31 protein-coding genes and 2 pseudogenes (1 of these 33 running past the window's edge) are annotated in these 57,671 nt (G+C 47.1%); 14 read left to right on the top strand and 19 right to left on the bottom strand.

Annotation, left to right across the window (positions count from 1 at the left end; genetic code table 11):
• From ACIDITHRIX25_RS90345 to ACIDITHRIX25_RS90330, 4 genes are all read left to right on the top strand, one after another.
• Window positions 1–878, top strand: partial view of a pyruvate, phosphate dikinase gene (locus tag ACIDITHRIX25_RS90345; RefSeq protein ID WP_201732582.1) — the 3' portion only. Its footprint begins 871 nt before the window's first position; the window shows 878 of its 1,749 coding nt (coding positions 872–1,749); the start codon falls outside the window, past its left edge; the stop codon is at window positions 876–878.
• Between the two features lie 28 nt (window positions 879–906).
• Window positions 907–2,094, top strand: a complete 1,188-nt coding sequence (locus tag ACIDITHRIX25_RS90340) for a thiolase family protein (RefSeq protein ID WP_201732581.1) — start codon at window positions 907–909, stop codon at window positions 2,092–2,094.
• Window positions 2,095–2,122: 28 nt separating this feature from the next.
• The gene (locus ACIDITHRIX25_RS90335; RefSeq protein ID WP_201732580.1) at window positions 2,123–2,827 is read left to right on the top strand and encodes a tyrosine-protein phosphatase; all 705 of its coding nucleotides are present in this window, start codon (window positions 2,123–2,125) and stop codon (window positions 2,825–2,827) included.
• 939 nt (window positions 2,828–3,766) lie between these two features.
• On the top strand, window positions 3,767–4,381 hold the full coding sequence (locus ACIDITHRIX25_RS90330) for a GPR1/FUN34/YaaH family transporter (protein WP_052604264.1): 615 nt from the start codon (window positions 3,767–3,769) through the stop codon (window positions 4,379–4,381).
• A gap of 1,414 nt (window positions 4,382–5,795) precedes the next feature.
• Here the strand turns inward: ACIDITHRIX25_RS90330 and ACIDITHRIX25_RS90325 are convergent.
• Together ACIDITHRIX25_RS90325 and ACIDITHRIX25_RS90320 are read right to left on the bottom strand one after the other, a co-directional pair.
• Window positions 5,796–6,191: a type II toxin-antitoxin system VapC family toxin gene (locus tag ACIDITHRIX25_RS90325; protein ID WP_201732579.1), complete on the bottom strand. Its 396-nt coding sequence runs from the start codon at window positions 6,189–6,191 to the stop codon at window positions 5,796–5,798.
• Window positions 6,192–6,440: a type II toxin-antitoxin system Phd/YefM family antitoxin gene (locus tag ACIDITHRIX25_RS90320; protein ID WP_201732578.1), complete on the bottom strand. Its 249-nt coding sequence runs from the start codon at window positions 6,438–6,440 to the stop codon at window positions 6,192–6,194.
• Between the two features lie 373 nt (window positions 6,441–6,813).
• Here ACIDITHRIX25_RS90320 and ACIDITHRIX25_RS90315 point away from each other — a divergent pair, with 373 nt between their 5' ends.
• Window positions 6,814–7,113 (top strand): type II toxin-antitoxin system RelE/ParE family toxin, encoded by a 300-nt coding sequence (locus ACIDITHRIX25_RS90315; protein WP_201732577.1) that lies wholly within the window; start codon window positions 6,814–6,816, stop codon window positions 7,111–7,113.
• A gap of 45 nt (window positions 7,114–7,158) precedes the next feature.
• Window positions 7,159–7,464, top strand: coding sequence for a helix-turn-helix domain-containing protein (locus tag ACIDITHRIX25_RS90310; RefSeq protein ID WP_201732576.1), 306 nt, complete (start codon window positions 7,159–7,161; stop codon window positions 7,462–7,464).
• A gap of 446 nt (window positions 7,465–7,910) precedes the next feature.
• Here ACIDITHRIX25_RS90310 and ACIDITHRIX25_RS90305 read toward each other — a convergent pair.
• The 5 genes and pseudogenes from ACIDITHRIX25_RS90305 to ACIDITHRIX25_RS90285 all read right to left on the bottom strand — a co-directional run.
• Window positions 7,911–8,123: pseudogene (locus ACIDITHRIX25_RS90305) on the bottom strand (transposase); the annotation flags it as partial.
• Between the two features lie 171 nt (window positions 8,124–8,294).
• The gene (locus tag ACIDITHRIX25_RS90300; RefSeq protein ID WP_201732575.1) at window positions 8,295–9,227 is read right to left on the bottom strand and encodes an ADP-ribosylglycohydrolase family protein; all 933 of its coding nucleotides are present in this window, start codon (window positions 9,225–9,227) and stop codon (window positions 8,295–8,297) included.
• On the bottom strand, window positions 9,218–10,330 hold the full coding sequence (gene mcrC, locus ACIDITHRIX25_RS90295; protein ID WP_349632147.1) for a 5-methylcytosine-specific restriction endonuclease system specificity protein McrC: 1,113 nt from the start codon (window positions 10,328–10,330) through the stop codon (window positions 9,218–9,220). Before mcrC ends, ACIDITHRIX25_RS90300 begins: the two co-directional genes overlap by 10 nt.
• A gap of 17 nt (window positions 10,331–10,347) precedes the next feature.
• Complete coding sequence (locus tag ACIDITHRIX25_RS90290) at window positions 10,348–12,555, bottom strand: AAA family ATPase (RefSeq protein ID WP_201732573.1); 2,208 nt, start codon at window positions 12,553–12,555, stop codon at window positions 10,348–10,350.
• Between the two features lie 13 nt (window positions 12,556–12,568).
• Entirely contained in the window at window positions 12,569–13,621 is a 1,053-nt protein-coding gene (locus tag ACIDITHRIX25_RS90285; protein WP_201732572.1) for an HTH domain-containing protein, read from the bottom strand.
• 423 nt (window positions 13,622–14,044) lie between these two features.
• Here ACIDITHRIX25_RS90285 and ACIDITHRIX25_RS90280 point away from each other — a divergent pair, with 423 nt between their 5' ends.
• A complete protein-coding gene (locus ACIDITHRIX25_RS90280; RefSeq protein WP_502756210.1) occupies window positions 14,045–14,263 on the top strand; it encodes a DDE-type integrase/transposase/recombinase in 219 nt (72 codons plus the stop codon).
• Between the two features lie 339 nt (window positions 14,264–14,602).
• Here the strand turns inward: ACIDITHRIX25_RS90280 and ACIDITHRIX25_RS90275 are convergent, their stop codons facing one another.
• The 3 genes from ACIDITHRIX25_RS90275 to ACIDITHRIX25_RS90265 all read right to left on the bottom strand — a co-directional run bounded on the left by ACIDITHRIX25_RS90275 (window position 14,603) and on the right by ACIDITHRIX25_RS90265 (window position 28,680).
• The gene (locus tag ACIDITHRIX25_RS90275; protein ID WP_201732570.1) at window positions 14,603–21,412 is read right to left on the bottom strand and encodes a DEAD/DEAH box helicase; all 6,810 of its coding nucleotides are present in this window, start codon (window positions 21,410–21,412) and stop codon (window positions 14,603–14,605) included.
• A gap of 23 nt (window positions 21,413–21,435) precedes the next feature.
• Window positions 21,436–26,913: a RecQ family ATP-dependent DNA helicase gene (locus ACIDITHRIX25_RS90270; RefSeq protein WP_201732569.1), complete on the bottom strand. Its 5,478-nt coding sequence runs from the start codon at window positions 26,911–26,913 to the stop codon at window positions 21,436–21,438.
• Window positions 26,914–27,897: 984 nt separating this feature from the next.
• On the bottom strand, window positions 27,898–28,680 hold the full coding sequence (locus ACIDITHRIX25_RS90265) for a GIY-YIG domain-containing protein (protein ID WP_502756198.1): 783 nt from the start codon (window positions 28,678–28,680) through the stop codon (window positions 27,898–27,900).
• 246 nt (window positions 28,681–28,926) lie between these two features.
• On the opposite strand from ACIDITHRIX25_RS90265, the gene ACIDITHRIX25_RS90260 reads away from it, so the two are divergent.
• Entirely contained in the window at window positions 28,927–29,139 is a 213-nt protein-coding gene (locus tag ACIDITHRIX25_RS90260; protein ID WP_201732567.1) for a hypothetical protein, read from the top strand.
• A 95-nt stretch (window positions 29,140–29,234) separates the two neighbouring features.
• On the opposite strand, the pseudogene ACIDITHRIX25_RS90255 reads toward ACIDITHRIX25_RS90260, so the two are convergent.
• The 5 genes and pseudogenes from ACIDITHRIX25_RS90255 to ACIDITHRIX25_RS90235 all read right to left on the bottom strand — a co-directional run.
• Window positions 29,235–29,339, bottom strand: a pseudogene (locus tag ACIDITHRIX25_RS90255) (helix-turn-helix domain-containing protein); the annotation flags it as partial.
• A 77-nt stretch (window positions 29,340–29,416) separates the two neighbouring features.
• Window positions 29,417–29,581, bottom strand: a complete 165-nt coding sequence (locus tag ACIDITHRIX25_RS90250; protein ID WP_201732565.1) for a helix-turn-helix domain-containing protein — start codon at window positions 29,579–29,581, stop codon at window positions 29,417–29,419.
• 265 nt (window positions 29,582–29,846) lie between these two features.
• The gene (locus ACIDITHRIX25_RS90245; RefSeq protein ID WP_201732564.1) at window positions 29,847–31,940 is read right to left on the bottom strand and encodes a DUF262 and DUF1524 domain-containing protein; all 2,094 of its coding nucleotides are present in this window, start codon (window positions 31,938–31,940) and stop codon (window positions 29,847–29,849) included.
• A gap of 63 nt (window positions 31,941–32,003) precedes the next feature.
• Window positions 32,004–32,588: a hypothetical protein gene (locus ACIDITHRIX25_RS90240; protein WP_201732563.1), complete on the bottom strand. Its 585-nt coding sequence runs from the start codon at window positions 32,586–32,588 to the stop codon at window positions 32,004–32,006.
• Window positions 32,589–32,675: 87 nt separating this feature from the next.
• The gene (locus tag ACIDITHRIX25_RS90235) at window positions 32,676–32,987 is read right to left on the bottom strand and encodes a hypothetical protein (protein WP_201732562.1); all 312 of its coding nucleotides are present in this window, start codon (window positions 32,985–32,987) and stop codon (window positions 32,676–32,678) included.
• A 445-nt stretch (window positions 32,988–33,432) separates the two neighbouring features.
• Here ACIDITHRIX25_RS90235 and ACIDITHRIX25_RS90230 point away from each other — a divergent pair, with 445 nt between their 5' ends.
• From ACIDITHRIX25_RS90230 to ACIDITHRIX25_RS90220, 3 genes are read left to right on the top strand one after another with little or no spacing between them, the layout of a single operon-like run.
• The gene (locus ACIDITHRIX25_RS90230; protein ID WP_201732561.1) at window positions 33,433–37,404 is read left to right on the top strand and encodes a serine/threonine-protein kinase; all 3,972 of its coding nucleotides are present in this window, start codon (window positions 33,433–33,435) and stop codon (window positions 37,402–37,404) included.
• A 1-nt stretch (window position 37,405) separates the two neighbouring features.
• Window positions 37,406–39,241 carry a methylation-associated defense system protein MAD7 family protein gene (locus ACIDITHRIX25_RS90225; protein ID WP_201732560.1) on the top strand — a complete coding sequence of 612 codons (1,836 nt, stop codon included), beginning with the start codon at window positions 37,406–37,408 and terminating at the stop codon, window positions 39,239–39,241.
• Window positions 39,242–39,263: 22 nt separating this feature from the next.
• Window positions 39,264–44,444, top strand: a complete 5,181-nt coding sequence (locus ACIDITHRIX25_RS90220; RefSeq protein WP_201732559.1) for an ATP-binding protein — start codon at window positions 39,264–39,266, stop codon at window positions 44,442–44,444.
• 54 nt (window positions 44,445–44,498) lie between these two features.
• On the opposite strand, the gene ACIDITHRIX25_RS90215 is transcribed toward ACIDITHRIX25_RS90220, so the two are convergent.
• Both ACIDITHRIX25_RS90215 and ACIDITHRIX25_RS90210 read right to left on the bottom strand, forming a co-directional pair.
• Window positions 44,499–46,778, bottom strand: coding sequence for a UvrD-helicase domain-containing protein (locus tag ACIDITHRIX25_RS90215; RefSeq protein WP_201732558.1), 2,280 nt, complete (start codon window positions 46,776–46,778; stop codon window positions 44,499–44,501).
• Between the two features lie 37 nt (window positions 46,779–46,815).
• The gene (locus ACIDITHRIX25_RS90210; RefSeq protein WP_201732557.1) at window positions 46,816–50,301 is read right to left on the bottom strand and encodes a helicase-related protein; all 3,486 of its coding nucleotides are present in this window, start codon (window positions 50,299–50,301) and stop codon (window positions 46,816–46,818) included.
• A gap of 641 nt (window positions 50,302–50,942) precedes the next feature.
• Between ACIDITHRIX25_RS90210 and ACIDITHRIX25_RS90205 the strand changes: the two genes are divergently transcribed.
• From ACIDITHRIX25_RS90205 to ACIDITHRIX25_RS90195, 3 genes are all read left to right on the top strand, one after another.
• Entirely contained in the window at window positions 50,943–51,854 is a 912-nt protein-coding gene (locus tag ACIDITHRIX25_RS90205; protein WP_249685695.1) for an HNH endonuclease, read from the top strand.
• Between the two features lie 1,008 nt (window positions 51,855–52,862).
• A complete protein-coding gene (locus tag ACIDITHRIX25_RS90200; RefSeq protein WP_201732554.1) occupies window positions 52,863–54,905 on the top strand; it encodes a DEAD/DEAH box helicase in 2,043 nt (680 codons plus the stop codon).
• A gap of 3 nt (window positions 54,906–54,908) precedes the next feature.
• Window positions 54,909–55,583, top strand: a complete 675-nt coding sequence (locus ACIDITHRIX25_RS90195; protein ID WP_201732553.1) for a hypothetical protein — start codon at window positions 54,909–54,911, stop codon at window positions 55,581–55,583.
• A 590-nt stretch (window positions 55,584–56,173) separates the two neighbouring features.
• On the opposite strand, the gene ACIDITHRIX25_RS90190 is transcribed toward ACIDITHRIX25_RS90195, so the two are convergent.
• Both ACIDITHRIX25_RS90190 and ACIDITHRIX25_RS90185 read right to left on the bottom strand, forming a co-directional pair.
• Window positions 56,174–57,109, bottom strand: coding sequence for an SPFH domain-containing protein (locus ACIDITHRIX25_RS90190; protein WP_201732552.1), 936 nt, complete (start codon window positions 57,107–57,109; stop codon window positions 56,174–56,176).
• Window positions 57,090–57,614 (bottom strand): NfeD family protein, encoded by a 525-nt coding sequence (locus ACIDITHRIX25_RS90185; RefSeq protein WP_201732551.1) that lies wholly within the window; start codon window positions 57,612–57,614, stop codon window positions 57,090–57,092. The genes ACIDITHRIX25_RS90190 and ACIDITHRIX25_RS90185 overlap by 20 nt, the downstream gene beginning before the upstream one ends.
• Between the last annotated feature and the right edge of the window lie 57 nt (window positions 57,615–57,671).

Below are 57,671 nucleotides of genomic sequence, written 5' to 3'. Positions count from 1 at the left end.
AAAAGGACGCGCGCGATATCCAAGACATTGAATTCACGGTTGAGTCAGGGACTCTCTACTTTTTGCAATCACGAGTAGCTAAGCGCTCGCCCCGTGCTGCAGTTAAGTGTGCAGTCGAGATGGCTGAGGCTGGATGGATAACCCGTGAAGAGGCACTTTCAAGGGTCAGTGCCGACCAAGTGAAGATACTTCTACGGCCATACTTAACCGAAGAGTACCTCGTGAATGCACAAATCGTAGCCCAAGGCCAACCATCCTGTCCAGGAATTGCCCAAGGCATAGGGGTAACCGGAGCCGATGAAGCGGTCGCAAGGGTGGGCGATGGTGAAGCCGTGGTACTCCTCGCGCACAATACTAGCCCGCAGGATCTACATGGCATGATCGTCTCGTCTGGAATATGCACTGAAGTTGGCGGATCAACGAGCCACGCCGCGGTGGTCTCAAGGCAACTCGGTCGTCCCTGCATCGTCGGATGCGGTAACGAAGAGCTCTCAGCCCTTGAGGGTAAGTTCATAACCGTAGATGGGTTCAACGGAGTTATTTACGTGGGTGTAGATTGGCTCCCTAAGGCAAAGATTGACGAGGACCCTGACTTAAGTACCTTGCTTGCGTGGGCTCGCGAAGTCGCGCCTATCAAAGTGTCTACGCCAGATGTAACTACGAATTTTTTAGATCTAGACCTTCAAGGGATAACTGAGTTAGACCAGGTCGTATCCTACGTCGGCGATCGACGTCAGGTGAGAAGCACTCTTTTTGAGACACTCGAAGGTATCGAGGCGGCGATGAATATCGAAGGCATCGAGATAGTCACCGAACAACCCTTGGTGGCTCTTTTGATGGCTATGGAAGTAGCAAATAAAAGGAGCTCACAGAGATGAGGATAACGCCACCAATAGGTCTTCGATTATGACGAGAGCGGCGGTCGTTGACGTAGTCCGCACCCCATTTGCTAAAGGTCGAGAAAGTGGCTCCTTGGCGGGCGTACATCCCGTAGATCTTCTAGCAAGGTGCCTAACTGCGATCGTCGAGCGCAGCGGAATCGCTGCAGAATATATCGACGATGTGATAATTGGGTGTTCTTTACCGGTCGCCGAGCAGTCTGGCAATATCGCTCGGAATGCAGTACTTGCAGCGGGCTATCCCGAGACCGTTCCCGCAGTCTCAATCGACCGCAAGTGCGGTTCGTTCCAACAATCTATGCACTTTGCGGCCCAAGGGATTATCTCTGGGGCATATGACGTCGCAGTTGCCGGTGGGGTTGAGGTAATGGGGCTCGTACCGATGAAGGCTAATCGAATGGGAAAGGATGAAAAAGGTCCAAGCTTTCACAGACGCTATCCCGCTGGACTCATTTCGCAGGGTGTCTCAGCAGAGCTCATCGCTTCTCGGTACAATATTTTGCGGCAGCAGCTAGACGAGTACTCCCTGCGGTCACATCAATTGGCAGATGGCGCCATGAAAACTACCTCCAAGATTGCATCGATGGTTGCAATTGAAAACTCCGGACGAATAGTCGAGAGTGACGAAGGAATTCGTCCCACTTCAACTTTTGAGGCCCTATCGTCGCTTCGGCCCGCCTTCTACTCACACGAAATGGCCGAGCGCTTCCCCGAGATCGAAGAGTGGAGGATCACAGCGGGAAACTCCTCTCAGATCTCCGATGGGGCTGGGGCTGGGCTAATAGTAAGCGAAGACTTTGCAAGGGAAAATGGCTTGAGTGTAAAAGGGTATCTCTCGAACTTTTCCGTGGTAGGCGATGATCCAATCATGATGCTAACAGGAGTAATACCGGCTACTCGGAAACTGCTCGAGCGGAGTGGTTTAGAGATAATGGATATCGACCTTTTTGAGGTAAACGAGGCCTTCGCCTCGGTGGTGTTAGCGTACGCCAAGGAGTTAGAGGTGCCCCTGGATCGCCTAAATGTAAGTGGCGGTGCTATCGCCTATGGCCACCCAGTTGGAGCTTCGGGAGTCCGCCTCTTCACTCAGATCCTCGATGATTTGGCTCAACGAGGTGGGGGGAGGGGAGTTGTCACCATGTGCGAAAGCGGAGGGATGGCAAATGCCACTCTAGTTGAGGTAACTGACGGATGAGAATTTTGAACGAAAAGGAGTACGAGTAATGCTTGAGGGAGCTTTCAACTTTCGAGATTTGGGCGGAATAAAGACAGCAGATGGGGCAGAGATCGCCTACGGCAAGCTCTTTAGAAGCGACAGCTTGCAAGAACTAACTGCGAGCGACGTAGAGGTTGTTAGTAACGAGCTTAAGGTGAGGTGTATCGTAGATCTTCGCTCGACGCGAGAGGCTGTTACCGAAGGTAGGGGACTGTTAGGACGTATTCCACTCTGCTACATTAATCTTCCACTCATAGACGTAGATAGCCCGCATGGAGATCCGGGGGAACTAACTGTAAATCAGTACCTTGATCATCTCGAGACCGATGATAACCTCGTCCTTGCCATTAACTTACTTGGATCATTAGTCCAACTTCCAACTGTCGTTCACTGTGCAGCAGGTAAAGACAGAACAGGAGTCCTAGTCGCCCTAGTTCTCCTCCTACTTGGGGTCCCGCAGGAAGCTGTAGCGCACGATTACCTAAGAACCACCGAGAATATGGACCGTATCGTGCAACGCTTTAAGAAATGGCCGCGATACGCCCACAACATGGAGACTCTTCCCCCAGAAATATATAGTTGTGAACCTAAAACCATAGAGATATTCTTTCGTGAACTTAACTCTCGATACGGTGGAGCTGAAAAGTGGGCTGAACAAAAGGGAGTCTCCTCTGACGCAATCGAGCAGCTGAAGATAAATCTTTTGGGGTAGAGCACCAAATAGCCATCGAAGCAGCGATCGATTCCGATATCAACCACGAACAAGAGAGAGATAAAGGTAAACAATTTAAATTCAGCCGGAAAAGCTATTTGGCCTCAGGTTTTGCACAAAGGTATTACTTATCATTAAACAGGCGGCCGAGCACTTTCGACAATCAATAGCAAAAACTTCGGATCTCAAAGGGAACCACCCTAATACGGCACCGGGTCTCATATCTGTAGCTTACCCAAGGTATTACGGATCTGCCAAGAGCCTAGGTCGAGACAAAGGTCCAATTTCAAAAGAATGCAAACCGAGCCAATCGTCTTTTCACATCACTTCGCATTCAATTCGTCCAAGTACTCACGTAAAGAAATACCTGCGATCTTATGCACCTAACGGGGTCCTGTCAGTAGATTCTTCACCTCAAATCACAGAGCCGATTAGATCGATCGCACTTGGTGTGGAAGTTCGGTGTTAATCGAAAGTACGGAAGTCACCCTCTCACGCCGCTTTCGTCAGATCAGCTGATGACGACAAAGACGATAGACAAGGCGCGCGAAGATAGGAAGCATTAAGGGTTGAAGTTCAGACTTCAATAATTCCCCAAGAATAGATAGTCAACGAAAAAAGATGTCCTACATCTGTACTGACTCATAGGTTCAACTTTTGGGTAATTGCGACCTTCGATTTATAGAGATGCCTAATAAAAAAATGACACAAGGGCACTTAACACCATTTCAAGATGTCTATTCGCCGATTGTGTAAAAGCGAAACAACTTGGTGTTGAACTAATCGTAGATAAACATAATTTCTCACTTGACACCAAGTTGTCCGATCACTAAGCTTCAAACGCGCGGTAGGAAAGGTCATTCGGATGAGGAGATCACCAAATACGCGGACCCTATACCTTCTTCGCAAACCAAAAATCTTTACATTCCGGGGGGAATTATGACTGACACCGTTCAGGAGACCGTAGTAGCACCACCAGCACCAACTGGTGATCCAGCAATGATAGGGTTACCGTCATTCATTGTGGGAGCGACCGCGTTCGCACTTGGAGCAGTTGGCTACATACCAGCAGCTGGTTCAGGAGGGGTGTTGCCAAACATCATTACCGCCACGGGCATTGGACTACTCGTTGCAGCAGTTTGGGCAACGCGTCTAGGACAATCGGCTGTTGCTAGTCTCTTTGCGATATTCGCAGGATTTTGGCTTTCGTATGCTGCGCTACTACTCGGCCTAGATCATAATTGGTACGCAATTCCAGCCGCTGACGTAAAACAAACTATAGTTACCTACCTTGTGGCATGGGCAGTCCTGATCGGAGTCCTAACGCTAAGTACGCTGAGATTACCTATGGTATTTTCAGCAATTCTAGCTCTAGTGGAGATTGCACTTCTATTTATACTCGCGGGCACGATTCAGGGATCGAATACATTAACCCATATCGGAGGATACATCGTCTTTGCCTTCTGTGCCCTTGGACTTTACGCCTTTGCAAGTGCTGCAATGATTTCAACTGGGGGGAAGGGTCTTTCACTTGGCAATCCAATCGTAAAATAGCTCGGAGGATGAAGGGCAATGGTTTTCCAATTACGAATATTCGCCCACTTAATAGACCATTGCCCTAATCGTATTACCGCGACACGGCGAATAACATCAACATACTCGCAATGCGCGATCCTACCGTTGAGTAGGATCGCCACCGATAAAGTGTCAGAACCCGAGGAAGAAATCACCGAACCCGACGATCTGATCACTGAGCACCGGCGGATCCGGTCTCGAGCCGATCAGCATTCGGGAGGCTATTTGGGTAGCAGATTAAGGGCCAGTGCCGACGTCGGAAGGATTGGGTCATTGAAGATCTGATTCGCGCGATGGTAAACAATGCAACTTGGGCTAATCGAATTGCTCAGATCGAAGCCTGATGTACGCTTTGAACAGTTAGCACACTCAGCGCCGTTAGGAAAGCAATGGTGAAATCAGCATCTATTGAACATGCATAGGTCCGTACGCGCGACATCGAGCGACTTTGTCGTGCCCTTGATTCATCAGCCTTAGAGTTATCGTTCAGTGCCAAGTTGCCACGAGCAACTGCCGAGAAGGTGCTCCCCCTCCTGGCTGATTAAATCAGCTTCTACTTCTTTTTTCCATTGGAAGATAGTTGCACTTGGTATCTTGCCTACTTTAGCAAGTTAGGAAAAAGCACCTCTTAGTATATTTGGATCTGAAAGGAGTGTCCTTATTTTTCTAATAACAGCTTCTTTTTGATCCTTTGGATAAAGTATCATCGTTCGCCGGAGTTCTCGCCCTATGGGGTTGTACATATTTTACTTGAGCTGATGCCAACCAGCCTGACACCTAGGGTGTCTGTCTTGAGTGCCGAGTTAGTGCTGGCCTTGATGCTGCGGGAACGAACCGCATCAAGGCCGAGAACAGGGGCGTCCTATTCAAGACGGACGCGGTCCGTCGCCGTCTTATTGATTTTCAACTCGATGATGTACTTTTTAGGAAATGTAATTGGCACTCGGACCGTGTTGCTTCTGATTTTACTCCCCGTAGACGCTCTGCTCTTAGCCATCTACTTCGGGTGGGTTTGGTCCGGTAATTGGACCAAGATGAAACTTCCTAGGGAAAGATCGACGGCCAGTTATAGCTGGTCTTGTGTAGTTCGGATTGTAAGACCAATTTTGCTTACGATGAAGTTGGTAAGCCACGACTAGCCCGAATGTCCTGCGTCGTCATTGCGTCGCGCAGCAACCGCTGGAACTGGCCCATCTTCCAGCCACTAAGAATGCCGTCATCAGTTAGAGGGGGAGAGTGGCCGACCGTCGACGTTTGCGAAACGGTTCGTATTGTGTCACCCAAGGTCCCCTTCGAAGCAGAATAAACCGAGTCTGATTGCATAGGTCACCGGCACGATTTTCTCTATGAAGTCCACTGTCCAAGAAGTCAGCCTGGTCGAAGCTCACGTCACTCAGACGGTAATAACGCGAATCAGTTCTTCGAGGCCGACGAAGTCATCCGGATTGCGCGTATAGAGTTCGAGGCCATTCGCGTGAGCGATTGCCGCGATGAGTAGATCGGCCATGCGCGATGGGTGCGTGCGACCAGTACTCGCAACGGCCGCAACAATCTGGCCAAAACTTCGCGCGGCGGCAGCGTCGAAGGGGATTGGCTCGAAGGTTGCTTCGGTTTGCTGCAGGCTCGCCTGACGAACAGATTGCTCGGTGACGGTGGATGCCAGAATGGGACCGGCGGCCAATTCGGCAAGCGTGATCGCGCTGACCGCGATCTCCTCGGGTAGGACTCTTTGCACCGAAGGATCATCCCAATCGATGACTACGGAAATATCAAGTAGCCCCGGATTCATCTAGAGATCCTGATTGATGAGGTTGTCGAGGTCGGCCCGAAAGAGCTTCGCATCGATACCGGGCCCAGTATCGATGAAATTTGCGATGCTGGATTTCGGTACCACGGTGCGTCGTAGCGTACGAAGAGGGAGCAATTCGGCTACTGGAACTCCGTTGCGGGTCACAACGAAACTCTCGCCAGCAACTACTTCATCGATCACTTTGGCGTTGTCATTGCGCAGTTCACGTTGAGCGATCGTCTTTGCCACGAGGAAAGTGTAGCAAATTATGCTACGAATTGCTACAGGTTAGATTACTACGTCCGAATACGGTTGCCGAACAAAGTGGTCCAAGTGGTCGAATTGCTCACCTACCAGAGAAGAGTCCTCTATTTGGAATCATTTCGGTTCTTATTGTGTCTCTCAAGGTCCGCTCGTTGTCTCTTTCACAACATTCTGCCCAGCAAACCCGCGACCTCTTTTCCGTTCACTCTCGTAGCTAACCTGACTTAACCTGAGGGACAGACATCGCGTCCATGCCATTCACGAGGGACTGCTCGGAGGAAGCGACAATCTACTTGGCAAGTTCTTACAACCCTTGAGTTGTATAACCTTTATATTGCATACTATCCTTACGTAGGAAGTGGATCTCGAATTCGTCGAGCGTTGGCTCTATGACATTGATCAGAGCTCCTACGAACAGGTTATTGCTGCTTTGGAGTGGCTCATCGACCGAGGACCACAGCTTGGACGTCCGTTGGTCGATACCGTAAAAGCATCACGTCACAAGAACATGAAGGAGTTGCGTCCAGGCTCTAGAGGGCGTTCAGAATTGAAGATTCTTTTTTGCCTTCGATCTATAACGAAACGCAGTTCCTCTAGTAGTGGGAGACGAATCGAAAAGTTGGAAGAAGTGGTGTCAAGCGAAGATCCCAGTTGCTGACAAGCGCTTTGATGACCACATTAGGAAACAGAAAGGAGGATCGAGATGTCAAAGAATTTGGACGACATGCTCGCAAGACGTCCCGTCAACCGCGAGGTTGTGGAGGAGCACAAAAAGCAAATGCTTAGCGAAGTCCGGTCTTACCGCCTTCGCGAGCTGCGCGAAGCTTCTGAGGTCACCCAGGTGGAACTCGCTAGTCGCATGAAGGTCAGACTGAATCGCGTTTCACGCATCGAACATGGCGACATCGAACGCGCACAACTCGATACACTACGCAAGTATGTCGAGGCAGTCGGCGATGAATTGAGAGTTGAAGTCGAGATTGGCGATGAACGTTTTTTGATCGCGTAAAAGAGGTCGAAATTATTACCCGGGCCGGATCAAACCGAGCTAGATCACGCGGTGATTTCGCTGAGCAGTGGTGTTACATTCTGTAAGTAAATAGCCACAACTTCTGGCGACGGCGTACACTCGCTTGAGCTTGCAATTATAAATGCTTGGGTAAAACCGCACTACGAATCGCAGATGCGACTCAAAATACTATTCAATGATCAGTTCATCAATAGTGAAATTCGTCTTCACTTTTTATACAATTCTTCACATTCCCGTAGGATTACAGCTTTTGTGCTGGCGAGTTCGCCAGCAGCTATCTTGCATCGCAACACCTTTTCGCCTCAATGCTTGCCAGATCGTGCTCGCATCCAAGCCAAGTAGGCCACCGACCATGTTCGGGGACCCTCCGGCCTGATAAGCCTAACCTTTGCGCTAGCTGTTCAGAAGTGAGTGGATGGGCGGTTTCAAGTAGACAACGCAACGAGTTCGGCAAGTTTCTCCTCAGGTACCTTATAGCCAAGGGTTTTTCGAGGTATGCCATTTAGGCTTCTTTGTATCTTTTGTAGATCTTTTGCAGAGAACTTATTGAGGTCTTCTCCCTTGGGGAGATATTGGCGAAGTAGGGCATTGGTGTTTTTGTTTCATTCCCTTTGCCAAGGGGAATGGGGATTGCAGAAGCCCTCTTGGAAACACCGGAGTAAATTGACCCCAGTTAGCTTGACCAAGTGGCCCCATTAATTACATGCTTATCTCAAATAAAATTTGTACATTTGCGGGTTCATCAAGTGCTCGCAACTAACTATTGCATTGGACTACACGTAAACAACCAGCACATGAATCAGTGGACTTTATTGGTTGCCAACTAATCGACTTGCTATCTCCAAGGCGTCCACTGGCCAAAAGCACTCTGGTCGCGGGCGATGGACGCCAGGACTTCCGACTTTAGGTCGGCAGTTCAAGACGGAGTCGACCCATTGGGATGGTATCGCGTCGATACCGTAGACAGCACCCAATAGCGCTCCACAAATTGCTGCATTGGTATCTGTATCTCCACCTCGCATAACCGTATCGACGACGCCTGTTTCAAAACTAGGAGCATTTAGCAATTGCCACAGCGCATTGCGAAATGCAATCAAAACCCAACCTTGTTGATGGACGTAGTCAGATGGTGGTCCTTCGGTAGCTCCTTGGATTACATCCATGAGTAAAGGATCGACTACTTGTTCGTGAGCCCACTTTTTGATCTTGCGATAGAGTGTCTCGCCGTCGCATCCAGTTGAAATAGCATGAGCAATAGCCATTGTGAAAAGCGAGTTGGATTGAAGGCATACCTGATTGGGATGAGTTATAGCGGCGTCTTGTATAGCCCATTCTCGAACTGTATCCAGAGAGTGGCTAGCGCCGAAAATACCCAAAGGGCTGATCCGCATCATGGCTCCGTTGGCCTGGCTGGCTGAGTTCGGATACCCTCGAAGACCAGAGGAAGTTGTCATACCGCAGTCAAAAGGATCGGAGTCTAACCAGAATTTATAGGCATTAAATGCAGCATTAGAATCATAGGTGCCACGCTCTAGCAACATCCGTGCCAAAAGAAGTGCCATCTCTGAATCGTCGGTTGGCTGACCGGCAATGGTGTTCCATGTGCCTCCATCAGACAATTCTCGTAAGCCATCAGGGTAGCGGCGTCTGATCTCCTCAGGAGACTGAAATTCGACCAGACTGCCTAGGGCATCCCCTGCGAGTTGACCAAGTAGACATCCCTGGGCACGATCTAATTGCATGATACTTCTCCTACGACTTTCAATAGCTGTTCCCGGATATCCTTCGCCGTTGCGCCTAAGTCAACGGTAGCAAATCGAATCTCATGGTTCTGGATTACAACGGATTCGTTAAATGAACTATCCACAGATGGATGAAGGAGCAACCCGGATGCATTTTCAGCGAAAGGATCGCCTCTTCCTTCCTGAGACCTCAAATAGGTGTAAATCTGATAAACGTAACCATTGCGTAGTGTCTCTTCGCGATACCAACCTCGCGTCACAACGGAGGTGAACTTTGTGTCAATTACGATGCGGCGTTCAGCTTTTTTGTGTTCGAGGATGATATCAGTTCGCATCGAGGGTAACACCTTGTCGATATCCTGGTTCCTTTTTTCAATCTGCCAGGTGTACGTTTTTCCAGCTTCGACGCGCCATCCCTGTGGAGAAAGCGTGACATCATAGAAACCCGCGATTCCTTTCTCATAGAGCTTTCTAATCCAGTGAATTTCCCTATCGGGCGACGATAGCATCTTTGCGCCAACGTTCTCTGTAGGCAATGCAAGGTTCAATGCAAGATGAGCCGCAGCTACCATAGACTGATCGCCAGAGTCGTGTCTTCCGAAGCGGTCGACTGAAACTTCGCTACGATTAGGTCGATCCCCGATCACGCCCATACGTCTCAAGCTTGTTGCCAATGACCGGCATCGATGTGCCAGTGCCTTACTGACGACTATCTTCGAAACTTCCTCAAGGGCTGTCCGAACGTAACGGTTTCGAGGCGTATCGATCGTCAACTCGTCGAATCGACAGGCAACCTTTCCTCGATCCAATAGTCGGTGCCTCTCAGTGGTCAGCAGATCAATCCGGCCTCGAAGGCAGCTAAGTACAGCCTCACGCGATTGATAGCCATAACTCAAGTTTCGCTGAAGGCGACGCTCAACACGCCGACACAGCAATTCAGCTACTAGATCGGCGATTTCGTCGGGATTGTCCTCTACTGCTACCTTTGCATTCTCAAGTTCTCTAAAAAGATCTGATGCATACAGCATGAGCAGCCAAAGGTTACGAACAGGGATGCGGCCTATGTAGCCAACCTCATCCTGAACATCTGTTCGCGAATCCATCGAAGCAAGTGTCAAGGTCAGAATCCCTCGAGGAGGCGTTCTTTGGCCTTCTTGGAGGTTGCGGGGGAATCGAACCAATACTCATCCAGTAGCGGGCCAATCTCGGTCTCTACTACTTGACAGAACCAGGCGCTAGGATCCTTAATACCGTTATCGCCCGTCGGAGTGACGTAACTATGTCCAACTCGATACTGAGGTCCGAGGCCAGAGTCCGCTGAGATCATTTCATTCAGCGCTGTAATGTTGCTTTCAATTCTGTCGAGTATTTGTGCATCGAATCCGTATCTAGTTTGAACCCAATCGCGCCATGGCTTACCGAGTTTGGGCTCTAAGTCAATGAAAGCAAAGCGGCGGCGCAAGGCCAAATCAACTAGAGCAAGTGATCTGTCGGCTATATTCATCGTGCCGATTACATAGAGATTTTTTGGGATGAAGACGCGCTCGCCATCGAACTGCCTATACGAGAGTTCGAGAGCCTCGCTAGGTGTCCTCTTATCTGCCTCAAGAAGTGTTAACATCTCACCGAAAATCTGGGCTGGGTTACCACGATTGACTTCTTCAATGACGACAACGTAATTAGAACCTGGATCATTTATAGCTATTTCTATCATCTCCATAAATGGGCCATCGACGAGACTGAGTTTCCCGTCTCCCATTGGCCGCCATCCTCGAATGAAATCCTCGTATGAAAGGTTTGGGTGAAACTGAACAGCCCGTACCTTGTTGTCGTCGCGCTGCCCAATCAAAGCAAATGCCAATCGCCTGGCCAACCAAGTCTTTCCAGTACCTGGTGGTCCTTGAAGGATAAGATTCTTCTTTGAACTAAAGCGATCTAGGATCTGCTGAAGCTTATCTCGCCCAATGAAACATCCATCGGCCACAATATTGTCTATCGAGTACGGAACGAGCGGGGCAGCGATGAATTCTTCTTCAGATGCGGCATTCGCTTCGTCGCCCGGCGCATCGGCTTCTGACTCGTTTGTGGTGTCAGAAGCCTTGCTATCTCCGTACAGCCAAGCCGCAAAGGATAGGTCCGGAAATGAATGTACAGGATAAGTGTCTTCCTTGAAACGAACCTCAAGCGTTTCCAGCACCTTTAGGAAATCAGTTGCATTGCAACGACGTTTGGGGCCATTCAGGTCGATGTGAATATTGAGCTTCTTTTCAATGTAAAGCCGAGACTGACCATCCAGGGTCGGAAAATTCCAGGGACGAATCCAGTACAGCCCCATTGTAAGGTTCCAACCGGTGTTTGAGATGTGGGTCGCTTTGTCATAGGCTAACGCAAAATTGGACTGGGATTCTTCATTGGGCGAATCAGCAAAGTCAATCGCCCGCGCAAAGACCTCCCAGAGGTTTTCAATGTCGTCTTGTTGACGATCTTTACCGTACCCATAAAACCATGACTTCTGATTATTGAGAATAGGAATTCCGTCGAACGAGTCTGGAACGGGCACCGAAACTCCGAGCAGCCGGGCGAGTTCGTTTGCAATTACCTTACGATTTGTTACTGTAATCCCTCGGTTGAATATACCAAAAACAGTAAATGGGCAAATGTCTTTCATTGGACCTATGGAACCGTCTGCGAATTGATCATTTACGATGGAAAAGCCATTTACTTTCGAGGCGATATCGAGTATTCCTGCAACAAGCTCGTTACGTCGACTTTGAAAGGTGAGCAGCTTATTTGCAACTTCCTCGTAAAAACCAGACCACTTAAACGGACTGCTCCTATCGTCGCGATCACCGAAGCGATCACGCCAATAGGGCTCGTTGCGGAACCGATCAAGATCTTGTGATTTTCCTTCAAAGGTAAATCCGATCAATCCATCTGAGTACCAATTTCCAGGCAGGACCCGCCAGACCGTACTTCGATTAGTGTAAAAATACCACTCGCGAACTGGGTCGAACGAGTTCCAATCGACTCTAAGGTTGCGGCCATCACCACAATTTTTAATTACAGTTCCAATCGATTTGATCACCAAAACCGAAACGCTAAAGCCTCTGTTATCAAAGGGAAGGTTGTTCTTTCGCGAATACGTCGATTTAATCGCGATTAAATCCCCAGGTTGAATCGACTTTACTAAATCAAGGTATCTATCCTGATAACCGTTTTCCCATATGCCATCCCGCAAAAAGCGAGATGTCTGATCGTCGGTACCGCCGAAAGTCGCCCCGACAAACCAACACGCCTTTGCACCGACTCCCTCTATCTGTGAATTCACTTCCGAACCACCATTATTCCTTTCCTCCCCCAACAAGTAGAACCTCGTCATCTATCTCAAATAAATCTGGCCTAGAGCGATTAGCCCCGATTTCATACTCCATCAACAGTGATACGAGTTGATCACCATTCATAAGCGCAATGGGAGTTTTATCAGACTCAATAGCCTCGTTAATTGCTCCAGAGCTAAAGTCACTTGTCGTGATAATCAGACCATGTTCATGCGCACCAAGGCTACCTCGCATCTGCTGGACAGTAGGGGACTGAACATTGTTTTTGTGCTTCCACCGCTTCACCTGAACCGCCATTTTGATGCGTACCACCTCTCCGATCACCAAGGTGCCCCGAACATCGATCCCGCCATCGCCAGTAAGCTTTGTAACCTCAACCATCTCGAAGCCCATCTCCACCAGCAGTTGAGAGATAAACTCCTCAAACTCGCCGGGTGTCAAGGCCAACAATTTCTCGTGCAACGCCTTGCGAACTTGTTGGTTATGTTGCTCGATTTGAATTGTAAGACTGCTATCCGTTGATTGACTGAGGCTAAAGTAGCCTTTACCGTGCTTTACGAAACGAGGTTGCTTACCGTGCTTTTGCTGACTCTTAATTAAGGTGATCAGCTGCTCGTACATCGTTGCAGCTGGTGTTTTCCCTCCCGTATTCAACCACCCTTTTTGAAGGGCCCTGTCAGTGATTTCCCTGTAGTTCACCGGCTTATTGCCACCGTACTCTTCGAGTACCTTCTGGGCACAATCAATGAAGGTGAAGTATGCACCTTCAGATCGAGTCTTTTGCGTTTCATCTACAAGAGTCATATCTGGTGCGGTATTCTTGCCAAGCATTGGAATACCATTCAACGAAAAAGTTTGGGGAGCAACCATAACGAAGGACGACTTCGCGCCCTTCGTTTTGATGTCCTTATACAGTCGTGCGCCAACTGTTTTATCGGGAGTCTTTCCCGAAGACTTCCAAAGACCATCACTTATCAATTTGTCAGTGATTGTCTTCACGTGTAGCGGCTGATTGGCCGATTTGAGAACCTGCTCAACAGCATCTAGTAGCTCCATTACACCTTCTATCAAAAATTGCGGAACGAGAACTGCTCAAGACTTTTCAACGACAAAACGGTACCTACGAGTCAACGAGCTTGAGTGGTTTGTACTACGTGCGCAAAGCGCGTGAAATGAGATGATTGAACTTCACGAGGACTAATCTTATCGAAGGTTAGACCGTTGGGAGTGGTGTTCATCTTCCGGATATTCTGCACCCTACATCTAGCTATTGAAACTTTAAGCATTGCACTCTATGGTTGGAATTTCAGATTGATTCGAAACCGCCCAGCTTACGTTATAGCAACTCCATGCGTCATCCCCAGGGATCACACAAGAGGTCTGGTCCCATCGCCAATATAGTCAGCATCTCAGAGGATCCCCGGAGGTCGAGGATCGTTTCACACCGGGGCACTTCCGAGAGAGATATCATTGGCTCTCGTGGAGATACGCGCCGTTGGCACCCTCGTCGAGCGCACCACTCGCTTTGTCCTGCTCTTGCATCTCCCAAATGGTCATAGCGCCAAACAGGTCGAAGCAGCAATGCGTAAAGAGATCAAAACCTTACAGAACTCCCTTACAAAGACCATAGCATGGGACCAGGGTAGCGAACTTGCTCGACACATCGAGTTCACTGTCGCGACTGGTGTGCAAGTTTAAGAACTCGATCCTCATTCGCCATGGCAACGAGGATCGAAGAAACACACCAATAGACTTCTTCGCCAATACATGCCCAAGAGCACAGATCTCTCCAAGTTCTCCCATGCGGATCTGAAACGTAACTACGAAAGCTTGAATGATCGGACGAGAAAGGCCTTAGGATTTCACAAGCCAGTGGAGAAACTTGCTCAGCTCGTTGCGCTGACCACTTGAAACCGCCCAGTGTTCTATTGGAAAAAAGATGAAATTACCTCCTGGACACCGTGGAATTCTTGGCAGTGAGTGAAACGATGCGATGAGCTTAATAACGAGTTCATGTTATTGGGCTCATGTCCTAAATCAGTTGAACGATCCCTTCAGTGTCGTCGGAATACGCGTCCTACCTCCTTCAAGTTCAAATGAGGTAACCCAGCGTCCTTCGTCACCTTCACCAGATTCGTAGGCAAAAACATATCCATTGCGAATTCCCGGGTAGCAGTATACTTGAACCTCGGTTCTTCTAAAGAGTGACGAATAGATCACGTGGTACTCTTGACGAACCGCCACACTATATCGTTGGTTGAATGGAAAACGTTCTAGAAGCGAAGCGGCGGCAACTTCTGAATTTTTTTCCATTCGGTCGTCGATGCCAGTAGTATGCCCCAAAGCCACCACGGTCTTCTGTTCTTGATCGAAAGGTACGAAGGGAACATTATCCTTGCCCAAATCAATGTAGGTTGAAGGATGCTCCTGGACCGGTGAAAGTACTTCGACCTTCCCAATCGTAAATTGCCGAGCAACACGCTTAGCGCACAATGGCATGTCCGAAAGTTGCAAGGAAGGAGGCAAAGGAGTAAAAACTACATCGGTACCACTAGAAAGTCCGTATTCATTAGCCATCTCTTCTCTAAATTGTCCGATTAAATCCTTGCCGATGATTCTCTCGGACGTACTGCCGTCTCTAAAGCGGAGACTAACTCGAAAGGCTCGGCCATGACGAAAAAGATTGACCTCAAACAAGTCAGTGGACACGATAGCAAGTTCTCGTGAAGCCGAAGTGCCTCTCTCAATAAACAAAAAACGTCTTTCTATCGATTCGTCAAAATTTGAAACCGAATCAACACCAGTAACTGATTTATTTAACAGGAATCCAACGGAATCGAGAAAGTAAGAAGCAGTTACTACATTAATCTGCACTGTTATGACGAATTGAAAGATGGTTTTATTACCCATTTCTAGTTTCGCTTCGAAGATCGATGGTTGGTCGATTAAGTGTCGCGCGTGCTCTGGTTCCTCAGCAGAACTCAATCCCAGTTCACTGCATAAGCCAAGCAACAGGACTGTGTCGCGGTCAAAGTTACTTCCTTCTAAGATATCCATCCTCATTGATAAATTAGGTTCTAATTCCGTTCCAAACGATATTGATGCAATACTGTGCAAATCGACTTGCTTGATCAAAACCTGTTCACTATTTCTATTGGTAGGAGATTTCATCGTCAAACGATTAATCCGCACCTCGCCACCAACGTAAAGTTCGAGGGCTTTTCGAGTTGTGTAATCACTTGAATTTGAAAGAAGTCGCCACTCATAAAGCAGGCCGTCCCGAAGAATAAATCGCTCCGTTCGCCAAGAGTTTGATGCGAGAACAACTGTTTCGGCACTTTCGAGACCTTTTCGTGGGGGAAGTAACTGAGTTCGAACTTCAAATCGAAGTCCAATGAGCTTTTCAATGATCGACTCAGGTAGTATCCATTCCTCTTCAGGGGCTTCCAAGCAAGTAAAACAGATACTACCCCCTCTGCTGCAGTGTGAACAGCAATCACGAAAACAGATGCTGCAAATAGAAATCTCCGGAGAGACACCACATTTACTGCACTTGATTGAACCACAACGTTCGCAAGAGCGATTAAGGAGTAGAGAGCTAATCAAGCCAACACCGTCAGAAGCACAGGATACAGCTTTACACTCTTTGCAGATTATAGAAACAAGATCGCAGGTGGGGCAGTGATACTTCGTACAGCGATCACACCACCAACGGTCATTTGGGTATGCCTGATGATCATCGCCACACAAGGTGCCCTTCCATACCTCAGTGTCATCTGGCCCTACCAAACTTTCCGATATCCGTCGCTGAATAGACCCACCGTCATTTTCAGTGAATTCAACATTGAGTCTTTCGCACCGCTCAAGCACGGCGTATGGGTGTGAAAGGTTTCGCTCTGCAAGTTGATTAATCATCCGTAGGCGTTCAATTTCAATCTTTACTCCACCCTGGTCCAGACCTAATCTCTCACCTATAATGCGAAACTCATCATCTGGTATCGACGTTTGATTTAGCTCTCCTAGTAGTGCATCTAAATCTGCTTTGGTTATTTTGGCGTAGGACGTTCGGCCCGGCTCTTGCTTTCGTACAAACGCCGTGCGATCGACTTCCCGCACCTGATATCTTTGGGTCGACTCTAAATGCAAATCTTGGAGAAGGGTATTACGGCGAACATCAACTCCCCTTAATGGGGCATCCTCGATCCCGGCTAAACTTCCAAGTTTTTCGAGTCTTAGCGCAATATCAAAGTCATTGTCAGAAATCTCGGTGTCAATAAATAATTTTATAACCGCCCCAACTCTCACTACCAAAACGCCGACGCCGTTCAAGTGCAAGATGCAGTATCCATCCAGGGGTACAGATTCGTCAAGCTTATTCTCATGCTTAAAGTAGTCAGCTTGAACAGCGAGATAATGGGCAGGACCAAGCACGGCGATTGAATGAGCTTCGAAATACTCTATCTGATCGTCAATCGTAGAAAAGGGAGTAACTTCCAATGAATTTTTATCAATCCGAATCATCAAACCTTGGCTCTGATGTCTCCAACGTGATCTTCGACTCGGCAGTGAGTTGTCAACTTTACCTAGTATCCATTTATGAAGTTTTTTAGAGGAGAATCCCTTAAGATCTTTATCAGTACTAAACGCAGGCAACTCTTCAAACTGCAAATTTTTTGGGGGAGCCTCTACCTCTTCTTCACTATTTGTCTCATTCGTCGATACGACATCGATCACTATTTTTGTGCTTCGATGAATGAAGATCACCACATAGGCACCGTTGGATACTGGACTCCACGCAGTCTTGACGGTGGGATATTGAGGCTCCAAAAAGTTCTCAGCTGCCCACTCTAGAAATCGATCGTGCTCACGTTCGACCGACTTTTTCCCACGTGAGCTATCGACAACCCATTTCAAGAGAGGTGGAACAATGCTCGAATTGCCAGGGCTACTTACGAGAGTAGCTTCGTCGTCAGTTATGTTCCATTCAGGCTCCACGCTCCACCAGTGAAAGGTCTTTGAGAGTCGTTCCGCCAACGGTTCCTTTTCACCTGAAGATAAAAATACGAGCTGGGATCGACTGCCTGCGACAACGACTCCGCTCCGAATGGTGTAGGTAAAAAGTCCTGTGGCTTCGTCAACAGAAACTTGCTCTGGCGCACACCCTACGCAAAGGTCTAAATTACTTCTCCAGCATTCATCGCCGACGTATTCATTGCAAAGGGGGCAAAAGTTAATGGAAGTTTCGCAACTTGCGCAGTGATGTAATTCGCAGTTGGCGCATTCCCAAATATTGACTATGTCACCGATGTGCTCAAAGTCGCAGACGTCGAGTTCTTTAACCTGTCGACCGTTGATCGTCGCGCTGTAGTCAGGGGCATCAAGGTCGAACTGAGCCAACCGGGGTAGTACATTCACCTCACTACGGATCTCATTGCCCTGAGGTGTTATCCAGGTATCGACTATTCGATACTGAAGACGCTGCATTGCCACTTCAAAGACTCGGACCAACTCGCCATTCGCCGAGTGGCGTCTGTTCTTTAGTTCGTTTGCTTGAGCCATCTTTGCAGAAATCTGCTTGTCGAGTCGAGCAACGCGTACTTGACTTTCAGTGTCGTAGCGTATATTCTCCTTAGCTGTTTTGTAGGCGTCATTCAGGGCAATCAACTCTTCATTCGTCGCCTCCAAAATATCTATCGTCCTTCGAACCGCATCGTTTTCAATCTCTGACATCATCTCCGATTGTGACGAAGCTAACGATTCGACGAGTATCGTTGCGCTGGGGCCACTTGTAGCTTGGTTAGCCGCCAACGTGAGTGCGGGCTTAGCTTCCCTCTTTTGAGATAATATCTCGGCGTATTTATCTGGTTTGACAATTGTCTTCGATATCGGATTTCCATCTCGCGGTTGCCAAACCCATTGCGAAAGACTACCGAATTCAACAAACTGCACCTCGACTTCCCGTCGGAGTCGAGTAATACGTTCGGAATGAGGAAACGATAATGTATCTGGGTCAATTTTGACGCTTTGCAGATCAAGTTTGATTCCGTTTAAACGGCTACGGCAATATGAACTCCATGCACGTAAAAACTGCGAACCTAACCCTGCAGGTATTGCCGACGGATGTCGCCTCAGTCCCTCTGGGACCAGTGCTAATTGAGCCCTTCTAGTACCGTTTTTTGAGATAGCAGATGCAAATTCCTGAGGGAGTGAAACCTCGATCAAGACTTCGTCGATCTCAGTGTGGGTAATTTGGGCGCCAGCAGCGAGTAGCGACTGGTTGATAGCGCGGATATAACGATGTCGTATCTCCATAGCTAACTCTCGACTTGCAGACGGAGCCAGAACCTCAGCTCCATGGAGAGATTCGCGACTCTGCCTGCGAGCATTCAATGAAAACCATGATGTGAGCGCAGACTCATCCCGCTTGTCGCTTTGGAGTGCTCGATGGGCTTCTTCAAGCTGCTCACCTACACTCACGGCAAGGCGCTCTTGTTCCTCTCCCGAAGTGACTGCTAAAGAGGTTATAGCCTCGGAAAAACTATTGAATTTCCAGTCAATTTCACCGAGAATCGTCGAGTATTCTCCGAATAGCAACTCGAAAAGGTGAAGTTTTTGGTTGAGTAGTTCGTACAGGTGGGCTTCGAAGGTGTTAGGAGCAAAGAAGTTTGCAATATTGACCGACCGAGTCTGTCCTGTTCTATGTAGGCGCCCGATACGCTGCTCAATGGTCATTGGATTCCACGGAAGATCGTAGTTGATAATGCAATTTGCAAACTGAAGGTTAATACCCTCGGCGCCAGCATCAGTTGATAGGAAGACTTGAGTAGTACTCTGGAATTCCCTACGAGCAGCAGCTTGTGCCGTTGAAGACAACTTTCCGTGGAAAAGGCTAGTTGAAAAGCCATTTAATTCGAAGAGTTGTCGAAGACGGTCAATTACACCAACGTGCTGTGCAAAAATTACGACTTTGCCGTGTTCAGCGATCCAATCCGACGCCAGTTTGAGAAGTACCTTTTCGCGCGATGAGATTAGAGTCGATGCGAGTCGCATTTCGAGCTTTTCCACTTCACGCTTATCAAATGGATGACGCTCGGCAAGACGAATTAGACTCGCAAGTGCAGCCTTCGGAGAGCGGGCGAAGCATTCCGATAGAAATCTTGCTACGACGCTTCGCCGGTTCGCTTCATAGCTTCCATATAGCCTAACGGCCCTTTGGAAGATCTCTTGGTATAGTTCGAGCTCCTCAGAATCAAGTGAGATTGGGTAGTCAACAGGAATACGGACTACGGAATCGAGTCCAGCCTGCGCGCGAGTCCACCTAACGAGGACTTTTTTAAGTATTTGTCGCAACTCGTCGAGGCTATTTTCCTTTGGAATTCGCTCATCACTTGCTACGAAGCGGGATCGAAATCTTTGCTGAGTACCGAATGTCCCAGGTCGAAGGAGTTCAACCAGATTATAGAGTTCTAAGAGATTATTTTGTACCGGCGTAGCGGTAAGGAAGAGCGCGTATGGAGCCGTAGCCATCAACGTTTGCATCTGCTCTCTGAACTTTGACGCACCTTTTGCCACCCTATGTGCCTCGTCTACTATTACGAGGTCGGGTTGAAGCGCTGCAACATCATTTAAATTTCGTCCTAGCATCTGGGAGGTCATTACGATGCCATGTATTTTGTGGTCGGACTTTGCTGATGAAATTCTACGACGGTACTCGTGAATAAGCTCGCTATTAGTTGCATCGAGTATCGAAATTCCAAACTTCGATTGCATCTCCTCGCACCATTGGATGCGTAGGGTACGCGGCGCAACTATCAAGATTCGTCGAACATCACCTCGTGAGATAAGAATATGAGCGATACTCCCGGCTTCAATAGTCTTACCGAGTCCAACTTCATCAGCAAGGATTGCTTTACCGTTCATTGGACCAAGGGCAGATTGAACCGCGGCAATTTGGTGAGGCATGAGATCGATCTCTAAAGTGTCTAGTGGTTCGAGAAGCAGTTGATCAACGTCGAGGCGAAGTTTTTCTAGTTCGATCTGCTCCCAAAGAAGATTGAGTAGATTTTTACTTGCGTTAGCGGCATCCCCACCGCCAATTCGAACGTCCTTATTGCGAATCCACTCCCTGATTTTCTCTTCAATCGTCGACTCATGAGATGCGTCCCGTCGCTGCGCTTCCACTAAAATCTTCGCAAGGTCCTCTATGCCGTCAGCCCGATTAATTACCTCGATCAACTCCGATAATCGAAGATTTGAATATGGTCGATCTTCAATATCAACTGCAATTTCTGCTATCTCCTCGAAAATTTTCTCGACGCTTGAACGATGCGGTGGTATCGCTGCTCGGACTAGGACATTCTCGTGCGTAATATCAGTGAAGTGCTGAGATCCGACAAAGGACTCGAGCCTTTTTTGATCAATAGAAAGATTCTCAATTTCTTCGAAACTTATGTACTCGCCGTCCGAAGGAATAGTATCTGAAATGCCATTTCGGGTATTTCGAGACTTGCCGTCGCGGGTAGGTAGGCGCCTGGGTCTTGAACTATCTTCTCCCGGGAAGAGGGTAATGACTAGGCGAGAGTCCTCCAATCCAATAGAAAATAATTCTCCGCTTCTGAGTTCATCCTGAAGGTATGTCAGTACTTCACGTATATCGATGATGCCCTGGTTACCCTTGATTAGAGCGTTGCCTATCAAAGTCCCGCTAGGAAGTACGGCAGGATAGCTACTGTTTTTCTCTAATAAATCCGAAGATCTAGGGATGCTTACAATCCCGCTTCGAACCAGATTTGAATCGAACTCAACTGTAAGTGTCGACGTCGTCCTTCGAATACTATTTGAATTCATAAACTTTCAACTTTTCAAGATCACTAAACAGTGTCATTTAGTAGAAGTGTCCCGTACAGTACTACGCCACTGTTTTTTGTTTCAAAACTAACAGATCGACGAACGATCTTTTTGCCAACGATCAATCCGGTGATATGTCTTTGAATCGTCGATTTTGCATTTGGCACGTCGTGATATAGACCGAAAAATGCTGATTCACCGAGAGATACTTTTCTGCTCCCCTCGCTATTCCCGAGGAGAATTTCGACCAAGCTATTTTCGGAGAGCGGATTTGAACGATGAGAATTCCAGGTGACAATACCGATGATTGTTTCATCGAAGTTGAATATTTCTTCTAGAAGCGGAACCTTACCGATGTCGTCTAACTTCCAGGGACGCACTTCGCTGCGGCAGTTGTCGCAGTACAGTTCTGGAGTAACTGTCGCAAAACAATTCGGAGGGGCCGAATCGAAGGCCAATGCGATGGTCTCACGAAGACATTTGTCAGTGTTGGCATACGAAACCATCTCAGAAAAGCGCGATCTCTGCTCCTTGTTCCACTCTCTAAGTAACTCAACCAACCTATTGCGAGGCACCGTTGTTCGAATAACTTGGATGGTCCTAAGTCGTTGAGTTGTGGTTACATCCAGAAGTCGATCACGAGTAAGAGTCGTCAGCAGATTCTCAATTTCAGCGGCGCTACGGATTAATTTTGCTGCGATATCATCAATTGAAAGTATGCGGCGTACGCCGGACACAAGACCCAACTTGTGAACAAGAGTTCTAAATTCGATCTCCTCCGCGGGAGAGCCCGGAGCGGTTATTCCCTTTGATATCGCAACACGACCCATGCTGTCGGGGAATAATTTTACGACGTCGGCGCGTGAAAGCCAGGCAAGGATAACGTTATTATCGAGTTCATCGTCAAGGCTCAAAAGTTCGTCTTCGCTAACGACATGATTAGGTCCTCGAGTCGGTGCATTAGATATAGTATCGAGAAGACGCTGAGCGCGATCAACTATTGTTGGCTCATTTTTTGCAGAATCAAGCTGGCGCCATCTTCGAGCTATATCCTGCTTTGACCATACGAGAGTTGCCAAGCCGGTCAGCGACTTATCGCGTGCAGCACGACCAGACTCTTGAGAATACGCATCAAGCGACTCGGGAATACCGTAGTGAACAACCCAGGCGACGTCTCGCTTATTGATGCCCATTCCAAACGCCTTGGTCGCAACGACAATGTCTGTAGCGCCAAGGAAAAATGACTCTTGAACGCCTTCCTTAATCTCCGGAAGTAATCCAGCGTGAAATGCTCGTGCTCGATACTTCATACGATTGAGAATCGCCGCTAGGTATTCAGTCTCTTCTCGACGTTGGACGTAGATTATTCCTATTCTTTCCCCGCGCTCGTAGTGATAACCGACAAGTCGTAGCAGTTCCGCTATCCTCATTTTCGAATCTTCAACAAAGATGCGCGAATAACTTAAATTGGCCCTATTGGATGGAACCCGAACTACTAAAGGATCGTTTAATTCGAGGGTGGCTACGATATCGTTTTCGACAATTCCATTGGCTGTGGCGGTTAGAGCCAAACGAGTGCTCCTTGGAAGCTCAATCAGTGCTGGTGCGATTTGACGAAATTCTGGCCGAAAATCATGACCCCAACTACTTATACAGTGAGCTTCGTCAACGGTAAGTGTACCGATCTCAATATGCTTCAAAGCGCCGTGAAGAGCTGGGTCGCGAACGAGGCGCTCTGGAGAAAGGTACAAAAGTCGAAGCTGGCCCGACATAAGCTCATGTAGGTAAGTTTTACGTTCTGTAGCTGAAGAGCTACCTGTCAGGGCTCTGATCCCTCGTAGACCGAGACGACCAACGAGCTCATCAACCTGGTCTTTAATGAGTGCATTCAACGGTGAGACCACAATTGTCGGAAGCTGTCGAGGATGTAATAGCGCTGGAAGTTGGAAACAGATCGATTTGCCAAATCCCGTGGGAAGCAATCCAACCGCATCTTTTCCACTAAGAATCGCTCTCATGAGTTCTAGTTGTTCTTCGGCAAGTTGTTCAATGCCAAATAGTCTCCGAGCACCCGCTACTAGCTTTTCAGTTGAATCCTCTCCTTCATGTATGATCAAATCAGCTAGATCAGCGTTACGATCGACATCGAATTCTTTGAGGTGTAACTCTAGGTCCTCGTCGTCACCGTCGATGAAATTAATCGCTGCCCGCCACGCCTCAGCCCTAGTAGATGTATCCATGACATTCATGCCACTAGGAAGAGAACTCCTGAGTGACTGCGATGTCCTACCAGGTACCTGCAGGCGGCGATCGAGCACCAAAACTACACCCCGATCGGATCGAGATCTGATCAATCTGCCGACTGCTTGGACAAACTGCAGGGTGGTCCTGGGTAATACGTAATCAAAAAAACCGTCACCTCCCAGATCTCTCAGTCGAGCCTGACGCGCACTAATGATTGGGTCGGTTGGGGGAGGGAAGTAAGGTCGTTCGATTGCAAGGAATGAAAGAGAAGGGCCTGGAACATCAAATCCTGTGGCAAAGCTGCGTAACCCGAATGCTACCGATGACCGCACGTCACGAAATCGCTGCTGTATAAAGTTCAGGTTCTCGCGCCGTTGAAAAAGATACTCAACGTCGAAGCGCTCGGTTAGTTCAGCTTCTCGCACCTCTAAGATCTCACGCACTCCGCTTAAACGTTTTGCAGAAGTGAACAAGCCTAGGGTTCGCCCTCGCGTCAATGTCGTAAAGCCAATGAACTCTTCTGCCAAGTCTTCTATAAGCTGACGTTCCAAACTTGGCGCAGGTGGAGTCAGGTGTCCCGTGAAAATCGTCAGTGCATTACTCGCAAAGTCAAAGGGTGAAGGAAGGGCAATTCCGGCGAAACTGCCATCTGTAGTCTTGACCATATCAGCTAGTTCGCGATAGTACGCTTCGCGGTGATTGTGTTCAGAGTTGACCGTTTGCGACGATACTTTAATCCCCAACGTTCTGGACAAAAAGTCAAAGTTTTCTTCTGTGCGTAAGGTGGCACTCGTGAGAATCGTCGAAGAGGCTCGCGCAAGAATATGCTTAGGAAAGCGTACGTCGATGTCGATCGGCGTAACCTTGATCGACCAGGTGGATTGTTGCGTATAGCTATCATCCTCAAGCGTTAGAACTACGACATTGTCAATAGAAGTATTCGCCCTCAACAAGAGCTTTGCGGCTGGAATATGAACGTCTGCCAGTTCGAGAGATACTGTTGCTAGCAAACGAAGAGCGCGACGAATCGCCCTAGTTTTTCTGACATTACCAACGTAAGGACTTCCATCACCGCCAAGAGTAGCTGTGGCTAGGCTCATACTCGTCTTGATATTTTCAATGGCTCTGCTGAGAGCGTCGTTTAATTCATTGATTCCGCGATCTAGAAATGGCCACTTAATGTTCGACCTTTTTAGGATCTCATCGATAGCAACACTCATCGCCGACGGTCCGTAAATTGCAAGAACGTCTTTGGTCAGGTTTGATAATCGTCCGTTGACCTCCTCTAGCGACAAAAATAGAGTCCTGAGACTTTGAACTCTGCCAAGGGGAGTGGACTGATCGATTCCAGTTGTGTCGGATTTTTCATCTTCGAATACTTCGATAAGGGTATCACAGGCACGTATGGCTCGATTCACCATCCGAGTAACAGCGATCTGTTCAAGTGAAGTTGACCACGCAGATGATAGCGAGTCTTCTAGTTCATGGGCCTCGTCAAGGATGAGATGAAGATTTTTACCTAACAGGGGACCGACTTGTTCACTGTCGTAATCATCCCCTAATTCTCCATTTGACTCGCTTTCGTCCTGTTCGAACCAATTTGCCACCATGGCGTGATTTGTTATGATTATCCCAGGACGCTCCTTTATGCCAACGAGAACTTGACGCAGGGGGCATATTGTGGCATATTCGCAGCTATCCCTCTCGCATGCAGCAGAAGAAGTGGTCTGCTGCTGTCGTGCTTGTTCATATCCCGGCAGATAGCGCCGAAGATATTCATCGGCTACTTCATCCCAAGTTCCAGTGCGTAGTTGACCAAGTGCCCGTAGCCCAATCGCTAGGGCAATCGATACACCGCGTTTATCTTGCTTGAGAGGGTGAACGGAGGCTGCTTCACGTGCACATACATAATTGCTAGTTCCAGATAGAAAGCGCACTTTCAAACCTTCGCTTGCGCCTAATGCTCCATTAATCACCTCGATTTCACGACGCAGTTGACGCTGCAGAAGTTTGGTGTGCGTAGCAACGACTACCGCGGATTGCGATGACGACTTTGTGATCGCTCCACCGGCAGCAAGATAGGCGAGAGACTTTCCTGTACCAGTGGGAGCCTCGATGGCAACACGACCATTTCTCTTCATCGAATGATAGGTTGCTAGCGCCATCGTCACCTGTGAACTGCGAACTTCCCGACCTCTTGCGGGTAGATGTTCGTGAAATAAACGAACTAACAAACGATAACTATCAAAAGTCTCTTTCTCGAAGTCATCGCTATCTTCGCCATCTCGAACTGCACTAGAGTTCGTATCGAGTCCACGATATAATTCGTTAGTCTCCTCCCTACTTATTGCATTCTTTGCATTCAGGGCACCAACCAGCGGATGGCCCCATCTAACTAGTTGATTGATCAAGGACTTATTCAAAGCCTCCGGATTGCAAAGAACGTCGTCAATCATGTAGCCAGAGGAGACCATAAGGCAATTAATGTCGGATGAATGGTTACATTTATCTCCAAGTAGATCTCTACAAAGCTGGGAGATAGGTAGCCCGAGAGCTGGATAGCCACTAACACCGAGAAGCTCCTCAAAGAGCGTCCAATCTTCTAAAAGATTGGGGTCCCGGATAATCTGGGATTCGATCTCTTCATTTCTAACTTCGAGCTTTACAAAACCGGCGGTAGCACTGTGCCCAACAGCACATTCTCGGGAAATCGAATCAATATGATCTTTGATCCTTGCGACGTCTTCCGAGTTCCCCAGCAGTTCTAACGAGGAACGAATATTTTTTGCAGCAACATCCGAATGATCGTTGTGCAATAGTAGATCGAAATCTAAATATTTACGATCCCGTGACGCCGCAACGAGAAGATATGCACGAACACTTTTGCTTTGCTGAACGAGAAACTTATCGAAATTTTCAGCGATCTTGCGGCTTAGTTCAACATCCCGAACGGAATTCAAAGACCTACTCAGAGGAGGAAAATGCTGATTCCCCTCCGCGTTTCCAACTGGAAGATCTACTAATCGCTCGGATGATGGGTTTTGGAATTGAATGTCAGAAATTTCTTCCGCTGATTGAATCAAACAAATGTTCTCGGCGTCGATTCGGAACAGTTCAGGATAGCGTTCAGGAAGAGTACGAAGATAGACATCGTCGACGAGAATTCCAATAGCCTCAAGTTCAACTAAAAGTTCTAGAACGTCGCGTGGCCCGATTTCAAGTAAGCGCTTGATAGTCTCAACGTTTTTTGCTAGCAAAGGTGAGGCGCTACCTTTCGTGAATAGAGCCAATGCGTCTAATTCGAATAGGCTTTTTGAATTAGCCCCAGTGGAATCGTGAAAATTTCCCCACGCATCGCTCAATTATAACCAATCGATATTGTGAATTCCTAGCTAAGGTAAATTTCTTTGAGTGAACTGTTCCCCCTCTTCTTATCCGACCGGCTCTAACTTAATCCAATGAGATTGATCAGGCTATCAGTGAATTCACAAGGGAGGATATGCGCAATGAAAACGACGGGGATTCACGCAAAGCTAATTTGAATTGGGGTGATTAAACTAGCCAACCAGACTCTGTCGATAGAGGTGGTGAAATCACCTCTAAGTATCGATTTGAAATAGCAAGCAATAAGTTATTGTCAAAAGTACGCGCTAGCGGTGAATGTCAGGATAGTTGACGCATTTGCCTTCTTTCAGATTAATGGTTAATTGGCCATTTTGAGCCGTTTTAGTCTCTCTGGTTTCGCGGTTTCTCGCAACGATTATTTCATCGTCCCTCTCTGCCAAGACTGTTGTCACCTAGCTTGATTTTTGTTTATAGGCCGGCGAAGATGGAATGGCTATGGCAAAGAGCCAAATAACGCAAGCAAAGAGTGCTTTGGGATCTAAAGGGATTAGATAGCTTTAGATCGGCTTTTGGAAGCGGTATTTCAAAGATACAGAGGTGCTGTTGACTCTGATACAGATGTTGTCGGCGACGAGGAACAATTGAGGAGTGAAACCGCTCAAAACGGCCGACCAAGAAAAAGCTAAGAGCGGGCAGATTGGTCAACGATCCTGATACTCACCGGGATTATTAACATGGCGGCAAAACGCGAGAATAATTAGAAACTCGCTCTCGTAAGGAGATATACGGGATACTGTGCAATAATCCAGAAGTTGGATTTAGGAAGTTGAATAATAGGGATCGATCTTCGCGTCAAGGCCTCAGCTAGAACAGGAATATCATGCGATCGGCTAAATTCAGTCAATGTACCTCGAACCCTTCCAGTTAGATGGGGCAAGCGAGAATGTAGGCATGGGGCCACCACTTTGATTTACATTGACTAAGCCATCTATAACTCTTATAAATTGCGAAGAAACGGGTTCATGCAAGTGAGCAATATTCCAAAGACCGTTCGAAGCAATCTGCTTGTTTGAGGAAAAGTTACCCAACCAACTGCCGCTAGGACGATCATATGGATCCCAGCCGAGTAACGCAACTGCATTCTGTACTATGAACGCTCGATCACTCTCTCTAGTTGCTCTATCGTGAACCGGAAGCACTAGGATCCTCATCTCGTTGATAACCCTAGAAACTTCTTCTTCGAGATCCATTTCGTGGTTTCTCACATCCTTAGAGGGGACCTTTCCACCCCTTCCCCAAGTAGTCATTGCTAACTCCCACTTCTTAGGGTCTTGTCCCCCAATGGCGTCTCCGATGTATTGACGAAGGATGCTCGACCTATGTGAACCCTTGAGTGTTTTAGGACCAGCATGTGTTCTAAGGCGATCCTTGAGCTTCGCCTTAGAACCGTCGCTAACTCTGTGTGATCCAATATTTACAACCCGTAATATATCTCCGCATCGGCGCAGTTCACTATCTTCGAATAAGAAGTGAACTCCAGCCTCAGGAAGATCACCTTCAAGCAGCTGTTGAAGTGTTGGAAGGTTATCGGAGTTGAGATTTCGCTCACTATTTAGTAGTCGTAGGAGCACGTAGAACTCCTCAACAGCGGTCCTTAATTGTGAATGCGGCAGTTTCATTGGCGAAAGGATGGCAACTGAAATGAACGGATTCGCACCGATGGCTAAATTTGGTAGACACCTAACAACTTTCCATAGGATATTGCAATGGAGGGGTCACAATTGCCATAAATGAGAAGAAATTCACTTTGGAGTTCAAGAGCAGCGAATGAAGCAACTAATTATGGTGGCAATCCATAAGAGTTAGCTCTAGGGCTCATCGATGAAGTGTCTCCTTTTTCTTCTTTGCCACTTTGATCCCAGGGGATGACAAGTGGTGTGACCTACCGCAGTTATCGAGCAAGTTCCCTGCGTAGCTCTGAGGTTGCTAATCACATAGAGGAACAGATAGCTGTCTCTCGTGACCAAGTTGCATACGCAGCACCACTTAGAACTCTATTTCTGAGACGCGGAGCGATTTCGTCGGTTGACCAGAGCTTTCAAAGATCACTCGTGATACGTTTCGCTAGTGGTGCGTAGCTCAGCTTCTGCTGCTTCGGTCGCTTAGCACATTCGAAAAGCGCAGCCAGTGTGCTTTCCAGACCCGCATAGTTTAAGTTATCTCCGTCGACACCAACCTCTCGTGAGATGGTGGAGGGGGAACGACTAAGTTGACGGGCAATAGCACTTAGAGAATCACCACGGCTCAGACCACAAAGGATCTCATTGCATACAGAGATGGTGTGTCCACCACGGGTGTGGAACCCATATAACTTCTCGAGCTTCTCGGGCCTGGCCACGCAACATGACGTCAATGTCAGAAGTGACCACAACCAATCTGTTTAGCGATAGCTCGTAAGCTCCAACCTTCGCTCCGAAGACGCCGAGCGATTGCTCGTTGTTCGATATTCAAATGGGCGGTCAATGCAACTCCTCTGGTTGAAATAAGTACCAGTGGATTCTTCTCGACCGTTGCGCTCACCCCCCTGAACCCAAACACTTCAACCTTCGCCCGAAAACACTTCGGCCAAACCTTCATTCCCAGGTTGACATGTAAACATTGAGTCGGAGCTAAAGTAACTGACCACACAGCTACCGTCGTCAGCAGTAAACGCAAGGGCCAAATCGCTCGAAACCTAATGCCCCTTAGATGCGGACACTCCTGGAGTAGGAAGCTGAAAGCTTATCGTAGGATAGCGAAACCGAACTAACGGCTCGTATCACTTGTGTTAGTAAGCAAAAGTCTTTCATAGCTGCATCTCAAGTGCCTGCCGCACAAGTCCCATAACGTATGGCAATTCACCTTCGGCCTCAAGGGCGACTTCAACGTCTCCATTGCCGTTGTGACCAACACCGCTCACGTCGCGACAAACGCCACGCGGATCATTAACTTCGTGCAACTCCAAATTCAGAAAAATCACCAAACGATTGAAACGAGGCACGACATCCACAAAGTTAGTCTCGGCTTTGTAAGCGATATACGATTTCAAAACTTCCTCTATAACACAGGGGTCAAGAGCCAAGACCTCCCGCCGAAAAATATCAAATAGTGCGCGTGTATTGCCACTAAAGGGGAAATCATTTATAGCGACATTATGGACGCTCATCGGTAGCTTTAGCGAATCAGGTTCAACCGTACTCGCAGGAAGAATGGGAAATTCCCAAACTTTGACTGCCAAATCAGCGAGCCTTCCAGCCCTCGCCTTAATGGCATTCTCGTCCCAATGATCGAGGTAGCGAATATCCGCATTAAGTTTGATGGGGCTTTGGGCAAAGCCTCCACTCATATCCCGCTTCTGTAGAAATGGCCGATCACTGTACTCAGAGTTATAGCCCGTAAGAGTTAGGTTTCCAAGCGTATGCAACCACTTTTGCTGAATTACTTTCCAATCTATACCCAGGTCATCAATCCATTCAGTTGAAAGGTTTTCATTCTGTGGAAGGATATGTTCGATGGTGTAGGAGTCAACTAAAACTGGCTCTTTAGAACCATCGTTTTCAATACGACGCAGCCAATAACTACGATTTCGAAAATTATACAGGTCTCGTGTTTGAAAATCGCGGTGAAACTCCTCGCTATTTGGGAAGCGACGATATGACGGCATCGCCAGAAATTGCGCCTTGACACTCTCGAGATAGCGCTCTTTATTCAGCGACTTTGCTAATGTAGCAAAGGACTTGTTCATGGAGTTAGTTGGAATCGAGCAAACATTACGGCGAAATACATATGACTCAACCAAACGGACAATCTCTACGAGGTCACTCTTAGCAAGTATTCCCGCTTGGTAATCGTGGTACAATTCCAATAAAAATGGATAGGCTACATCCACTTTTAATTCACGAAAGTCGTGGAATGCCTTAGCGAGATCGGATTCATTCTCGGTGCCTAGGGCCATTGCACAAAAATAATTGGCGTACGAGCGAATATCACTTACCAGAGTAGGCACACCCATCTTTGAGATTTGAGGCGAGCGAGCGTAAGTCTTGAAAACTTCATAGACCTTATCTTGACGTGGAATGTTGCCAGTCTTTACAGTCAGAAAGTGACGCATGAAACCGTCGAAATAAAGGTCGTATGCTTCCTGACCAAAGTCGACCTCAATTTGACGCCAATAGAGGTCATAAAGATATTTTTGGAGTTGCGGCTTGACGCCCATAAGTAAGAAATTGCGAATTAGGTCAGCTTGACTCAACTCGCGTCCTGTGGAGTTCATGCTTTCAAAGATAAGCTGGGGATTATCATGGCCATGGCTTAGACCAATTTCAACAACCATCAATTTTGTCAAGCCCTTTATTACCGATCGAAGTTCTCCCTTCATCTCAGAAAGCTTCGTTTCGAAGAATTCAAAGTTTCTAGAAACTTTTATGGAGTAATCATTTGGAAGTTGAATACCTTTAATTACGGCTATCAATGTGGCCTTATCGGTTTGAGTCAAGATCAGCTTGAAATGCCGTTCCCCAGATTCTTCAGGATTAACTAAATAATAATTTCGAAGCTTCGACGGGGTGAAGTCACTCAGCAATTCATCATCGTGGAGATTAGTCATCTCTGAAACCTTTGCCAAAGCAGCAATGAGTAGTGTGATGGTGGTAAGACGTTGTTGACCGTCGATTACCAAAACGGGCGAAAATCCCGCGAGGGTGTTATCGTCATCTTCAATATAAACAAGTGAACCAATGAAGTGACCCGAGTCGGTCTCGCTGTCTCCGGCACGAATTATATCTTCAAGCAGCTGTTGGCATTCACGTTCAGTCCATGAATACATTCTTTGATAAATCGGTATCTGCAGCTGCTCGACTTTTTTGAGAAATTTGAGCAGTTGAGCCTCTTTCGCCTTCATCAGAAACCTTTTCGATCGTTATACCGTTCCAACCAATTCATTGATCAATAACAGTGAATAAAGCTATTTACCAAGATCGTAGGACGCGGAACTCGTAATTACGTCCAAGAAAATTGGCAGTTGTTCTTGCAAGGTACGATTCAACTCGAGCGTAACTAAAAGATCGAATCTCGCAAAATACAAGCCAACGGTGGAAATCTTCATTCCCACGTGTTGCGCCATTGCGGCATATCCCAGGACTTGGGCCCAATCAAGATGCTTATAGCTCAGCTTGGAATAAGTCTTGAAATCAATCAGGTGATCATCGTAAATAAGATCAGCATCTGCTCCCTTTACTACTTCACTCAAATTACCAAAGTTTGGATTCAGCCAAGCATGTTCAATCTCGGTTGAGTGAGCAAAGGATTCGAAGTAACACGCCAGTTGTTCAACGTTGGACGCTAGGGCACTGCCAGTAACCGTAGAATTTTGCGAGAAATACCGGTAACCTTTCGAAGTACCTTCAGCCTGGAGTTGATGCAATGCGTAGTCAAGTACGTAAGGCGATCCTGTTCTGTAGAAAGAATCTAGCTCTGCAAGGAATAGTGCGGCGTTCGAATACTCGCGCAAGAAACCAGATCCTGAAGCAAAACTCGCTTGTATGCTCATTGCTCGCTGCCATTGGAAATTCAAGAGCGACAGGACAGCCGTATCATTCTTGTAGACGAGCGCGAGGCCTTTTTCCCTCTCTTCGCGTTACAAATCTGATGAGCGCATAATGTTGGCGCGAAGATTTTCACGTAACTTATCGGTATGACGAGCGTTATTAGTCCAGTTGATGGAAAGGTTTGATCGAATCGAATCAGCTATAACTTTTGCATCCTCCGAATGCGCTACCACGTCAATGAGCATGGCGAGGCCGAGTTCACAGGCCAAAGGATAATTAGTTATTCTTTCAGCACCAACCGTTCGTTCAATTTGCGCACGTGCTACATAGTCAAATGCGGTACCCACTTTTCCGCTTTCAAAGGATTCACCAATTCTGGAACCTTGATCTCGGAATTCCAAACTGCCAGCGCCATGGGATATCCGTTACGATCGGTTAGTTGACTTTTGAGGCTACTGAAGAAGTTGCGAACCTCTGCATCTCCATTCAAGATACGACTGAGCGACATCTATCTCCCCCATGTTCTGTTATCGGGACAAAGATCAACTTAGCTGTCTTATAATTCATCTAAAGCAACTACTGCCATCGAGACGGCCACCTAGATCCAAAATCGAACATGTAAATCTCGATCCCATGGTTGGTGACGAAATCAGCAACGAAATTGATGGTGACCACGAGGCGGTAGAACTGGATTTGAGCGTCAAATTCAATTGGGGGAACGGATCGATGGGATCATTTGATCCACATTTAACGAGTGCTATTCCATCCAATCCCCGCTGATAATAATCAAAGGCCGTCGTATATTTCCAACTTAGGCAAACACTCGAATGATAGGATTTCGAAACGATGAACTTCTATTACAACTTTTATGATCAAGCTAACGACTCTGAGGGACGAGCTTTTCGAACATTAGCGGAAGCACTAGAAACCGACTCCAAAGAGCGTGGGGTTAACTGGACCGTATTTTTCAATCATGAACTCAACAGGACGCCTAGTAGTCACGACGTTCAAAACGTCGACATGGTGATTATAAGTGAATGTGGTCTTTGGATTTGTGAGCTGAAAAGTTTCAGCGAGTACACGATGAGGACAGACGATGACTTAGTCGCTAAAGCAGTAAACCAGACCATAAGCATGGGACGTATTGCGAAAGGAATGGTCGATAACGCACTTAGGTCACTTGGCCAGAAAAGCAATGAATTTTTCAGAGCCCACCTTGTCTTCGCGGCTAATCTCAAATTACTAAACGCAATACACAAGAGTGACCAAATCATCATCACCGACCTACAGAGTCTCGTAAAGGAACTTCGATCAGCATCTAAGGGCAAGTTTAACTCCGCTCAGATTGATAGTATTATTGCTCAATTGAACAGGGGCCCTGTTCCTAAAGTCCCTATCAAGAATGTACGGATTCCGCGATTTCGTGAATTTAAAGCGAACTCTCTCGTGAAAAGTCTATCGCACGACTTTACGCGGATTTTCCGTGCGCAGCAAATCCGCTCGGGCGAGGAAGTACTTCTCTTCGTCTATGATATCGGATATCGTAACGATGTCAAGGATGGCCTTGCGTTAGCGCAACGGGAATCCAATGTTTACATGCATCTTCAAAAGTGCAGGTCCGTCGCCCGTATTGTGAGTCAATTCTCGCAGGCCGACTACCCGGGCGAGATAGCCACATTCGCTATCGCTTCAATGAGGTCCGAACGCTCGTTGGAAGATAAAAGGTCGTATTCTAATCTGAATACGGACGAGCGAATTCTCTTCACCAAGGAGTGCCTAACAGCACTAACGGAGATCCATCAGACAAAAGTGCCTTCGAACCCAAATGTTAGGGTGTTGCATAGGAACCTATCACCTAAAAGTATTTACATCAGCACCGAGGGTCTCTTCCCTGTAATCTACGACTTTGCACTAGCCGGTCTAGATCCAAACAGTACGGTCGTTAGCATTCAGCCAAGCGAAGTCTTGGAAGGATCGTATGCACCATCTACATATTTGGCACCGATCATTCGAGAAGTAGGCCTTCTAGCGGCATCCGATCGAACTGATAACTATGCGATGGCGAAAATACTGCTAGACACGGTCTTGAAGCAGGGAACCGAAACCGGTGACGAAAAACTTGAATTGGCCCGGATGGCCCTTCAGCAACTTTGCAACGACGCCACATATCAAGATGCGAATATTGACCTAGTCATCAAAGACCTCTCGGCACTGGCTGAAGCAAAATCGTCTCCCGCTCCACCATCCTACATTAATGACCCCGTAGACCTATGGGACAACGGTACAGTCGTTGCTCTAAAGAGCAAGCCTTCGCAAAGGTACAAAATCGTAGCACGCTTGGGACATGGCTCCGAATACATATCGTTCCGCGCAAATGCCGAAACAGAAAAGGCTTCGATCCAGCGAAGCGTGGTTTTGCGAGTTCCTCACCACGCGTCCCAAGACTCTAGAAGTCTGACAGCCTATCGAAAAGCGTCGCTTTTAGACATCGAAGGTCTACAACGAATAAACGAGGTTGAGGAACACCAAGATCCAAGCGCTGTTGCGGTAATTAGCAGCTATGTCGACGGATTTCCGCTAATCGACGTTCCCGAGATCTGGTCAGATATTGCCGCCGATGCAAAGGTGTCATTTGAAAACCTAGTGATCACTTGGCTGAAGTTCGGACTTAAAGCTCTCAAAGAGCTTTCCCGTCAAAATCTCGTACTGCGAGACGTAAGCCAACAAAACATTATCGTCAACAACAAATCTGCCACCTTCATTGACCTTTCGGCGATCGACGATTCTCCTTCAATTCCAGATCATTTGACCCCTGCAAACTACATACTTCGGGAGGACAGTGACGGTACTTATCTGCCAGTCGACGACTTCAACAGTTTTATCTCGAGCTACAAGAAATTGCTTGATGAAATATTTCCGTATCTTCAAGAAAGCACCAACGAACTTACTATCGAGAGTGCAAAACCGAAACTCTTCGCACTCTACAGGTCTATTACCCAGTCAATTTCGCTGACTATCGATAGTTACGAAGCGTGCTTGAATCAACTTATAGTTGAACTGGACGAAATTGCGAGTGCGAAGTACGAACCTAACAACGACCATCTAATGAATCTGCTCAGCTTCTATCCGGGTTCAAGATTCGGTAATAGCGAAACACGAGGCATAGATGAAGAGATTTCGAGACAAACTTACGTTCCCACGCGGTTAGATGATGAGCTATATGAAAAGGTAACAAGTGGCGAAAAAAATTTAGTTATCCTGCTTGGCAACGCAGGTGACGGAAAGACCGCCGTACTGCAGCACCTACTAAAAGAGATATACGGAGAGGACCGAAACTTTAACTCGCGAGACCGTATCTTCATTGGCGAACTTGACAGCAACAGAGAATTGTACGTGAATTTCGATGGTTCAGCATCCCATAAAGGCAGGTCGGCACAGGAGCTATTGAAGGAGCTTTTTGAACCCTTTAGCAAAGGTGCTCAGCCGTACACTGGAATCAGAATAGTAGCAATTAATTCGGGCCCACTTTACACTTGGGTCGAACATAATCGGGACGAACCCGAGTTCGCAGATCTTGCCGTGTACATCCAAGAGTACCTCGAAAACGGCCAAACAAACTCGTCATCGGACTTTGATAGCTTCACTTGGATCGTCGATCTAAACGAAAGATCGCTAGTTGGTTCTATCCATAAAGGTCGTAACGACTCAAGTATTCTAAGCGAAATGATCAAGCAAATGGTTGATCCTATTAATGGAGACGACAAATGGGATGCATGTAGAGAATGCAGCGCACAAAGCAGATGTACAGCTTTCAACTCCGTTCAAACCCTGCGTGGTCAAACCGATAAAAATGGCGATATCGTCGTTCGAAAGATAGAGGAGATAGCGAGGATCGTTCACCTTAGAGGTAAGTTTCACATAACCACAAGAGTTCTAAAAGGTTGGCTCAGTTTCGTTCTCTTTGGAACCTATTCTTGCAAAGAATTGCAGTCCAACGAAGAACTCATTCCATCTCCGATGGCGGAAAGGCTCTTTGGTGTCGTCAATGAAGTCGGGAAGGCTATCCGATATCCGAGTGAGACTGTTCAAGGCGAGATCTTCGAAGAGGTCAAGCTGCTCGATCCAGGATTAGTTCCCAAGCCGATTTTAGATAGAGGTGCACGGTTCGAAGAGAAAATTGAGAGCTACAGGCGCGCAGAGTTCCTTTACCCGAGATTTAGCGAGATTGGATTAACCTACGAATTGTCGGGGTCCATAGAGGCGTCGCTCTATCAGAAGATGGTTAGGGCCATAGTTGATCGCGATCACTCAGCCATTCAATATTTCCTTAAACTACTCCTAGAGGGACTCGCCCGAATCGACGATCTTCCGAGTAAGGCTTTTAGGGACCAGAGGTACATTCCACTTAGAATCGACACCGTAAATCCAATTGAATTGGTCATTTGGTCCGAGATAGCCATTGACGAATTCGATCTATCACTCGGTAATATGGCCGATGTTCAAAGCGATTCTTCCTTAGAAAAATTACCCAATAAAGTTATACTCAGACACCGTTATTCGGATCGGTCGACAACTTCCACCCTTACTGTCGACTTAGAAACTTTTACGAATCTTAGGAATGCCCAACGACGTCTTCACCTTCCTCCGACGAGCGGGGGCGGGGGGTCATTGACGAATCTCAGGATCTTCCTCCGACAGCTACAGATGCACGAGATCAAAGAGTTATTCGTTCTAGACAACGAGGATAGTGAAAAGGTATTCAAAGTATCCACGCAACTAAAAAACGAAGTTACACAACTGAAGATGGTCGAGGTTTAATATGGTAGTTTCCAAGGACATCCGCACTAATCTACGCGATAGCCTCGGCAGAAAGCTTGAGAGAGCAGTGTGGTCGTCAAACGCTGATTCACTTCTTCCAATTCAATTCAACTATGTTGACCTAAAAGCCGTTGTACCGGCAGTACTTTACATTCTTCGTTTTGGAGCGCGACCTGGAAAAGGCTACTTCACAACCTCATTTGTCACAAAAGGGGATTCGAGCGGGAGAAAGGACAAGGTAACTGCTAATGATATCGCTGATCTGCTCCTTGCCGATGAGAATCGAGCCTACTTCTCTGTTGAAGTCGATGAAAAGGTTGCCCACAGGGTGATTTCGAATGCCCTATCCGGACTGGTATTTCAGAACACCAAAAATAGGCGCGGAACTAACCACGCGATCATTCGAACTCTTCCCAATCACTTCATGTCCGCCAAATTTGACCTTCCGGAGCGAGTTTCCCATCTTCGAGGGATCCCAGAAATCACGGTATCGGCGATAGTGGGCGATAGCCGAAAACCAAGTCGACCATTTATAAAAAACGCCCTTCAAATGACGAGCTCGAAAGAGTCATTTAACAACTATGGCTCAAATTTACTTTTAGCAAAATTTGCCCGGGCGATAAAGGTAGACGAGAGTAGGTCCGCTGCTAACACCGGAAATCCTCGCGAAGATATCGATGAAGCAGAAGCTATCGATCTAGAGATAGATCAACTCCTTCAGGTAAGGGTCGCACAGTGTTTAAGTGGTTTCCCGAATAAGCAGACATCAAATGGTAAGACCTTTGAGCCGTTTTCAGTAGTGACTGAACGCCAGTGGCGAATCTTTTCAGAAGACCTCCGCCACTTCATACGGTACTTCTCTAAGAATCTCAGCCGAAATGAATTCACCGCCGCACTTGAGATGATGATCGGCGTCAACCTCTTTGCGATGCTCAATTCGTACATCAAAATAATGAATACATGGGCGATGAGCGGCGAGGTACTAAGCCACGACGATCAAGCTCCTTACCCAGTCTTTATTGATTGCTCAGGTGGAGACAACAGAACCATCCGATTACTTGCCGAAAATTCTTGGGAGAACCTCTCGCGAAAGATTGCATCTGCAACGACGGCGATAAAGGGCTTCCAATTCATCGAACACCTCCTTGGCGAAGTTGGTGGTGGAAGCAAATTGAAACGAGACGACGACAATTTCAGTGAAAAGACCCCGAGAGAGAAACTTGAAGCCGCGGGCGAAGTTCTCACAAACAATAACCACAGGGTCAATACCTATATCGAAATGAGAATGGATCAATTCCTCGACTCAGTTTCGAATGAAACGATCGGTGAACCTCTAGGAAGTTTATATCGGATGGAGGAGCACATAGCCTTAGGCGCAGGACGAGTTGTAGCCGACCTAATGGGCACGACGCCTACGGTTCAAAGGATGATTGGCGCAATGAAGGACCTCCTACATGAAGGCGAAGGGCCGACTGCATCCATGATTATATGGCGACAAACCCGCAATAAAGGTAACGGCAACTCGAAGAGCAAGGTAGCACGCGAAGTAGTTGCATCGGACATCTTCTTGGAAACATTTGTACATCGACTACTGATTGACCCAAATAGTGGTATTCCTCGAACTCTAACTGTCAGAAGGTTTATCGATGAGATAGCGAGTCGTTACGGACTAAGCATCGACGCAGACCCTGCTGCAAACAGTTATTTGCTCACTGAAAATAGAGGTTACCTCGAAGAGCGATTACGAGCACTCGGTCTATTAGTAGGTGTAAACGACTCTGAAAATATGAAGATTCTGCGCCCAAGGTTTCCCCTCGACGATGCGCTTGAGCGATAGATCTGGCTAGGTGAGAATTTAGATGAAGGAATCCAAGTTGAACGTTGCAAGTCTTACTGATACCGTTATAAGGTTGGCGGATACCGCCGAAAAGGGCGCCGTTGCATACCTACGCACCAGCGAACCCACACTAATCAATCGGCTATGTCTCGAGCTATCCGCGACTAAAGGTAATCGCGTTAGGGATTGGAATCTTTTTGTTGTCGACGATACCCCTGACCAACGGAGTTCCTTTGTAATTCTGGGAGATGAAGCCGTAGAGCTGCGTGAGACAAAGGATCAAGCTCTAATTTTCATTATAAATGACAAGCACCAAGAGAGCGGATTGGATGGTATCTTCTCCGCAGGACGAGAGATTTCCGAAGTTGACCTTATTGATGAGTATCGTAAAGCATTACTCGATATATCTCCTCTGAAGGGATACTTACACCACGTAGATCTCGCATCCAAGTATTCAAAGGAGGTCGCCATTGCCGTCGGCCGACTTGAAGTTGTAGAGCTCATAGAGCATTCGGGTAGTCTCTCACAATTCTTAGAGAATCTGTGGCGTATCGGACTATGGCCAATTGCCGGTGACACGCCCACCAACTTGGTCGATCGGTATTTGGAGATATCTAAAGCACTTGTCAAAGACCTATTACGGGTTAGCTCAAACTCTGCGATGCCGACAGATCGTCTCAGATCCCTAGATATCATTCCCAACGGTAATGAAGAAGACCTTTTGCTGGTTTCGAAGTTTATTTCCGAGTGCGACAAAGGTCGAATGCAGGATGTTTTTATCAACAACCCTCTCGATGACAAATTTTTCGTCGGTAACTGGAAGCTCGAGCTTGTCGAACAAGAAGAAGTGAGCGAGATATTCATAGAAGCTTGGCGCGGCAACAACGGTAAGGCGACCCCATGGTCAGGATTATCCCAGGATGGTAACGGCGAACTCGAATACATAATAAACGCCGAGGATAACAGTACCTCGAAGGATCTCACCGTTCGGTGGACGACAACACCAAAGACCATTAGAAAAGGCGGAGTTCTCTTCAATGTCGAGCTATTTGTTGGCGACGAGTCAAAGGCCAACTGGGAAGTACTGAGCAGTGGAAAAAATCGAAACGACTTCAAAATCAGAGCAGATGTCTTTGAGATCGAAGCTGGCGATAATTTCGATGCGCGCGTGGTAGTTTCGTTTCGCGATACAATTCGAGAAGAGACCGAGACCTTCATCGTAAGAGATGGAGATTCCACTAAAAAGAGCGGTACATCGTCGAATCGGACTTACCGAACGATCAGTGAATTTTTGCTAGAAGCAGAAAACTCCGATGCATTTACAGATGCACTGAAAGAACCATCTGCGATCGCAACGCTCGGCGAGCGCGAGATCGTCCTACTTTACCGCGACTCAAAGAAGCCTATAAAAGGGAAAATTAAATTACCCTGGGGATGGAGGCGATGTTGGCAACTTCTTGAACAAAATGACTTTAATCTCGGAAAGTTCACGATGCTAATGAGTGCGGCGGGCAAACTTCTCCCATCATCGCTCGAATTTAGACCTATCGAACTCGATGAGGTCAATAAGGTCGATTCTTCGATCTGGAATGCAGTGGTCAAAAGGCTTCGATCAGCTGACAACGTATATGGTTGCCACTTAGCCGATAGCCAAGAGGCAATAAATAGATTTGCGAACCTATGGAAGGAAGGCGTCGAGAAAGACGCCGATGATCTGGCCCTCGTCAACACAATCTCAGTTCTCGACGAATCAGGCCGTATCAAAGCGCTGATACTCCTACCGGAAAGCCCAATTAGGCTCTTATTTAGAGTCTACTACGACCAATTTATCGAATTTCTCTCGCGGGAGGGAAAGGGAAGTGAGCTCAAATCTATCTACGAATCGGTAAGCGGAAATGGCTTCCCGATCGTATTTCCTACTTTCGATCAAAACTCGCCATATGGAGTTATGCGCTCGTGCGAAGCCTTGGACATCAATACGCAATTACTGGTAGCTCCTGATATAACTGACGATAGTTCTCTACCGACGCAGATACGGCGATACTGGTATTCCGACGACCAAGATAACTTTGAAGCAGTCGCTGACAGCATGTGGCAGGCCGAACAGATATCAAAGGAGATAGCCGCGACGCGATCTGTTCAAACCAACGAAGAAAATCAGTCTTCGTTGGTTGACCTCACCTTACTCGCGTCCTTTGGGGGCGGCGACGGTGGAACCCTCCTAACTGCATTAACAATGTCTCGAGAAGGCAAGGGAGTATCAAATCCGAAACAAATTGAGCCGGATGAAACGACGCCTTCATTTTCGCTGGGCATGTTTCCTTCAATCGCACGCAAAGATTTGGCTAACGAATCGATGGAGCTCGACTCTATTGCGGGAAAATTCGAAGATCTATGGGAGTTGGCTAGGAAAAGCAAAAATGAAGTTCCACAAAAATATCGGTGGATCTTTGAGAGACCTAGCCGAAACACGAGGAATCCGGGCTTTAGCCTTACATGGAGAAAGGGTGATCTAAAAGAAAACCCGAATGAACTCGGTGGAGGGAGCACCGAACTATATCACTTAGCGATATTTTTTTCTGTCGGGAGTAACGCTGCATTCGCCTTGGAAGCCAAAGAGATGAAAATCAACCGTCCGAGGTCACTTCTATATGGTCTAGTTCGAACTTGGGATACGCAGAGGATTGCCACCGACGGCAAAATAATAACAGCCACATTTTACGACGATCTTTCGAACGCAGAAAGATTCGATAACCGTCGAACAAAAAATAACCTAGCGGACGTACTAGGCACCCTAGAAGAAAAAGTAAGGGAACGAATCGGCGGCAACGGGGAGACAATTACGTTCGTAAAGACTATCTCCGACCAAGAGCAAAACTTTATCATCGATGCACATCGATACGCCGAAAAAGTTGTAATACTCGACTCAGGGGCCATGGAAGTCTACCGTAGTAGGGGAGTAACGAATGGCGAATATCTAATAGGAGAGACTATCGCAAATGGAGCCACGGTTGTACAGTCATCCATCTCAGCAGTTCGAACGTCATCATTGCTTGCAATTGGCTACAAGCCTTCAATGGATTCATGCGAGGTCGCCAACAACGCCGAGAGCGCTGTACGATTCACCATCGCGGCCCTCCAAGAAATTCCCGGAAGTTCTCAGATCTATTACACTGACAGAAACGACCGATCTGATCCGGCGCTCAGCTTCGTCCTAGGATACACCGCCACTGTTCAAGATAAATCGATCGTTGGAGCTACAGCGAACGAGGCAGCAGTGTTAATCCCGCTAATCGATCTTCCAAATTCGATGAGAAGCAACTTGAGTCAAAATTTAGTTGAAACGTCTTTTGCCGTTCTTCGCATAAAGGGCAATGCAATCTATCTTGGATTGACACTTTCGGCGACTGAGAAGACGTTCGCTAGCGGTGCCTCCGCAATACGCGATTTTATGGACGAGTGTCACAGCCTTTGGGGGTCTGTCGTTTCCTTAACCTCTTCCCGGAAGCGTTGGAGCGATAGAGTGGCTCTCGCCAAGGTCATTGAACAGCAAATCGGAAGATCACGATCGGAACAGCTAAGGCCGCAGCATTACAAAACTATTCAGGAAAAGTTGGCGAGCCTTAGACAGTTACAGTGTGACACGATACCGATCGAGTTCGACGACACCTCTATGGATACCGTGATCACAATCGACTTCAGAGTTGGAACAGACTCCGACGTGAACCTTCGCTATATCGAGATAAGTAGTGAACACGTAGTTGATCGGTTTATTCAACGCAGTGCGTTCCAAGATCATCTCTACATCTCTCGCTCCAATGACTTAATTGACGGCGATACATTCGGTGTCACTAATCGCACGGAACTCGAAGTAAGCGACCAAGGCTTCATCGATGATACAGAATTCGAGATCTCTGTGACCAACGAAAACGTTGATTCCACAGCGATTGAAGTCAGTGGATTTACAGAAGACTACCTTGAAAAAGCAAATCGCCTCACAAATCCGATCGATCTAGTTACGATCGATCTAGTTACGATCGAGACGCCAGGTAAGCCAGACGTAGAAATTCAACATTCCGACTTATCTACTTCCGAGCCTTCAACCCTCGAACCCACAAATATAGTTGATGGCGCTGGAGAAATGCCCTTACCACCAATTCACCCCAAAGAGATCTCGATTGAAGTGGGTAGTTCTCGGAGCGGAGAGACTGTAATTTGGCAACCATCCGTCTCCACCAACCCCCACATGATCGTTACGGGATTATCTGGCGTAGGGAAAACTACCTTCATTATGGGCGTGGTGAAGCAGCTGAAGGAGCAAGGTATTGCCCCAATCGTAATCTCTTTCCACCAAGACGTCGATGAGATAATGGAGGGGTTTTTCGGTAACGAGATGAATGTCTCAGACATCAACAATGCCAGCTTCAACCCGCTTTACTTTACGGAATCTGAGTTACAAACCAACCGATACGTCGTCAACGATATCGCAAATGGAGTCAGTGGCATGCTATCTCTTCTATTTCCCAATTTAGGAGATATACAGATTGGTCAATTCAGAGAAGCCATCAAGAAGCAGTATCCCAAGGACTTGGCAAGCGACTTCGATGAGTCGAATCAGCCAACATTGCTCGACGTTTTCAAACGAATGAATCGATCAAGCGACATCGACAAAAATCTTATGACTAGGTTGCGCGATCTATTTAGCTACGAATCTCTGTTTGAAACAAACAGCGGCCGCAGCTTCCTCCACTCTGACCATGCAACAATCATTAAATTGAGCACCATCAATAGTGAGGTTGCCCGTCTCGCCCTTTTAATCTTTTCGATCGATGGAATCTATAGAGAGATGACGCGACGAGGGGTCATGAAGGAGATAACCCATGCCCTAGTTATCGACGAAGCTCACCTGATACGTAACTTTGATCGAATTCCACGCCTTGCACGGGAAGCCCGAAAGTACGGAGTGTCGCTCGTACTCGCATCGCAAAGATTCAATGACTTCGACGACGACGTGACAGCAAACGCAGGAACTGCAGTATTTTTCAAATCAAACGAAGATGATGCGAGAAAGGTTGCTAAGCACATAGAACATAGTGATCAACAAAAAGAGATTATTGACATGGTACGCAGCTTAGAAAATCACCATGCGATATATTACAGCGGTGGAGGCTGGCAAGAGATCATCACTCTGAAGCGGTATTAATTCCGAATTTAAATCGGAGAGATTTTCATAGCCAACCGACTGGGCGACCGGCTACTACAGCTCGCGTGTTACGAAGTGGCGTAGCTTGTCGTCCAGATTACCGTCAACTATGCATACTTTCCTGGTCGCACGAGTTATTGCACGAAAAAGATGCCCCCTGCCTTCGGGGTCGTTTAGCAATCCTGATGCATCCACTACAACCACGTTGTCGAATTCGAGGCCTCGCACATCGATCGTAGTAGTTAGGATAAGTCCAGTTGCAGATGTTTCAAACTCTTCGAGGCGTGTCACGTACCCGACGCCAGCGGCTTTGAATTGACTCCTTAATTTACCGACATTATCAGGCGAAGTGATAACCGCAGTCAGCCCGGAAACTTCGATACTATTACAAAATTCTTCGACGCAACTAACGATGCTTCTTCTATGACCGTACCGAAGGTAATAAACGCCATCGTCATCGAGCTCATTATCGATCAAGTTAGAAAACGAAAGTTTGTTATCGGTTCGACTGATTGCGCTCCGAATAGCTTCCGCCAACATTGATACGCTCCTTGGGACACGAAAAGATAATTCGAGAGATACCTCCTGAGCATCTTGAATATTGAGAAGATCCTTAAGTTCGTCGATACTTTCAACACCCACTCCGCTTGAACTTTGGTTCAAATCTCCGGCTAAAGTAAAGTTGGAATCTGGGATTATTCGTCTAATCAACAAAAGATCTGCTTTACCTAGATCTTGAAACTCCTCGATGATCACGTGACCGAAGTCTTTGAAGCGGATTGATTCTCCATTGACTTCCAAGATCATCGAAAGTAATACCGCCAATTCAGAATTCGAAAAGGGCTCCTTTTGAGAAACTGACCCACCATAGTATTGATCTATTTCCGCATCAGTGAAGTACGGTGCAAGAAAGCTCTTTCCAACTCCGGGTACGCGGAGAAACTCCTTCGCGATTTTAGAAAACCGCTGAATGGGCAGAAATACATTATCCAGCACCCTCTTAGAGCTAATTTCTTCATCCAAATGATCCAAAGAACTCTCGCCAAAGCGATACCGCGTTCGCGTATCACCTTCTGCAATCTTAAAGTGCTCTTGTATTATTTTCTTTAGTAGAATCTGCCCGGATCCAAATGGCTCTTGCGTTACTCTCATTCGTCCAATCAAGAGAGAAATATCTAATTGATCGACCCGGACTAAGGTTCCGCGAACATCCAATTCAATCGATTGCGGCCTAGCGTGACTCCAAATAAAGTCTCTAACCGCGTCATGGAAGCGGGGGTCTAAGTGCATCGATACTTGAAATTCTTTGTCGAATCGTGTACCTTCGAATTTGATAGATTCAAACTCACTGATGACTTGACGATAAAGCTGCTCGAGTGTCAGTACCTGAATGTATCTTTTGCCTTCACTCTGAGTTGATCCATCGACTACCTCCGCCAAATGACTCGAATAGTTTTCAGACGGGGCGAGGACGAGCGTTCGGATGCGCCGATTATTTGCACCATATAGATACATCGCTCTATGAATGGCTACTACGGACTTTCCAGTTCCAGGTCCGCCAGTAACAATCAGCGATTCAGTGCTTTCCGCCGAGACAGCTAGATATTGATCAGGCTGCAATGTATTTACGTGATCACTCATTTTTCCACTACGACGTCTTCGAAGGATCGTGGAGAGAGTCCGTGGTGCGCGCACTTTTCGCCCATTGGATGCATTCGATTGCTGACTACCTGTAACATTCGGTGAGCCGACCACCGAACTTCCCGCAGAATCGTTTTGCCTTAAATGAGCAGATCTGATATCGAGACTAGAATCCTTGATCGGTCTTACCCGAGGTGTGGCTGCGACATTTCGATTCTCGATCTTATTCGGTTTTTTGTCGAAAATCGTTGCACTCCGGGGAGTGGCGTAGTCGAGTCCAAATGGAACCTCTATAGCCGATATTTTGCGCTCTTCAAAGGTGAATGTGGCACTCATTAGAAAGTGGTTTCTTTGTTCGTCCTCAGCAAGGAAGAAGTTCTTCGAGACTGGGGCTCTCCAATCCGCCACCACCACCTTGTTTTCTTTATCCCATACGGTTGTCCTACCAATACGAATCTCGTCGTTTCCGCCGCCGTCGTTGAGAACTACCTTTCCGTATAAAAACTGATCTTCACGAAGGGCTCCATCTATCACCTCCCGTCTATTTTTGCGCTCCTGGTAGAGGTTGGTGTTTGCGTGTTGATTCGCTCCGGCCGTTACCCCCTCCGAGAGATCAGCCTTCGTTTGGGCAGCAAGTCTTCGAACCTTTTCAAGTACAAGGTTCTCTATTCGCAGTAGATCACTATCCTCCAAAACCACTACTCCTACTAGAAGACACCGCTATGAAATGCTAGGAAACTTCCAGATCAATGACCAATTTGGGCAAAATTTCTATCGAAATCCAATCGCGTTTGGATTCAACTCCATCAAGCTGAGCCAATTCAGATTTGCGATTTGATATTTTCGTTCTTTGTCCTTTGATATAAGTCTCGTTCGAGCTGTTGAGAATCGACTTCTCAAGTTGTTCAATCTTGCTGCTGAGCACTATCCTTTTTCGCGATAGTTCCGCAGCCCTTCGAGAATCCAACTTTGCCTGTTCCTCTGCCTCTTCACTTCGACGCCAATCCATCTCCATATCCTCTAATTTTTCAAAGATGAGATCCGAATAGGCAATTGCCTCTCCCTCGCTCGATTTCTCAAATGCACCGTCGGCTAATGCCGCCATTAGTCGCATTCCCACCTCGGGGACGTATTCGTAATTATCCGCCCGAACGGCAAAGGCAACTAATTTACTGAATTCGCTATTAGGAGATTTCGCCAAGCAGACTTTGACCAGGTAACTGCCCTTGTACTGGTCATAGGGAATTCGAATCCTCCCATACCTTCCAGAAATTGCTTCCATATTTCTAAAACAAACGCGGGCACCCTGAACAAGAGGGTGTGTAAGGTCAACGTGGTCGTAACCATTTTCTATGGCACGTTGCGCGTCAAAAGAAATGATTACCTCCGAATCGCTTTTTACTGCAGTGTCGAATTGTCGGTTACTTCTTTGGAATCGGGAGACGTAACTCCTCGCGTCGTCGTCTAATCGCACGGAATAAATACCAGGCCTTCGATTAGGTCTCAGTGGCGAATTACGAACTCGCCTTAGAAATGTTTCGACAAAGATACGAATCTCATTTGGCCCTAAATAATTGCCACGCCTCTTTTGATCCGCTTCGAAACCCTTTACAAGTAGGCGGTCAGTATTGACCAGAGCCTCAGCGCTCTCGGTTGCTTTCATAGCTTCGAAATTTGTAAGACGAGCTTTTTCGAATTGAGCTATACGTGCCTCTGAATCCTCAGGTGAGATATCAGGACTCCACATCTCTGATATATCCTCATTTGTGAAGGCAATGTGCCCGAGAATCTCCTCGTGTCCTCCGACATATGACTGGAACACGCCCAGTCGGTCGAAAAGGCGCATATAGATATTGTTGTCGATGGTGTCCTTCACTGACATGTTGAAGATATGGATCTTTTCACTCTTCTGTCCAAATCGATCAAGGCGACCGATCCTCTGTTCTATCTTCATCGGATTCCAAGGCACATCGTAATTAACCATGGCCGTGCAAAACTCGAAGTCCAGACCTTCGCTACCAACCTCTGACATAAGCAAAATTTTGAACGTGCCTTTTCGGAAATCGTCCATTATCTTCTGGCGAGCTTCGGGCGCCGTTTTGCCATACAGCAGCCTCACGTCGAAATCGTCTGCGAGTCGCTTTTGAAGGTACTTGAGAGTTCCAGTAAAGAATGAAAAAATGATCAACTGTTTATCATCCTTGGCAGAGAACTCTAAGATCCACTCCTTGAATTTCTCGTACTTCGAATCGGTGGCTTGCAGTGAACTCGCGTAACTCATAAAGTTGTCTAGATGCTCCATGAAAGATTCGTCTCGGAGCAACTTAATCTCCTCTTGCCCCGCCATTTTGGGAGCGTCCTTTTTCTCGTCATCGGAGCGATCGTCCTCTTCGAATTGGTCGTCAATCGAGAGTGCGTCTTCAACTGACACAGCGTCACTGTCCTGCGACTTGTAAGACTGCGCATAAAAAGGTTCCCACTTCTTGGTAGCAGCCTCGACAAACGCAGGCATACAACTTGCTGCAAATCGCAGCGGCATTTGAGCAACGTACCCGTATCGTCGTCCTAGGACGACACAGCTCCTCTTGAGTAGACGAATGTATTCGTCATATATTTGCTTCTCGCGCTCGTTCCACTCAACTTCAAGAATCTTGACGTCGCGTACTACCGGATTTTCGGTAACCTCTCGTCTGCGCATACGAGAAATCTCAGAGGCGAGTGGGGAGAGGGAGACGATCGAGTGTCGAAGCCGGACTTCGTCTTCAGGACTTATAACGCCTTGAGCAAGAATCTGTTCGATTCTTTTAAAGTCACCGCTCTTTGCAGCGGCTGCCCCAACTTCCGTCTCAGATATCTCAACCAACTTCGCACGAGCTTCATCTCTTTCGAACTCCGATGATTCAACAAACTTTACAAACTCATTCACCATCTTGACGAAATCGAGAATGCGTCCGAAGACTGAACTCTCCTCGTAAGCATCGGGCCTTAAGAGTCGCATTAGGTTATGAAGGTCCTTTGAGTCGTTATTGATTGGAGTTGCCGAGAGAAATACAACACTCTCCACATCATCCAATAGGGCCTTAATAGTCCTAAACCCTTTGGTTTCACTGTTTCTAATATTGTGGGCTTCATCTAGAATAACGAGATCAAAAAGATCCGATTGTTCGTCTAAAAGCTCTACTATCTGGTCACTGAACCTTCCGCTCCTTATTTTTTCGAGCGACACGACAAAATAATGAGATGCTGCTAAGCGCCCAGGGCTACGCAAGTAAAGTGACTTCAATTCCTCATCATTTAGGTCGCGCAGAATGTAGCCGAAGCGGTTCCTCATCTCAGCCTTCCACTTAGCTACGAGGTTGGAGGGACAAACGACGAGTACATTCTTTGCCGAACCGCGCTGATCAAGTTCGCGCCAAATAAGTCCTGCCTCGATCGTCTTTCCTAAACCGACTTCATCAGCGATCAGAATGCGCTGACTATCGCCAATCAAAAACTTCAAAACCGGCAGAAATTGATAAGGGATAAAGGTTGTAAGGGAGCTGAACGCTGAATAGAAGAGATCGCTAAGAACCTGGTCAATCTTTATGAAAGTTAGTGCTGCCGCGGTATCAATGTTGTGCATTGGATTTTGGCGAAGCCAGGATCTGACGTCGTTCGTGTCCTCGGGGATATCTTCAAGCTCGTCTTCCAAGAACCGATTAGAAGCACCAGTTGTGGATCTACATCTGTACTGCCAACAATTGTCTTCGGCTCGCCACGATCTATCAACAACCTTTAGAAGGTCTCCCGAGCCACGGCGTTGCACTCCATCATCTATGTCGTACTTAGGTTTGGATGGAATAGATTTCCCGTCCTGCATCGCAGTCTCGAAGTATGTTCGAACTTTATCGATCTGGTCACCATCTAGTGGCTTACCATTTGCATCTTCAACACCACCATTCGAAAAGTCGACAACTAAAAGTGATACCGATACGTCTTCGTAGAGAACATAAACACCATCAGGAATTTCTCCTGGTGATAAGGATGAAAAAAGGCTCGAATCATCGAAATAGGTGTTGCCGGATTCAAACTCCGAAGTTTGGCGATCCGTCGCTACGAGCGATATATATGTTTGTTTAGAGCGAAGTTCAGCAGCAATGTTACCCGCCGACAAAACGTTGGAGAAATATATTGCCGCGCCTTTTTCGAGCGAGGATAATAAATCTAATTTCGACACAATCAACTACCGCCTATTGGGGTGATGGTCCCTGCCGCTGGGGTCTTAGCCGCATCACCAATTACCCCTAATTTATCATGGCGATGTTCGATTTTCTGGGACTGGGCATTTCAGAATTGAATTTTATTAATCCTGATCTACTTGTAGCTGGTGTGTAGCTGAGTATTTATTTGAAACCAACCTGTTCGCTTTAGGCAAAGGCACTGTCAGCGAATTCGAAGTTACCACGGGCCACAAATTTGCTTATTTTATCATTCGCTTCAATATTGGATTACAGTCTCTATCGAGAACGTGCTACGGACACGCCTTTCAGATATTGGCAAGACAGTCCCATTCAAAAACTAAAGACTATGATTTGCCAACTTGCTCGAGTCAACTAAGTGTGAATTCTGTTTAATTCTGCGAAGCGATCACTTGGTACCACGAATTGAGGGCACCACGACTTAGATGTCGTAGTGTCAGAGGCCCTGTTGATGATGCTCAGGAGTACGCGGTGGATGGCGCTGATCAACAAGAATAAAAATTCGAAAAAGCAACCATTTAAGGGAGCGGCCGTAAGAAGGTCCAAGAAGACCGCCAAACCATCAAAAAGATTCCCATACCTCGAAAGCTTTTCCGTTGAGATAGTATGAGCAATTGTGATGATTCTTGATGAAATTAACGAAGAGCTCGAATTGAGGAAGGCGGTTTTTAGCCATCTTAAATTACTCACAGCACATTCCCCGAGCGGCGTAGTACCGTCTTCTACAATAAATTCATTTGAATTTCGCGGCAGACGAATAAGTCTTATCGTCCAGTCGGGAATACGCAAGCTCCTGGGCAGCAGCGCCGCACTAACAATCAGAACGACATTTACCCCACCGTCGGAACTGCCGCCATACATTGACGATACCGACGACGACGGAATGATCCATTACAAGTACCGCGGTACAGATCCGCAACATTCAGACAATAGAGCGCTACGGATGGCGATGGACGAGGGATTGCCGCTGGCTTACTTCTACGGCATCGGGAAAGGGCTCTACTTACCAATTTTTCCAGTGTATCTCCTGCAAGAAATTCCAGAACGGCACGAATTTGTAGTCGGCTTTGAATCATCACTTTCAAGCGCGAACCCAATCTTCAAAGAGAGCCTCGAACGTAACTATGTAGATCGGCTTACAAAAACTCGCATGCACCAACCAGTCTTCCGGGCACGGGTTCTCCACGCATACGATACGTCATGTGCAATCTGCAGACTTCGCCATTCCGAATTGCTCGATGCTGCCCACATAATCCCTGACGGTCATGTCCGCGGTGAACCGGTGGTACCCAACGGAATCGCTCTATGCAAAATACACCATGCCGCCTTCGACCATAACTTGGTGGGAATACGTCCGGATGGAATCATAGAAGTACAACATCGACTTTTGCAAGAAACTGACGGACCTATGCTTCTACATGGTATTCAAGAAATAGCTGGAACCAAAATTCATCTACCCAAGGAGCGGGCCGCGAGACCGGATCAAGACCGACTCGCTGAGAGGTTTGAGGAATTCAAACGAGCCAGCTGATCTATCGGCGGATATGAAGCGAAGTTAATCCACGTCAAAAGTGGCGACCGTCGCGACTGAGAGACCGCCAGAACATTCTTTAGCAGCCGCAGGTTCTAAAGATATCAATCCTTATCGATCGAGTTATCTTTACCTTTGAGTCCACCGGAACCTTGCCCCGCCGCCATATCACGAATCCCTGACAGCAAATTTGTCAGCTCCACCGGAAACAGTATCTTTATAAAAGGGGAGTTAGCTAGTTCTTTCAATGCACCAAGGTATTGAAGCAGCAGCTTCACAGCGCTACGTCTGCGATCCGGGGTTAGAAGTTTCCCTCCGATAGTTCCTTTAGCATCGAATTATCCAAGGTCAGATCGGCAACAATGGTCTTTAGTCTTGTAATTCTCTGCCTTTAGTCCTTTCAGGCTCTTGGCATCTGTGGTTTTCATACCTCCGTAGGTATTCTCACCAAGATGCAATGTGGTTTCCGTTATGCATGAGCTTCTGGCAACTTACACAACCGAACTGCCGGCGTATAACAATCTGTCACCCTCGGCAAGCTTTTGAATGACTTGTTCTGGTGCGTGCTTTTTACCCTTCATAAAAAATATACTGTTTATATTTTGGTCAGTATTCTAACATTAAGGGTGGATCATCCAGGATTCACCATGGCACAGACATGCGAAAACAATTTCGGCGCTAGCAGGCATCAACTTCCGTCGAATAGTGTCAAGAAAAAAAAGCCAGAAGGTATTTTCGTTGAATGCGCTGAACGAAAATAAACCTTTTATTTTGTTCGACGCGAATGGCTTTCTAAATAACGAAATTGATGGCTAGCCATCTAATTGCGCCCACTCCCTCAGAATGAGCTTTCGGAATCGATCAATTATCTGTAATCCTTGATTGGGGATAAAGTTAGCTTCGCCTGAACTGCGTCCCGCATCGCGACTAAGAAGCGTGGCAGGCAGTTTGATACACCAGTTAATAACGAAGTCAGGAATCTCCAGAAACTCGATAGATTTGTAGGAAATGAGAGTTACCGGATTTGAACTACACAGGTGGCAAGAAGCGGCTGTAGAAGCGTGGATGTCGGGAGACACGCATGGTCCTTTCAGGGGAACCATCGAAGTGTTTACCGGTGGAGGGAAGTCCCTTATTGCTCTAAAGTGCATCGAAAGAGCGGCACGGGAATCTCCCGAGCTTAAAGTCGCTATCGTTGCACCCACATCTGCACTAGCGAGACAATGGATAGATGTAATTAATAGGCATTCAGATCTAAACCGATCAGAGATAGGCCTTCTCGGATCAGGCAGTAAAGGAGATTTAGAGTCATCTAGGGTCCTGATCTGTGTCCTAAACAGTGCTTCACGCCTCCTTCCGGAGATGTCTTCGGCAATATCGGGCGAACTTATGTTAGTAATTGACGAGTGCCATAGAGCAGGAGCTCCTTCAATGGCAAAGGTGCTAAATACCAAGGCAAGATTTCGACTTGGACTCTCTGCAACTCCGGAACGGGACGAGGCTTCGCAGGAAGGCACCCTAATTTCGTTCGATGATCAGCTTGTTGGGAAATCTCTTGGCGCTGTTGTTTATCACTTCGATCTAAAGCAAGCTCGAAATTATGGATGGCTGCCTAATTATGAGATAAATCACCACGGTGTGCACCTAACTGTATCAGAGCAAGCAGAATACGAAAGACTAACCCGACGTGTCGACGATTCCATTAGCGCACTACAGGACATCGGAGTCGAAATTTCGCAGGCAAGAATCTACCAAACTCGAAACGATGAAGTTGGCTCCCTCGCAAAGCGCTATGTCTCAGCAACGACGCAACGGAAAGATTTCCTTTACAAAAGTACCGAACGCATTAGAGTCGCAACACGAATTGTGTCGGATTCATTCGAAAGAAACCCTGATAGGCGCGCACTGGTATTTCACGAAAGAGTAGATTCAGCCACACAATTGGCGCGCGCTTTAGAACTGAAATTACCCTCTATTGGCATTACTCTCGAAAATTCGAAACTAAAGTCGTCCGTCCGCAATGAGGCCTTAGCATCATTTCGAACAGGTACTAACAAAATATTGGTCTCTGTCAAATCTCTTATCGAAGGAATAGATGTGCCAGAAGCTGATCTAGGCGTGCTTGTAGCGTCAAGCTCCAGCATACGCCAAAGGATCCAAACATTAGGAAGAGTTTTGCGTCGACAGTTCGAAGGAGACGGGTCTAAAAAAATAGCTGATATGCATATTATTTACGTTTCGAACACCGTGGATGAGGCTGTTTATGGAAAGCTTGACTGGACTGATCTAACTGGACCTGAATCCAATAAATATTGGGAATGGCTTCTCGAACCGAATGCCGCACCAATACAAAAGTTTGATCCTCCCCAAACCCCCACGCCTAGCGAAAGCCAGGAATGGAAGAGACTCTGCCAGCTCTTAGACCTTGGACCACAAGAGTGGCGCGGTGGAAGAATTGGAGTTGAGCACAGCCTCGACACACTAGGAACGGTTCGGCGGTACGATGGGAAAATAGTCTCTAATCCACAAGGTGTATCCGATATCGTTGATAAAGTACGTAGCCAACGCGGTGGAAGATTTTACCTAACGCCTGAGTTCAACCTAATTCTTGTTTCAAAACGAAATGCGGGTGAGAACATGATGTACGTGGCTGGCAAAATCAACGAACCTTTCGTCTACGTCACGAATGACATAGAAAACCAGGAGCAAATCCTCCCGCAACGAAATATAAAACCCGGAGATCTTTACTATGGACCCACCGATGCTACCGGTGGGTCCTTCCAAATAAGGAGCAAGGGTGGCGGGTTAATCGAAAGGCGGGCTAACAAGTCCGAAACCGAATTCGCGATCATAGATGAGAACAATTATCCTCAGCAATCACAAAACGCCATAAAAACAATAAAGGCCTGGAAACTGCTGCTAGACCGTGGAATAAAGATTAGTGTAAACCATCGTGACGACGTATGGTATGTAAATAATGGCAGCCATATTTTCCTCGAACATGTTCCGGGGGGATTTCTTTGGCAATCTGATTTAGAGAGGGGAAGTTAGAAAGTGGCAACTGTTTATCCTGGATTGAACCCAGCTAATGCTAGCCGAGAAGCAAAGTATTCAGTAATCCGTTCGCAGAATAATGAAATGGCAGTTCGCCTAATATATCGAGTTTCAAGTTCAGAGAGAGAATTACTTACGACCACTAGTCATTTTAACCTCGTAGATATGGTAAACAACGTCAAAATGGAGATCAATGGACAGAAGGGCGGGGCATTTTATATAAATGAATACGGCCACGTTTTGGTGCCTGCTAATCGAGGTGAACCGTGTTATTTTGCAGGTACGTACAAAGAGATCCTTGAATTCGATCTTGAGGGAGATCCGATCTCCGCAAAGGCGCCTAAAACTCTTTCACCCGGCAATACCTGGCTTGGGCCTCATGTCGGAATCCCTTACACGCTCAAATCTGGTGCCCGCGACATAAGCTTCAAAAAGATGATCACGCCCACGCGAAGCAAAGAATTCCTCCTTTCGGAATATGTCGGATCGATCAAAGCCGAAGCCCTTGCGCGAAGATTAGGTGTACATAAAGGCATATCCGGTGGCACAATCTACATAAACGAAGCCCAAGAGTTTTTTGCACCAGTCCAAATCGGCGACGAATGGACCTATACCTATTTGGGAGGGATCAATCACGACGCGTGGTTCCCAAACCTACTTGAAAACGACTTATAGATGCACCTCGTTAACGAGAACGACACAGAACTTCGCTTATCCGTGAAGCGTCCAATGTGGCACAACACTAAAACTCAAAGGGCGAAGCGTTATAAGACTGCATTGATCAATCCTGGACGATCCTCCCTTAGCCTGAGAATACAGACCAAAATATCAAAGGGGGGATTTTCATAAAGGGTAAAAAGCACACACCAGAACGAGTCATTCAAAAGCTTACCGAATGGGACACACTACTAAGCGAGCGGTGCGGTAACTGTTGCAAGAGGCATTGGAATAACTCAAACCTCATAGAACCATAGACGAATGACTTCGGCGGCTATGCGTTCTCGGTGATGATCAAAGGCCATTTGCTAGCCGTGGAAATCGAAAATACGCACAACAGTGGGCGTCGATAAGCGTCATAAAGTAATCCGTAGAATGACGTGGAGCTGCCGACACCTTCAATGAATGGGCCTCGCGATCATGAAGTTGCTTCAAATAAAGCTTGCTGACTCCCGCGTACAAATGGTTATCAAACACTTAATCCAATAACTGACTGACAAATGCACGTTGTTCACATGAACGGCAAATTATTTTTTCGTGCGTCAAAATCAATCATTTTCACTTCCATTAAATGACTTGCTTTGGCCTTGACCCATCGCCATGTCGCGAATTCCCGACAGCAAGTTGGTCAGCTCCATCGGAAACAGAATCTTTGTGGAAGGGGAGTTGGCAAGCTCTTTCAATGCACCGAGGTATTGAAGAAGCAACGTATTCGAGTCCGAATCCTTTGCAATTTGACCAACAACAGATAGGGCAGTAGAAAGACCTTCAGCCCGCAAAATCGCAGATTGCCTCTCTGCTTCAGCAGTCAAAATTGCCGCTTGCTGGGCACCTTCAGCTGACAGAACGTCAGCTTGCTTCTGTCCTTCGGCAACGGTGATCGCCGCCTGCTTCTTACCTTCAGATTCAGTAACAACTGCTCGCCTCGTTCTTTCAGCTGACATCTGGCGGGTCATTGCCTCTTGAACTGCGGGTGGGGGATTGATCTCACGAACTTCTACGTTGGTAACCTTTACTCCCCATCGCTCCGTTACTTCATCGAGTTTCACTCTTAGCGATGTATTCATCGCCTCGCGCTTGGAGAGGACATCGTCGAGGGCCATGTCTCCGACAACGCTTCTAAGTGTCGTTGCAGCGATGTTCAGCGCTGCTCCGGAGAAGTCACGGATGTTGACGACTGATGTCACTGGATCAAATACGCGATAGAACATTATGAAGTCAATAGAGATAGGCGCATTGTCCTTGGTAATAGCTGTCTGATGCGGGATCTCAAGAAATTGCTCTCGAAGATCTACTAAGGATATTCTGTCGGTAATTGGATTGATAACAACAAGCCCTGGACCCTTTGCGCCATTGGACTTACCCAACCTAAAGACCACCAACCTCTGGTAATCTCGCGTAATCTTGAAGGTCGAAAAGAGAACCCGCACAATTGCGAACAAGAGGACTAAAGCTACGGCTAGTTCAATGATCGTCTTTACCATTATTGTTTTCCTTACCGGTTGATTCATTTAATTCAACACTCGTTGAAGTGCTGGTATTGAAAGTGTCGATGGCGACCTTGAGGTGGATTTGGTCGGCCTCTACCACGAAGATATTGTCACCCTTACTAATGACTCCCTCAAGTGCATCAGCGCTCCAGCTCTCCCCATCGACCGTTACGGTCCCCGAGGGAGCTAAATCAGTCGAAGCCACCCCTGTCCTACCAAGAAGCGACTTGTACCTCTGTGGTGTCGATGTCTTTGGCTTTGATAGAACTCCTTTGAGCCCCAAGGCAATCGTTCCCAACGAGATCAAAAAGATAAGTCCGTAGATTAGCAGCGTAAGGGTAGTAATCGAAGATGTGCTACTAGCCAAAACAGAGACGGCTACGCCCGCAATCACAAACGAAGAAACACCGGCTCCTACGGAGGAGTGTGGGCCTAGGTGCAGTCCAGCTGCAATGACTAATAGGGTGAGTGTTAATAACACTAAAGAAACAATGACCATCGCAAACCTCGCTGATCTATTGCCCTAACTCTATTGCAGTTTCAACCACTATGTCGT

It is taken from the genome of Acidithrix sp. C25, assembly GCF_904848545.2.
The sequence above is the reverse complement of the archived record's forward strand: the minus strand, read 5'-3'. Positions and strand labels throughout refer to the sequence as shown.

Excerpts from the sequence above, each read along its gene's own strand:
- ACIDITHRIX25_RS90340 (WP_201732581.1), top strand. The coding sequence starts at position 907 with ATGACGAGAGCGGCGGTCGTTGACGTAGTCCGCACCCCATTTGCTAAA.
- ACIDITHRIX25_RS90335 (WP_201732580.1), top strand. The coding sequence starts at position 2,123 with ATGCTTGAGGGAGCTTTCAACTTTCGAGATTTGGGCGGAATAAAGACA.
- ACIDITHRIX25_RS90330 (WP_052604264.1), top strand. The coding sequence starts at position 3,767 with ATGACTGACACCGTTCAGGAGACCGTAGTAGCACCACCAGCACCAACT.
- ACIDITHRIX25_RS90325 (WP_201732579.1), bottom strand. The coding sequence starts at position 6,191 with ATGAATCCGGGGCTACTTGATATTTCCGTAGTCATCGATTGGGATGAT.
- ACIDITHRIX25_RS90310 (WP_201732576.1), top strand. The coding sequence starts at position 7,159 with ATGTCAAAGAATTTGGACGACATGCTCGCAAGACGTCCCGTCAACCGC.
- ACIDITHRIX25_RS90300 (WP_201732575.1), bottom strand. The coding sequence starts at position 9,227 with ATGCAATTAGATCGTGCCCAGGGATGTCTACTTGGTCAACTCGCAGGG.
- mcrC (WP_349632147.1), bottom strand. The coding sequence starts at position 10,330 with ATGGATTCGCGAACAGATGTTCAGGATGAGGTTGGCTACATAGGCCGC.
- ACIDITHRIX25_RS90285 (WP_201732572.1), bottom strand. The coding sequence starts at position 13,621 with ATGGAGCTACTAGATGCTGTTGAGCAGGTTCTCAAATCGGCCAATCAG.
- ACIDITHRIX25_RS90275 (WP_201732570.1), bottom strand. The coding sequence starts at position 21,412 with ATGAATTCAAATAGTATTCGAAGGACGACGTCGACACTTACAGTTGAG.
- ACIDITHRIX25_RS90265 (WP_502756198.1), bottom strand. The coding sequence starts at position 28,680 with ATGAAACTGCCGCATTCACAATTAAGGACCGCTGTTGAGGAGTTCTAC.
- ACIDITHRIX25_RS90260 (WP_201732567.1), top strand. The coding sequence starts at position 28,927 with ATGACAAGTGGTGTGACCTACCGCAGTTATCGAGCAAGTTCCCTGCGT.
- ACIDITHRIX25_RS90245 (WP_201732564.1), bottom strand. The coding sequence starts at position 31,940 with ATGAAGGCGAAAGAGGCTCAACTGCTCAAATTTCTCAAAAAAGTCGAG.
- ACIDITHRIX25_RS90240 (WP_201732563.1), bottom strand. The coding sequence starts at position 32,588 with ATGAGCATACAAGCGAGTTTTGCTTCAGGATCTGGTTTCTTGCGCGAG.
- ACIDITHRIX25_RS90230 (WP_201732561.1), top strand. The coding sequence starts at position 33,433 with ATGAACTTCTATTACAACTTTTATGATCAAGCTAACGACTCTGAGGGA.
- ACIDITHRIX25_RS90225 (WP_201732560.1), top strand. The coding sequence starts at position 37,406 with ATGGTAGTTTCCAAGGACATCCGCACTAATCTACGCGATAGCCTCGGC.
- ACIDITHRIX25_RS90220 (WP_201732559.1), top strand. The coding sequence starts at position 39,264 with ATGAAGGAATCCAAGTTGAACGTTGCAAGTCTTACTGATACCGTTATA.
- ACIDITHRIX25_RS90205 (WP_249685695.1), top strand. The coding sequence starts at position 50,943 with ATGATTCTTGATGAAATTAACGAAGAGCTCGAATTGAGGAAGGCGGTT.
- ACIDITHRIX25_RS90200 (WP_201732554.1), top strand. The coding sequence starts at position 52,863 with ATGAGAGTTACCGGATTTGAACTACACAGGTGGCAAGAAGCGGCTGTA.
- ACIDITHRIX25_RS90190 (WP_201732552.1), bottom strand. The coding sequence starts at position 57,109 with ATGGTAAAGACGATCATTGAACTAGCCGTAGCTTTAGTCCTCTTGTTC.
- ACIDITHRIX25_RS90185 (WP_201732551.1), bottom strand. The coding sequence starts at position 57,614 with ATGGTCATTGTTTCTTTAGTGTTATTAACACTCACCCTATTAGTCATT.